Source organism: Bordetella sp. 2513F2 (genome assembly GCF_054642735.1).
Window position 1 is genome coordinate 1,333,495 of record NZ_CM137755.1, and the last position, 55,897, is coordinate 1,389,391.

Annotated in this window: 51 protein-coding genes, 1 other RNA gene and 1 pseudogene (2 of these 53 running past the window's edge); 31 read left to right on the plus strand and 22 right to left on the minus strand. The window is 68.1% G+C overall.

Annotated elements, in window-relative coordinates; all coding sequences use genetic code 11:
• On the minus strand, positions 1-646 hold the start of the coding sequence (mdeB, locus tag ACYBYQ_RS06300; protein ID WP_459617869.1) for an alpha-ketoglutarate dehydrogenase. It extends 2,039 nt beyond the left edge of the window; only the first 646 of its 2,685 coding nucleotides appear in the window; the start codon lies at positions 644-646; its stop codon lies beyond the left edge, outside the window.
• A 126-nt stretch (positions 647-772) separates the two neighbouring features.
• Between mdeB and ACYBYQ_RS06305 the strand changes: the two genes are divergently transcribed.
• The 10 genes from ACYBYQ_RS06305 to ACYBYQ_RS06350 all read left to right on the plus strand — a co-directional run bounded on the left by ACYBYQ_RS06305 (position 773) and on the right by ACYBYQ_RS06350 (position 14,413).
• Complete coding sequence (locus ACYBYQ_RS06305; protein WP_459617871.1) at positions 773-1,246, plus strand: Lrp/AsnC family transcriptional regulator; 474 nt, start codon at positions 773-775, stop codon at positions 1,244-1,246.
• Between the two features lie 54 nt (positions 1,247-1,300).
• On the plus strand, positions 1,301-3,319 hold the full coding sequence (locus ACYBYQ_RS06310) for an OPT family oligopeptide transporter (protein ID WP_459617873.1): 2,019 nt from the start codon (positions 1,301-1,303) through the stop codon (positions 3,317-3,319).
• Positions 3,320-3,637: 318 nt separating this feature from the next.
• Positions 3,638-6,505 carry a 2-oxoglutarate dehydrogenase E1 component gene (locus tag ACYBYQ_RS06315; RefSeq protein WP_459617875.1) on the plus strand — a complete coding sequence of 956 codons (2,868 nt, stop codon included), beginning with the start codon at positions 3,638-3,640 and terminating at the stop codon, positions 6,503-6,505.
• Positions 6,506-6,559: 54 nt separating this feature from the next.
• On the plus strand, positions 6,560-7,777 hold the full coding sequence (odhB, locus tag ACYBYQ_RS06320) for a 2-oxoglutarate dehydrogenase complex dihydrolipoyllysine-residue succinyltransferase (protein ID WP_459617877.1): 1,218 nt from the start codon (positions 6,560-6,562) through the stop codon (positions 7,775-7,777).
• Between the two features lie 166 nt (positions 7,778-7,943).
• Positions 7,944-9,371: a dihydrolipoyl dehydrogenase gene (gene lpdA / locus ACYBYQ_RS06325; RefSeq protein ID WP_459617879.1), complete on the plus strand. Its 1,428-nt coding sequence runs from the start codon at positions 7,944-7,946 to the stop codon at positions 9,369-9,371.
• 97 nt (positions 9,372-9,468) lie between these two features.
• Complete coding sequence (gene zapE, locus ACYBYQ_RS06330; RefSeq protein ID WP_459617881.1) at positions 9,469-10,563, plus strand: cell division protein ZapE; 1,095 nt, start codon at positions 9,469-9,471, stop codon at positions 10,561-10,563.
• Positions 10,564-10,673: 110 nt separating this feature from the next.
• Positions 10,674-10,985, plus strand: coding sequence for a DUF3649 domain-containing protein (locus tag ACYBYQ_RS06335; protein ID WP_459617883.1), 312 nt, complete (start codon positions 10,674-10,676; stop codon positions 10,983-10,985).
• Entirely contained in the window at positions 10,982-12,619 is a 1,638-nt protein-coding gene (locus ACYBYQ_RS06340; RefSeq protein WP_459617885.1) for a PepSY-associated TM helix domain-containing protein, read from the plus strand. The genes ACYBYQ_RS06335 and ACYBYQ_RS06340 overlap by 4 nt, the downstream gene beginning before the upstream one ends.
• 58 nt (positions 12,620-12,677) lie before the next feature.
• Positions 12,678-13,001: a DUF3325 domain-containing protein gene (locus tag ACYBYQ_RS06345; protein WP_459617887.1), complete on the plus strand. Its 324-nt coding sequence runs from the start codon at positions 12,678-12,680 to the stop codon at positions 12,999-13,001.
• 71 nt (positions 13,002-13,072) lie between these two features.
• A complete protein-coding gene (locus tag ACYBYQ_RS06350; RefSeq protein ID WP_459617889.1) occupies positions 13,073-14,413 on the plus strand; it encodes a tryptophan--tRNA ligase in 1,341 nt (446 codons plus the stop codon).
• A gap of 116 nt (positions 14,414-14,529) precedes the next feature.
• On the opposite strand, the gene tex is transcribed toward ACYBYQ_RS06350, so the two are convergent.
• Positions 14,530-16,896, minus strand: coding sequence for an RNA-binding transcriptional accessory protein Tex (gene tex / locus ACYBYQ_RS06355; RefSeq protein WP_459617891.1), 2,367 nt, complete (start codon positions 16,894-16,896; stop codon positions 14,530-14,532).
• 151 nt (positions 16,897-17,047) lie between these two features.
• On the opposite strand from tex, the gene yoaA reads away from it, so the two are divergent.
• Entirely contained in the window at positions 17,048-19,138 is a 2,091-nt protein-coding gene (gene yoaA, locus ACYBYQ_RS06360) for a DNA repair helicase YoaA (RefSeq protein WP_459617893.1), read from the plus strand.
• Between the two features lie 26 nt (positions 19,139-19,164).
• On the opposite strand, the gene ACYBYQ_RS06365 is transcribed toward yoaA, so the two are convergent.
• Complete coding sequence (locus tag ACYBYQ_RS06365) at positions 19,165-19,959, minus strand: outer membrane protein assembly factor BamD (protein ID WP_459618715.1); 795 nt, start codon at positions 19,957-19,959, stop codon at positions 19,165-19,167.
• Positions 19,960-20,069: 110 nt separating this feature from the next.
• On the opposite strand from ACYBYQ_RS06365, the gene ACYBYQ_RS06370 reads away from it, so the two are divergent.
• The 10 genes from ACYBYQ_RS06370 to ACYBYQ_RS06415 all read left to right on the plus strand — a co-directional run bounded on the left by ACYBYQ_RS06370 (position 20,070) and on the right by ACYBYQ_RS06415 (position 29,267).
• A complete protein-coding gene (locus ACYBYQ_RS06370) occupies positions 20,070-21,029 on the plus strand; it encodes an RluA family pseudouridine synthase (protein WP_459617895.1) in 960 nt (319 codons plus the stop codon).
• A complete protein-coding gene (pgeF, locus tag ACYBYQ_RS06375) occupies positions 21,017-21,793 on the plus strand; it encodes a peptidoglycan editing factor PgeF (RefSeq protein ID WP_459617897.1) in 777 nt (258 codons plus the stop codon). Before ACYBYQ_RS06370 ends, pgeF begins: the two co-directional genes overlap by 13 nt.
• Positions 21,794-21,901: 108 nt before the next feature.
• Complete coding sequence (gene phaC, locus ACYBYQ_RS06380; RefSeq protein ID WP_459617899.1) at positions 21,902-23,527, plus strand: class I poly(R)-hydroxyalkanoic acid synthase; 1,626 nt, start codon at positions 21,902-21,904, stop codon at positions 23,525-23,527.
• 73 nt (positions 23,528-23,600) lie between these two features.
• Entirely contained in the window at positions 23,601-24,338 is a 738-nt protein-coding gene (gene phbB, locus ACYBYQ_RS06385; RefSeq protein ID WP_459617901.1) for an acetoacetyl-CoA reductase, read from the plus strand.
• A gap of 103 nt (positions 24,339-24,441) precedes the next feature.
• Positions 24,442-25,008, plus strand: a complete 567-nt coding sequence (phaR, locus tag ACYBYQ_RS06390; RefSeq protein WP_459617903.1) for a polyhydroxyalkanoate synthesis repressor PhaR — start codon at positions 24,442-24,444, stop codon at positions 25,006-25,008.
• 160 nt (positions 25,009-25,168) lie between these two features.
• Positions 25,169-25,702: an iron transporter gene (locus ACYBYQ_RS06395; protein WP_459617905.1), complete on the plus strand. Its 534-nt coding sequence runs from the start codon at positions 25,169-25,171 to the stop codon at positions 25,700-25,702.
• Between the two features lie 5 nt (positions 25,703-25,707).
• Positions 25,708-26,040 (plus strand): cupredoxin domain-containing protein, encoded by a 333-nt coding sequence (locus ACYBYQ_RS06400; RefSeq protein ID WP_459618716.1) that lies wholly within the window; start codon positions 25,708-25,710, stop codon positions 26,038-26,040.
• Between the two features lie 15 nt (positions 26,041-26,055).
• On the plus strand, positions 26,056-26,892 hold the full coding sequence (locus ACYBYQ_RS06405; protein ID WP_459617907.1) for an FTR1 family iron permease: 837 nt from the start codon (positions 26,056-26,058) through the stop codon (positions 26,890-26,892).
• A gap of 5 nt (positions 26,893-26,897) precedes the next feature.
• Positions 26,898-28,310 carry a 4Fe-4S binding protein gene (locus ACYBYQ_RS06410; RefSeq protein ID WP_459617909.1) on the plus strand — a complete coding sequence of 471 codons (1,413 nt, stop codon included), beginning with the start codon at positions 26,898-26,900 and terminating at the stop codon, positions 28,308-28,310.
• Between the two features lie 57 nt (positions 28,311-28,367).
• Complete coding sequence (locus tag ACYBYQ_RS06415; RefSeq protein ID WP_459617911.1) at positions 28,368-29,267, plus strand: PhzF family protein; 900 nt, start codon at positions 28,368-28,370, stop codon at positions 29,265-29,267.
• A 2-nt stretch (positions 29,268-29,269) separates the two neighbouring features.
• On the opposite strand, the gene ACYBYQ_RS06420 is transcribed toward ACYBYQ_RS06415, so the two are convergent.
• From ACYBYQ_RS06420 to ACYBYQ_RS06430, 3 genes are all read right to left on the minus strand, one after another.
• A complete protein-coding gene (locus ACYBYQ_RS06420; protein WP_459617913.1) occupies positions 29,270-29,434 on the minus strand; it encodes a DUF1328 domain-containing protein in 165 nt (54 codons plus the stop codon).
• A gap of 55 nt (positions 29,435-29,489) precedes the next feature.
• Entirely contained in the window at positions 29,490-29,690 is a 201-nt protein-coding gene (locus tag ACYBYQ_RS06425) for a CsbD family protein (RefSeq protein ID WP_459617915.1), read from the minus strand.
• Positions 29,691-30,018: 328 nt separating this feature from the next.
• Positions 30,019-31,149 carry a GNAT family N-acetyltransferase gene (locus ACYBYQ_RS06430; protein WP_459617917.1) on the minus strand — a complete coding sequence of 377 codons (1,131 nt, stop codon included), beginning with the start codon at positions 31,147-31,149 and terminating at the stop codon, positions 30,019-30,021.
• A gap of 79 nt (positions 31,150-31,228) precedes the next feature.
• On the opposite strand from ACYBYQ_RS06430, the gene ACYBYQ_RS06435 reads away from it, so the two are divergent.
• Both ACYBYQ_RS06435 and ACYBYQ_RS06440 read left to right on the plus strand, forming a co-directional pair.
• Positions 31,229-32,038 (plus strand): ferritin-like domain-containing protein, encoded by an 810-nt coding sequence (locus ACYBYQ_RS06435; protein ID WP_459617919.1) that lies wholly within the window; start codon positions 31,229-31,231, stop codon positions 32,036-32,038.
• Between the two features lie 47 nt (positions 32,039-32,085).
• A complete protein-coding gene (locus ACYBYQ_RS06440) occupies positions 32,086-33,300 on the plus strand; it encodes a lytic murein transglycosylase (protein WP_459617921.1) in 1,215 nt (404 codons plus the stop codon).
• Positions 33,301-33,338: 38 nt separating this feature from the next.
• Here the strand turns inward: ACYBYQ_RS06440 and ACYBYQ_RS06445 are convergent, their stop codons facing one another.
• Both ACYBYQ_RS06445 and ACYBYQ_RS06450 read right to left on the minus strand, forming a co-directional pair.
• A complete protein-coding gene (locus ACYBYQ_RS06445) occupies positions 33,339-34,193 on the minus strand; it encodes a universal stress protein (protein ID WP_459617923.1) in 855 nt (284 codons plus the stop codon).
• Positions 34,194-34,222: 29 nt separating this feature from the next.
• A complete protein-coding gene (locus tag ACYBYQ_RS06450) occupies positions 34,223-35,704 on the minus strand; it encodes a SulP family inorganic anion transporter (protein ID WP_459617925.1) in 1,482 nt (493 codons plus the stop codon).
• Between the two features lie 212 nt (positions 35,705-35,916).
• Between ACYBYQ_RS06450 and ACYBYQ_RS06455 the strand changes: the two genes are divergently transcribed.
• Positions 35,917-37,497 carry a diguanylate cyclase gene (locus ACYBYQ_RS06455; protein WP_459617927.1) on the plus strand — a complete coding sequence of 527 codons (1,581 nt, stop codon included), beginning with the start codon at positions 35,917-35,919 and terminating at the stop codon, positions 37,495-37,497.
• Here ACYBYQ_RS06455 and ACYBYQ_RS06460 read toward each other — a convergent pair whose 3' ends face one another.
• Positions 37,498-39,975 (minus strand): NAD-dependent epimerase/dehydratase family protein, encoded by a 2,478-nt coding sequence (locus ACYBYQ_RS06460; protein WP_459617929.1) that lies wholly within the window; start codon positions 39,973-39,975, stop codon positions 37,498-37,500. It abuts the gene before it with no gap.
• 306 nt (positions 39,976-40,281) lie between these two features.
• On the opposite strand from ACYBYQ_RS06460, the gene ACYBYQ_RS06465 reads away from it, so the two are divergent.
• Positions 40,282-40,836: an SAM-dependent methyltransferase gene (locus ACYBYQ_RS06465; protein ID WP_459617931.1), complete on the plus strand. Its 555-nt coding sequence runs from the start codon at positions 40,282-40,284 to the stop codon at positions 40,834-40,836.
• Positions 40,837-40,851: 15 nt separating this feature from the next.
• Here the strand turns inward: ACYBYQ_RS06465 and ACYBYQ_RS06470 are convergent, their stop codons facing one another.
• From ACYBYQ_RS06470 to ACYBYQ_RS06490, 5 genes are all read right to left on the minus strand, one after another.
• Positions 40,852-41,640, minus strand: coding sequence for an ABC transporter ATP-binding protein (locus ACYBYQ_RS06470; protein WP_459617933.1), 789 nt, complete (start codon positions 41,638-41,640; stop codon positions 40,852-40,854).
• Positions 41,637-42,386: a molybdate ABC transporter substrate-binding protein gene (gene modA, locus ACYBYQ_RS06475; RefSeq protein WP_459617935.1), complete on the minus strand. Its 750-nt coding sequence runs from the start codon at positions 42,384-42,386 to the stop codon at positions 41,637-41,639. The genes ACYBYQ_RS06470 and modA overlap by 4 nt, the downstream gene beginning before the upstream one ends.
• 8 nt (positions 42,387-42,394) lie before the next feature.
• Positions 42,395-43,069, minus strand: a complete 675-nt coding sequence (gene modB / locus ACYBYQ_RS06480; protein ID WP_459617937.1) for a molybdate ABC transporter permease subunit — start codon at positions 43,067-43,069, stop codon at positions 42,395-42,397.
• Between the two features lie 69 nt (positions 43,070-43,138).
• Positions 43,139-43,525 (minus strand): winged helix-turn-helix domain-containing protein, encoded by a 387-nt coding sequence (locus ACYBYQ_RS06485; RefSeq protein ID WP_459617939.1) that lies wholly within the window; start codon positions 43,523-43,525, stop codon positions 43,139-43,141.
• On the minus strand, positions 43,522-44,442 hold the full coding sequence (locus tag ACYBYQ_RS06490) for a D-hexose-6-phosphate mutarotase (RefSeq protein ID WP_459617941.1): 921 nt from the start codon (positions 44,440-44,442) through the stop codon (positions 43,522-43,524). The genes ACYBYQ_RS06485 and ACYBYQ_RS06490 overlap by 4 nt, the downstream gene beginning before the upstream one ends.
• Before the next feature lie 173 nt (positions 44,443-44,615).
• Between ACYBYQ_RS06490 and ACYBYQ_RS06495 the strand changes: the two genes are divergently transcribed.
• Entirely contained in the window at positions 44,616-44,771 is a 156-nt protein-coding gene (locus tag ACYBYQ_RS06495; RefSeq protein ID WP_459617943.1) for a hypothetical protein, read from the plus strand.
• 32 nt (positions 44,772-44,803) lie between these two features.
• On the opposite strand, the gene ACYBYQ_RS06500 is transcribed toward ACYBYQ_RS06495, so the two are convergent.
• Positions 44,804-45,226, minus strand: a complete 423-nt coding sequence (locus tag ACYBYQ_RS06500; RefSeq protein WP_459617945.1) for a VOC family protein — start codon at positions 45,224-45,226, stop codon at positions 44,804-44,806.
• Between the two features lie 310 nt (positions 45,227-45,536).
• Between ACYBYQ_RS06500 and ACYBYQ_RS06505 the strand changes: the two genes are divergently transcribed.
• The 3 genes from ACYBYQ_RS06505 (at position 45,537) to ACYBYQ_RS06515 (ending at position 48,914) form a co-directional block, all read left to right on the plus strand.
• Positions 45,537-46,868, plus strand: a complete 1,332-nt coding sequence (locus ACYBYQ_RS06505; RefSeq protein WP_459617947.1) for a COG3014 family protein — start codon at positions 45,537-45,539, stop codon at positions 46,866-46,868.
• Between the two features lie 18 nt (positions 46,869-46,886).
• Positions 46,887-47,501: a penicillin-binding protein activator LpoB gene (gene lpoB, locus ACYBYQ_RS06510; protein WP_459617949.1), complete on the plus strand. Its 615-nt coding sequence runs from the start codon at positions 46,887-46,889 to the stop codon at positions 47,499-47,501.
• A 63-nt stretch (positions 47,502-47,564) separates the two neighbouring features.
• Positions 47,565-48,914 carry a CsgG/HfaB family protein gene (locus ACYBYQ_RS06515; RefSeq protein ID WP_459617951.1) on the plus strand — a complete coding sequence of 450 codons (1,350 nt, stop codon included), beginning with the start codon at positions 47,565-47,567 and terminating at the stop codon, positions 48,912-48,914.
• Positions 48,915-49,326: 412 nt separating this feature from the next.
• Here ACYBYQ_RS06515 and ACYBYQ_RS06520 read toward each other — a convergent pair whose 3' ends face one another.
• Positions 49,327-49,617, minus strand: a complete 291-nt coding sequence (locus tag ACYBYQ_RS06520) for a nucleotidyltransferase family protein (RefSeq protein ID WP_459617953.1) — start codon at positions 49,615-49,617, stop codon at positions 49,327-49,329.
• Between the two features lie 116 nt (positions 49,618-49,733).
• Here ACYBYQ_RS06520 and ACYBYQ_RS06525 point away from each other — a divergent pair.
• Positions 49,734-50,018, plus strand: a pseudogene (locus ACYBYQ_RS06525) (ATP-binding protein); the annotation flags it as partial.
• Positions 50,019-50,310: 292 nt separating this feature from the next.
• Positions 50,311-51,432 carry a Fic family protein gene (locus ACYBYQ_RS06530; protein ID WP_459617955.1) on the plus strand — a complete coding sequence of 374 codons (1,122 nt, stop codon included), beginning with the start codon at positions 50,311-50,313 and terminating at the stop codon, positions 51,430-51,432.
• 311 nt (positions 51,433-51,743) lie between these two features.
• Here the strand turns inward: ACYBYQ_RS06530 and ssrA are convergent.
• The 6 genes from ssrA to ACYBYQ_RS06560 all read right to left on the minus strand — a co-directional run.
• Positions 51,744-52,164: a transfer-messenger RNA gene (gene ssrA / locus ACYBYQ_RS06535) on the minus strand.
• Positions 52,165-52,187: 23 nt separating this feature from the next.
• The gene (locus tag ACYBYQ_RS06540; RefSeq protein ID WP_459617957.1) at positions 52,188-53,366 is read right to left on the minus strand and encodes an MFS transporter; all 1,179 of its coding nucleotides are present in this window, start codon (positions 53,364-53,366) and stop codon (positions 52,188-52,190) included.
• Positions 53,367-53,573: 207 nt separating this feature from the next.
• Positions 53,574-54,248 carry a phosphoglycolate phosphatase gene (gph, locus tag ACYBYQ_RS06545; RefSeq protein ID WP_459617959.1) on the minus strand — a complete coding sequence of 225 codons (675 nt, stop codon included), beginning with the start codon at positions 54,246-54,248 and terminating at the stop codon, positions 53,574-53,576.
• Positions 54,245-54,967 carry a bifunctional 2-polyprenyl-6-hydroxyphenol methylase/3-demethylubiquinol 3-O-methyltransferase UbiG gene (gene ubiG, locus ACYBYQ_RS06550; protein ID WP_459617960.1) on the minus strand — a complete coding sequence of 241 codons (723 nt, stop codon included), beginning with the start codon at positions 54,965-54,967 and terminating at the stop codon, positions 54,245-54,247. Before ubiG ends, gph begins: the two co-directional genes overlap by 4 nt.
• Before the next feature lie 323 nt (positions 54,968-55,290).
• On the minus strand, positions 55,291-55,536 hold the full coding sequence (locus ACYBYQ_RS06555) for a DUF2274 domain-containing protein (RefSeq protein ID WP_459617961.1): 246 nt from the start codon (positions 55,534-55,536) through the stop codon (positions 55,291-55,293).
• Positions 55,533-55,897 carry the end of a TraB/TrbI/VirB10 family type IV secretion system protein gene (locus tag ACYBYQ_RS06560; protein ID WP_459617962.1) on the minus strand. The gene runs 916 nt beyond the window's last position, so 365 of the gene's 1,281 nt are visible here — the last part of the coding sequence; its start codon lies beyond the right edge, outside the window — the gene reads right to left on this strand; its stop codon occupies positions 55,533-55,535. Before ACYBYQ_RS06560 ends, ACYBYQ_RS06555 begins: the two co-directional genes overlap by 4 nt.

Here is a 55,897-nt window from a genome sequence, read left to right on the forward strand (position 1 = left end):
GCATGAAGCGGGCCTGGTAGATGGCGTTGATCGGGCCGATGCCCATGGAGCCCGTGGGGAACTGCCAGAAATCCGACATCAGCCAGGGATGCGGGTATGACGACAGGCCGCGGCGGCCGGCATCGCGGGCGGCGATCTCGCGGCGGAACAGCGCCAGGTCGGCATCCTCCAGGAACCCTTCCAGGTAGGCGCGCGCATAGACCCCCGGTGCGGAATGCGGCTGCAGGTAGACCAGGTCGCCGGGCCCGTCCGCGCATGAGGCCCGGAAGAAGTGGTTGAAGCCCACCTCGAACAGGTCGGCCGCCGACGCGTAGCTCGCTATATGGCCGCCCAGTTCGCCGTGGGCCTGGTTGGCGCGCACCACCATGGCCAGGGCGTTCCAGCGGTTGATCGAGGCGATGCGCTGCTCCAGCGCCAGGTTGCCGGGGAAGGGCGGTTCCTGGTCGGCCGGGATGGTGTTCAGGTAGGCCGTGCGCCCATGGCCGCCGCTGCGCACCCCCAGGGCGGTGGCCTGCGCCAGCACCGCATCCAGCACGTATGCCGCGCGGGCGGGGCCGCCCGCGGCGGCCAGCGCGGCCAGGGCCTCGCGCCATTCCGCGGTTTCGGCGGGGTCCTCGTCGGGTGGCGTCGGGATGGCATCGCGCATGGTGCGGTCTCCGTGTAGGGATTGCCCATGCTAGCGCGGGCTAAGGCGCATGGGATGTCGAACATGCGTTTGCCAGCGCCGATAAACAGCGCAAAATACCGAAAAATCCACAATCAGGAGGACGACATGCCGAAAACCAGCCTCGATGCCACCGATCGGCGCATTCTGGCCGAGCTCCAGACCGACGCCAGCCTCACCAACGTGGAGCTGGCGCGCCGCGTGCACCTGTCGCCCTCGCCCTGCCTGGCCCGCGTCAAGGCCCTGGAGTCGGCCGGCGTGATCCGCGGCTACGTGGCGCTGGCCGATCCGCTGCAGCTCGGGCTCAGCCTGAACGTGTTCATCCAGGTCAGCCTGGAGAAGCAGATCGAGTCGGAGCTCGAGCGCTTCCAGAGCGCCATGGCTTCCTGCGCGGAAGTGATGGAGTGCTACCTCATGACGGGCGACGCCGATTACCTGCTGCGTGTCGTGGTGCCCGACATGCAGGGCCTGGAGCACTTCATCGTCAGCCGCCTGTCGCGCATCCCGGGCGTGAAGAACATCCGTTCGGGATTCGCGCTGAAGCAGGTGAAGTACCAGACGGCATTGCCGCTGGACGCCTGAAGCCCGGAAGAGGGCGGCGTAGAATCGGTGTGTGCTTGCCCTCCCGGAGCCCAGATGTCCGAGCCGCGTATCCCCGACGAGCGTGTCCTGCCCGAGCTCACCGTGCGCGGCGTGGTGCTCGGCGCCCTGATCACGGTGGTGTTCACCGCGTCCAATGTCTTCCTGGGCCTCAAGGTGGGATTGACCTTCTCCTCGGCGATCCCCGCCGCGGTCATCTCGATGTCGGTGCTGCGGCTGTTCCAGGGCGCCAACATCCTCGAGAACAACATGGTGCAGACCCAGGCATCGGCCGCGGGCACCTTGTCGTCGGTGATATTCGTCCTTCCCGCGCTGGTGATGCTGGGTCATTGGCAGGGATTCCCGTTCTGGGAGACCCTGGCGGTCTGCGCCGCCGGCGGGATGCTGGGCGTGATGTTCACGATTCCCCTGCGCCAGGTGATGGTGGTGCAGAGCGACCTGCCCTATCCGGAGGGCGTGGCCGCGGCCGAGATCCTGCGGGTGGGCAGCGCCGGCGACGCCGGGGGCCAGCGCGCGGGCACCGGCATGGCCGACATCGTGGCGGGCGGGCTGGCCTCCGCCGCTGTCAGCTTCTCGGTCGGCGGACTGCGCGTGCTGGGCGACAGCATCAGCGCCTGGCCTACTCTGGGCGCTGCGGTGTTCCGGCTGCCCATGGGCTTTTCGCTGGCGCTGCTCGGCGCGGGCTACCTGATCGGCATCGTGGCCGGCGTGGCCATGTTCATCGGGCTGTTGCTGGCCTGGGGCGTGGCCGTGCCGGTGCTGACCACGCTGGATCCGGCGCCGGCAGGGCAGGCGGCGGCCGGGCACGCCACGGCGCTATGGGCGTCGCAGGTGCGCTTCATCGGCGCCGGCGTGATCGCCGTGGGCGCCATCTGGACGCTCGGCACGCTGTTCATGCCCATGGTGCGCGGACTGCGCAGTTCGTTCGCCGCCTTCCACCCCGGCGGCGGCGCGGTGGTGCCGCGTACCCAGCGCGACCTGCCCGGGGCCTGGATAGGCGTGGCGACGCTGCTGCTGGTGGCCGTGCTGGTCGTGGTGTTCCGCCGTTTCCTGGTCGATGCGCCGCTGGCGCCGGGGCAGGTGTGGGCGCTGGTGGCCTACGCCGTGCTGTTCGCATTCGTGTTCGGTTTCCTGGTGGCGGCGGCCTGCGGCTACATGGCGGGGCTGGTGGGTTCCTCGACCAGTCCCATCTCGGGCGTGGGCATCGTGGCCGTGGTGCTGGTGTCGCTGCTGATGCTGGCCATCACGCGCGGCGACGGCCTGCTCGGCTCGCCTGCCGGAACCCAGCTGGCCATTGCCCTGGTCATCTTCACCACTTCGGCCGTGGTTGCCGTGGCGTCGATCTCCAACGACAACCTGCAGGACCTCAAGACGGGCTGGCTGCTCGGTGCCACCCCGTGGCGCCAGCAGGTGGCGCTGCTGATCGGCTGCGTCGTGGGCGCAGCCGTGATCTCGCCGGTGCTGGACCTGCTCTACAACGCCTACGGATTTGCCGATGCCGTGCCGCGACCGGGCATGGATCCGGCGCAGGCGCTGTCGGCCCCGCAGGCCTCGCTGATGCTGGCCATCGCGCGCGGCATCTTCACGCACGAGCTCAACTGGACGATGATGCTCATCGGCGTGGCGCTCGGGCTGGCCCTGATTGCGATCGACACGGTGCTTGCGCGCTGCTGCCGGGTGGCGCGCGTGCCTGTGCTGGCCGTGGGCATCGGCATCTACCTGCCGCCCACGGTGGCGGCGCCCATCGTGGTGGGCGCCGTGCTGGCCTGGCTGCTGGAGCGGGCCCTGCGCCGGCGCGCCCGGGCGCGCGGCCTGGCCTACGAGCGCTACGCCGAAGGCCCCAACCGCCGCGGCGTGCTGATCGCCTCGGGGCTGATCGTGGGCGAAAGCCTGGTCGGCGTGCTGCTGGCCGCGGTGGTCGGGGCCACCGGCCGCGACGCGCCGCTGGCCATTGCGGGCGAGGGCCATGCGCCGTTCGCACCCTACCTCGGCCTGCTGGCTTTCGTCATCGTCGGACTGCTGTTCTGCCGCCGCGTCATGGCCCTGGCGCGCTGACGCGCGGCGCCGGATGCTGCGCGGGTGCAACACCGGCAAGCCGGACTGCCGCTGCCGGCGTGGCGCTTGCCTGCAGATGGCGCACCATACGCAGGCAGTTGCATGGCGTTGAGCCGAGATGGCGGCGCGCCTTTTCATGCTGCGGCGCCGCAGTCCGGCGTTCCCGTCCGGGGAAGGCCAAAGGGGTATACTGCTTGGTACGGCTTTCGAGGCTTATACGTCCTTCTGCCCCTGCTATCCGCTAAACGGGAAGCCCGTGTCGCGGAAGGTTTTCCTGCATCGTATCGAGTGAAGCACTCGTCTAGGTGAAGCGCCATCATGTCTACGGAATCAGAATCTCTATCTACCTCCTATCTGTTCGGGGGTAACGCCCCCTATGTCGAGGAGCTCTACGAGGCCTATCTCGACAATCCCGGTTCGGTTCCGGACAACTGGCGCGAATACTTCGACCAGCTGCAGCACACCCCCGCCACCGACGGCCAGGAAACCACGCGCGACCAGGCGCATGCGCCTATCGTCCAGTCCTTCGCCGAGCGGGCCCGGGCCAACGCCTTCCTGCCCCGCGTGGCCGAGCCCGACCTCTCGGTGGCGAGCAAGCAGGTCTCGGTCCAGTCGCTGATCGGCGCCTACCGTTCGCTGGGCTCGCGCTGGGCCGACCTCGATCCGCTCAAGCGCCAGGAGCGCCCGGCCATTCCCGAGCTGGATCCGGCCTTCTACGGTCTCACCGAGGCCGACCTCGACCAGACGTTCTCGGCCACCAACACGTACTTCACGACCGCCAGCACGATGACGCTGCGCGACATCCTGAAGGCCCTGCGCGACACCTACTGCCGCTCCATCGGCGCCGAGTTCACCCATATTTCCGACCCCGCCGCCAAGCGCTGGATCCAGGAGCGCCTGGAGCGCACGCGCGGCACGCCCACCTTCAGCGCCGAAGAAAAGCGCCACATCCTGCAGCAGCTCACCGAGGCCGAAGGCCTCGAGCGCTTCCTGCACACCAAGTACGTAGGCCAGAAGCGCTTCTCGCTCGAGGGCGGCGAAAGCTTCATCGCCGCCATGGACGAGGTCGTGAACCATGCCACCGAAGGCGGCGTGCAGGAGATCGTGGTCGGCATGGCCCACCGCGGCCGCCTGAACCTGCTCGTGAACATCATGGGCAAGATGCCTGGCGATCTCTTCGCCGAATTCGAGGGCAAGCACGCCGAAGGCCTGACCGACGGCGACGTGAAATACCACAATGGCTTTTCCAGCGACATCTCGGGCCGTGGCGGCCCCGTGCACCTGTCGCTGGCGTTCAACCCCTCGCACCTGGAGATCGTCAATCCGGTGGTCGAGGGCAGCGCCCGCGCCCGCCAGGAGCGCCGCGGCGACCACGAAGGCAAGCAGGTGCTGCCGGTGCTGGTGCACGGCGACGCGGCCTTCGCAGGCCAGGGCGTCGTCATGGAAACGCTCAACCTGGCGCAGACCCGCGGCTACGGCACGGGCGGCACGCTGCACATCGTCATCAACAACCAGATCGGCTTCACCACCTCGGACCCGCGCGACTCGCGTTCCACGCTGTATTGCACCGACGTGGTCAAGATGATCGAGGCCCCGGTATTCCACGTGAACGGCGACGATCCCGAGGCCGTGGTGTTCGTGACCAAGCTGGCGCTGGACTACCGCATGCAGTTCCACCACGACGTCGTCATCGACATCGTGTGCTTCCGCAAGCTGGGCCACAACGAGCAGGACACCCCCTCGCTCACGCAGCCCCTGATGTACAAGCGCATCAGCCACCATCCCGGCACCCGCAAGCTGTACGCCGAGAAGCTGGTCACGCAGGGCGTGCTGGCCGAAGGCGATGCCGAGCAGCTGGTCAAGGACTACCGCCAGCTCATGGAAGACGGGCAGCGCACCATCGAGCCCGTGCTTACCGACTACAAGAGCAAGTACGCGATCGACTGGTCGCCCTTCCTGGGCGCAAAATGGACCGACCAGGCGGATACCGCCGTGCCGCTGGCCGAGCTCAAGCGCATCGGCGAGCGCATCACCACGGTGCCGGAAGGCTTCACCGTGCATCCGCTGGTGAACAAGCTGCTCAATGATCGCCGCACCATGGCCAAGGGCGAGATGAACCTCGACTGGGGCATGGGCGAGCACCTGGCATTCGCCACGCTGGTTGCCTCGGGGTATGCCGTGCGCATCACCGGCCAGGATTCCGGCCGCGGCACGTTCACGCACCGCCACGCCGTGCTGCACGACCAGAACCGCGAACGCTGGAACGACGGCACCTACATCCCGCTGCAGAATGTCTCCGAAGGCCAGGCGCCGTTCGTGGTCATCGACTCCGTGCTGTCCGAAGAGGCGGTGCTGGGCTTCGAATACGGCTACTCCAGCGCCGAGCCCAACACCCTCACCATCTGGGAAGCCCAGTTCGGCGACTTCGTCAACGGCGCCCAGGTCGTGATCGACCAGTTCATCAGCGCCGGCGAGGCCAAGTGGGGCCGCCAGTCCGGCCTGACCATGATGCTGCCGCATGGCTACGAAGGGCAGGGGCCGGAGCACTCGTCCGGCCGCATCGAGCGCTTCCTGCAGCTGTGCGCCGACAACAACATCCAGGTGGTGCAGCCCACCACCGCCGCACAGATCTTCCATCTGCTGCGCCGCCAGATGATCCGTCCGTTCCGCAAGCCGCTGGTGATCTTCACGCCCAAGTCGCTGCTGCGCAACAAGGATGCGGGTTCGCCCCTCACCGACCTGGCGAGCGGCAGCTTCCAGACGGTGATCGGCGAGGTCGACGCCGCGATCAAGCCGGAATCGGTCAAGCGCGTGCTGGCGTGCTCGGGCAAGGTCTACTACGACCTGGTCAATGCCCGCAAGGAGCGCGGCGCCGATCACGTGGCCATCCTCCGCGTCGAGCAGCTGTATCCCTTCGCGCACAAGGCGTTCGAAACCGAACTGCGCAAGTACCCGAACGCTACCGAGGTCATGTGGGTGCAGGACGAGCCGCAGAACCAGGGCGCCTGGTTCTACGTGCAGCACCACGTGTACGAGAACATGGTCGATGGCCAGAAGCTGGGCTATGCCGGCCGTGCCGCCTCCGCGTCGCCGGCGGTAGGCTACCTGGCCAAGCACCAGGAGCAGCAGAAGGCGCTCATCGAGCAGGCCTTCGCGCCCAAGTTCAAGGTCATGCTGACCAAGTAACGGTCTCGCCCAACGAACCCAACAGAACACTCTCAAATTACGGAATCCAACATCATGGCAATCACTGACGTCGTCGTCCCCCAACTCTCCGAGTCCGTTTCGGAAGCCACCCTGCTGAACTGGAAGAAGCAGCCTGGCGCAGCCGTGGAGGCCGACGAGATCCTGATCGAGATCGAGACCGACAAGGTCGTGCTGGAAGTGCCGGCGCCCGCGTCGGGCGTGCTCTCCGAGATCGTCAAGGGCGACAGCAGCACCGTCACCTCGGGTGAGGTCATTGCCCGCATCGACACCGCCGCCAAGGCTGCAGCCGCGCCCGCCGCGGCGCCGGCCGAGGCCCCCGCTGCAGCGCCCGCCGCCGAGGCTGCCCCGGCTGCCGCGCCTGCTTCCGCCTCCGCCGCCGGCGTGGCCTCGCCGGCTGCTGCCAAGATCCTGGCCGAAAAGGGCGTGGAGGCCGGCAGCGTGTCGGGCACCGGCCGCGACGGCCGCGTCACCAAGGCCGATGCCATGGCTGCCAGCGCCGCGCCCGCGGCCAAGCCCGCCGCCGCGCCGGCTCCGACCCAGTCGCTGGACGGCCGTCCCGAGCAGCGCGTGCCCATGAGCCGCCTGCGCGCCCGCATCGCCGAGCGCCTGCTGCAGTCGCAGCAGGAGAACGCCATCCTCACGACGTTCAACGAGGTCAACATGCAGGCCGTCATGGACCTGCGCAACAAGTACAAGGAGAAGTTCGAGAAGGAGCACGGCGTCAAGCTGGGCTTCATGTCGTTCTTCGTGAAGGCTGCCGTCGCTGCGCTGAAGAAGTACCCTGTCCTGAACGCCTCGGTCGACGGCAAGGACATCATCTACCACGGCTACTTCGACATCGGCATCGCCGTCGGCAGCCCGCGCGGCCTGGTCGTGCCCATCCTGCGCAACGCCGACCAGATGACGATCGCCGACATCGAGCGCACCATCGCCGACTTCGGCAAGCGCGCGGCCGACGGCAAGCTGGGCATCGAGGAAATGACCGGCGGCACGTTCTCCATCTCGAACGGCGGCGTGTTCGGCTCGATGCTGTCCACCCCCATCATCAACCCGCCGCAATCGGCCATCCTGGGCATTCACGCCACCAAGGAGCGCGCCGTGGTCGAGAACGGGCAGATCGTCATCCGCCCGATGAACTACCTGGCCATGTCGTACGACCACCGCATCATCGACGGCCGCGAAGCCGTGCTGGGCCTGGTCGCCATGAAGGAAGCGCTGGAAGATCCGCAGCGCCTGCTGCTGGACCTGTAAGACGGCTAGCGGGGCGGGATCCGGCTTCCCGCCCCGGTCCTGCCCGCCGCAGCGGCGGGCCCCGCCTCTTCAACCGTGGTTGCGCGCCCTGCCTCGCGCAGGGCAGCCGGCTCCCGCCGGCACGCATGCCGCGTCCCGGGAACTTTCCATTCTTCGCGAGAACATCATGTCCAAACAATTCGACGTCGTCGTCATCGGTGCAGGCCCCGGCGGCTACATCGCAGCCATCCGCGCCGCCCAGCTCGGCATGTCGGTGGCGTGCATCGACGCCTGGCAGAACGGCGAGGGCGGTGCGGCCCCCGGCGGCACCTGCACCAACGTCGGCTGCATCCCTTCCAAGGCGCTGCTGCAGTCGTCCGAGCACTACGAGCAGGCCAACCACCATTTCGCCGAGCACGGCATCGAGCTGAAAGGCGTGAGCCTGAAGCTCGACGCGCTGATCGGCCGCAAGAACAAGGTCGTCAAGCAGAACAACGACGGCATCCTGTACCTCTTCAAGAAGAACAAGGTCACGTTCTTCCATGGCAAGGGCGCCTTTGCCGGGCAGGTCGAAGGCGGCTGGGCCATCAAGGTCTCCGGCACCACCGACGAAGACCTGGTGGGCAAGCACATCATCGTGGCCACCGGCTCCTCCCCGCGCGAGCTGCCGGGCCTGCCCTTCGACGAGAAGGTCGTGCTGTCGAACGACGGCGCGCTCAACATCGCCGCCGTTCCCAAGAAGCTGGGCGTGATCGGCGCCGGCGTGATCGGCCTCGAGATGGGCAGCGTGTGGCGCCGCCTGGGTGCGGAAGTCACCGTCCTGGAAGCCATGCCGGAATTCCTGGCCGCCGCCGACCAGCAGGTCGCCAAGGAAGCACTCAAGGCCTTCAACAAGCAGGGCCTGGACATCCAGACCGGCGTGAAGATCGGCGAGATCAAGGCCACCGCCAAGTCCGTGACCGTGCCCTATACCGACGCCAAGGGCGCCGAGCAGAAGCTGGTTGTCGACAAGCTCATCGTGTCGATCGGCCGCGTGCCCTACACCGGCGGCCTGAACGCCGATGCCGTGGGCCTCAAGCTCGACGAGCGCGGCTTCATCGCCGTGGATGGCGACTGCAAGACCAACCTGCCCAACGTCTGGGCCGTGGGCGACGTGGTGCGAGGCCCCATGCTGGCGCACAAGGCCGAGGAAGAGGGCGTGGCCGTGGCCGAGCGCATCGCGGGCCAGCATGGCCACGTGAACTTCGACACGGTGCCGTGGGTCATCTATACCTCCCCCGAGATCGCGTGGGTGGGCAAGACCGAGCAGCAGCTCAAGAAGGAAGGCCGCGAATACAAGGCCGGTTCGTTCCCCTTCATGGCCAACGGCCGCGCCCGTGCGCTGGGCGACACCACGGGCTTTGCCAAGGTGATCGCCGATGCCAAGACGGACGAGGTCCTGGGCGTGCACATCATCGGTCCGATGGCTTCCGAGCTGATCTCCGAAGCGGTCACCATCATGGAATTCCGCGGCGCTGCCGAGGACATCGCCCGCATCTGCCACGCGCATCCCACGCTGTCGGAAGCGGTCAAGGAGGCGGCCCTGGCCGTCGACAAGCGCACGCTGAACTTCTGATCCGCGTGATCGCCTCGGGCCGGCGAGCCGGTCCGCGTGCCGGGCCAGCCCCGGCCGCGGTCCGGCCGCCGGCCCGAAACCCATCGTGTCCCTCCCCATGAACGTACAAGAGTATTACGCCAAGGCGCTCGCCGAGCGCGGCTACCGTCCCGACGAGGCGCAGCAGCGCGCCATCGACCGCCTGCAGCGCTATTACGATGATTGGGTGCGTTTCAAGGCCGTGCGCTCCAACGCGCTGAAGAAGCTGCTCAGCCGGCCCGACGTGCCGCGCGGCGTGTATCTCTGGGGCGGAGTGGGGCGCGGCAAGAGTTTCCTGATGGACGCGTTCTACGCCACCGTGCCGGTGGTGCGCAAGACGCGCCTGCACTTCCATGAGTTCATGCGCGGCGTGCATCGCGAACTCGAGGAGGTCAAGGGCAGGCAGGATCCGCTGGACGAGGTGGCGCGGCGCGTGTCGCGGCGCTACCGCCTCATCTGCTTCGACGAGTTCCATGTGTCGGACGTGGCCGATGCCATGATCCTGCACCGGCTGCTGCTGAAGCTCTTCGAGTATGGCACCTCGTTCATCATGACGTCGAACTACGAGCCCTCCACGCTCTATCCCGACGGGCTGCATCGCGATCGCATCCTGCCCGCCATCGCGCTCATCCAGCAGCGCATGGATGTGCTGAACGTGGATGCAGGCATCGATTACCGGCGGCGCGCGCTCGAACAGGTGCAGTGCTACCACTATCCGCTGGACGATGCCGCCGAGCGGGCGCTGGAAGAGGCCTTCAACAAGCTGGCCGATTCGGCGCCGGTGCGCGGCGCCGTGCTGCACATCGAACACCGCGAGATCCGCAGCGTGGCGGCTGCCGGCTCGGTGGTGTGGTTCGACTTCGCCACGCTCTGCGGCGGCCCGCGCTCGCAGAACGACTACCTGGAGCTGGCCAGCCGCTTCCAGGCGGTGGTGCTGTCGGGCGTGCCGCGCATGGGCCCGCGGCAGGCGTCGGAGGCGCGCCGCTTCACGTGGCTCATCGACGTGTTCTACGACCACAAGATCAAGCTGATCATGTCGGCCGCCTGCCCTGCAGAAGAGCTCTACACCCAGGGCGCGCTGGCCAACGAGTTCCACCGCACCGTATCGCGCATACTCGAGATGCAGTCGCGCGAATACCTGGAATCCGAGCGGCGGCTGGCGGCAAGCCTGTAGCGTATCGCCTGCGGAAGGGCGGCTGCATGCGGGAAATGCACGGCGGCGATTGATGATGTATCGCTAATAGATAATAATACTAGTTCTCAATATCTATTGGCTTCATTCCAGTGAAAGCCCCCGCTCCCAGCGCCGGCATGGCGCGCTACCGACTTGCCGTGGCCTCCCGGTCCGCGGCCGCAATCCTGGGAGGCTATGCGCTGGCCTCTGCCACCGCCGCCTGCCTGGCGGTGTGGCTGCCGCTCTCGCGCGCCGACGCCGTGATCGCCGGGCAGATGCTGGCTTTCGTGGCCTATGCCTGCGCCGCGCTGTGGGTGTTCGCCACGCACAGCGCCTGGCGCGCCTGGGTCGGCGTGCTTGCGCCGGCCGCCGTGCTCGGGCTGCTGTACTGGCTGGGCCGCATGCCCGGGGCGGCCGCATGACGCACGCCGCACGCCCGGTCCGCAAGCCCCAGGCCGAGGGCCTGCGCCAGGCCATGTCGTGGCTGCATACCTGGGCCGGCCTGATCTTCGGCTGGCTGCTGTTCGCCATGTTCCTCACCGGCACGCTGGCCTTCTTCCGGCCGGAGATCACGCGCTGGATGCAGCCGGAGGCGGACCCGCCGCATGTCTCCGCGGCACGCTCCGCCGAGATCGCCCAGGCCTACCTGCAGGCCCACGCGCCCCACGCCACGCGCTGGTTCATCACGCCTTCCTCGCCGCGCGAACCCGGCATCCGCCTTTCCTACCAGGTGCCCAAGCCGGCGCCCGGCACGCGGGGTTTCCAGCGCGTCACGCTCGATCCGCGTACCGGCGAGGCCATGCCGGCCCGCGAGACGCGCGGCGGCGACTTCTTCTATCGTTTCCACTTCGAACTGGAAATGGGCTTTCCCTGGGGCCGGTGGCTGGCGAGCATCGCAGGCATGTTCATGCTGGTGGCCATCATCAGCGGCGTCATCACGCACAAGAAGATCTTTGCCGATTTCTTCACCTTCCGGCCCCGCAAGGGCGGGCAGCGCGCCTGGATGGATGGCCACAATGTGCTGTCCGTGCTGGGCCTGCCGTTCCACCTGATGATCACGTTCAGCGGGCTGGTGATCTTTGCCGCCATGCTCCTGCCGGCGGGCATCCTGGCCACCTACGACAACGAGCGGCAGTTCTTCGACGACGTGTTTCCGGCGTTCGCCGTCAAGCCGGCGGCAGGCATGCCTGCGCCGCTGATTCCGCTGGCCGGCGTCGTGGAGCACGCGACGCGGCACTGGGACGGCGGCAATGTCGGCCGCATCGTCGTCAATCACCCCAACGACGCCGCCGCGGTGGTCAGCGTGTCGCGTTCCAACCGCGATGCGGTGTCCTACGGCCGCATGGCGCCCACGCTGACATACGACGGCGTGAGCGGCAGCCTGGTTGGCGAGACCGCCAGGGAAAGCGCCGTGGCGCTGACGGCAGGCACCATCGTGGGCCTGCACCTGGGCCTGTTCGCCGAGCCGCTGCTGCGCTGGCTCTATTTCCTGGTGAGCCTGGCCGGAACGGCCATGGTCGGCAGCGGGCTGGTGCTGTGGATCGCCAAGCGCCGCCAGAAACTTGCGCCCGGCGCGCCCGAGCCGCTCTCGCTGCGCGTGGTGGATGCCCTCAACGCCGCCTCCATCGCAGGCCTGTGCGTGGCGGTGGCGGCGTACTTCTGGGCCAACCGGCTGTTGCCGGCGGACCTGCCTGCGCATGCCCAGTGGGAAACCCGCATATTCTTCGGCGCCTGGGCCGCCACCTTCGTGTATGCCTGCGCACGCCCCCGCTCGCGCTGGCGCGACCTGGCCGGGGCGGCAGCGGGGCTGTGCCTGCTGCTGCCGCTGCTCAATGCGCTGACCACGTCGCGGCACCTGGCAGCCAGCCTGCCTGCGGGCGACTGGGTCATGGCCGGCTTCGACCTCAGCGCCCTGGCGGCCGGGCTGCTGCTGGGCTGGATCGCCCGCAAGGCTGCACGCCCGCGCCGGGTCGCGGCGCGCCAGCCGCGTCGAGCAGCCGTTCGCCCGCCCCAGCCCGCCGCGTCGTCCACAGCCTATGAAGGGAGGCAGGCATGATCAAGTCCGGACCGCTCCCCGCGCGGAAATCGCGCAGCCCCAGGCAGGAGGCAAGGCCATGAGCCTCGCGGCCTTCTGCCTGGCCTATGCCGGCTTCGCGGCCCTGTGCCTGGGCATGGACCGCCACTACGAGCAGCTGTTCGAGCAGGCCATGCCGCGCCGCCACCGCTGGTGGCTGCGTGTCTCGGGCTGGCTGGCGCTGGCGCTTTCGCTGGCTGCCTGCGCCGCGGCGTGGGGCTGGAGCTACGGCGCCATCGAGTGGATCGGCATACTCAGCCTGGCCGGGCTGCTGCTGATCTGGTGCCTCACTTATTGGCCGCGTGTCGCATTGGCGGCCGGCGGCGCGTGCGCTCTGGCCGCGCCCGTGCTGGCCTGGATCTGACGGCAGCACCACCGGCGGCCCGGCTGGCGGGCGCGGTAAACTTCGGCTTTCCGTTCGCTGCGTCGCCTTCCATGAATACCCGCGTTCTCACCGGCATCACCACCACTGGCACTCCGCACCTGGGCAACTATGCGGGCGCCATCCGTCCGGCCATCCAGGCCAGCACCCAGGCCGGCGTGGACGCATTCTTCTTCCTGGCCGACTACCACGCGCTGATCAAGTGCGACGACCCCGCCCGCGTGGCGCGCTCGCGCCTCGAGATCGCCGCCACGTGGCTGGCTTGCGGCCTGGACGTCGAGCGGGTCACGTTCTACAGGCAGTCGGACATCCCCGAGATTCCCGAGCTCTGCTGGCTGCTCACCTGCGTCACCCCCAAGGGCCTGATGAATCGCGCCCACGCCTACAAGGCGTCGGTGGACCAGAACGAGGCCAAGGGGGTGGATCCCGATGACGGCGTGACCATGGGCCTGTTCTCCTATCCGGTCCTGATGGCTGCCGACATCGTGATGTTCAATGCCCACAAGGTGCCGGTGGGCCGCGACCAGATCCAGCACCTGGAGATGGCGCGCGACATCGCGCAGCGCTTCAATCACCTGTACGGCAGCGATTTCTTCGTGCTGCCCGAAGTCGTGATCGAAGAAGAGGTCGCCACGCTGCCCGGGCTGGACGGACGCAAGATGTCCAAGAGCTACAACAACACCGTTCCGCTCTTCGAGGGCGGGTCCAAGGCGCTGCGCGCCGCCGTCATGCGCATCGTGACCGACTCGCGCCAGCCCGGCGAACCCAAGGACGCCGAGAACTCGCATCTCTATACGCTGTACCGCGCGTTTGCGCCGGCCGACGAGAGCGCGGCCTTCCGTGCCGAGCTCGAGGCGGGCATGGGCTGGGGCGACGCCAAGCAGGCGCTGTATGAGCGGCTGGAGGGCATCATCGCGCCCATGCGCGAACGCTACGACGAACTCATGTCCGATCCGGCGCGCATCGAGGACATCCTGCAGGCAGGAGCGAGCAAGGCCCGTTCGGTGGCCCGGCCGGCCATGCAGCGGCTGCGCGAGGCCGTGGGCCTGCGCACTCTGTCGGGCGCGGCCGGCACGGCCAAGGCCGCGCAGCCCGTGCGCAAGGCCGCCAAGGACGCCCGCTTCGTCAGCTTCCGGGACGCCGACGGCAGCTTCCGCTTCCGCCTGCTGGGCGCCGACGGCACCGAGCTGCTGGTGTCGCGGCCGTATGACGACCCCAAGGCCGCCGGCGCTGCCATGAAGCGCCTGCCGGCCCAGGCGCAATTGCAGGCCACCGCCGACGGCTATGTGGCCATGCTGGATGACGCGCCCGTGGCGGCTGCGCCGGCGGGCGTCGAAGCCGGCGCCATGCTTGGCAAGGCGCGCGAGGCGCTGGCAGCGCTGGCAGGCGACTGATCCGGGGCTGAGCCGCGCATCACGGCGCCATCCCGTAAAAAAAACCGGGCCCGCAGCATGCGGGCCCGGCTTCATGGGGCAGGCTCGCGGCGTTCCCGGCCGCGGCCCGCGCGGTTTCAGCGCTTGAGCTTGGCGAAGGCTTCGGCCATGGCGCTGTTGGCCGGCACGCCGCGCCCGCTGTCGTTCTGCCCGCGGCGCGGGGCGCCCGTGCCGCGTTGCGCAGCGCCGCCCCCGCCGCCGGCACGCCGGGCGGGCTCGGCGGCATCGTTCAGGCGCATGGTGAGCGCCACGCGCTTGCGCGCCACGTCCACTTCCAGCACCTTCACCGTGACCGTCTGGCCCACCCGGACGACGTCGCGGGGGTCCTTGACGAACTTCTCGGCCAGGGCAGAGATGTGCACCAGGCCGTCCTGGTGCACCCCGATGTCGACGAAGGCGCCGAAATTGGCGACGTTGGTGACCACGCCCTCGAGCACCATGCCGGGATAGAGGTCGTTGAGCGTCTCCACGCCTTCCTTGAACTGGGCCGTCTTGAACTCGGGACGCGGGTCACGGCCCGGCTTCTCGAGCTCGGCGAAGATGTCGCGCACTGTGGGCAGGCCGAAGCGTTCGTCGGTGAACTCGCTGGGCGATACGCCTTTCAGGGCGTCGCGCTGGCCGATGATGTGCTTCACGTCGGCCTTGATCCTGGCCACGATGCGCTCGACCACGGGATAGGCCTCGGGGTGCACCGCGGAGGCATCGAGCGGGTTCTCGCCGTTGGGGATGCGCAGGAAGCCCGCCGCCTGCTCGAACGCCTTGTCGCCGAAGCGCGGCACCTTGCGCAGGACTTCCCGGGTCGGGAAGGCGCCGTTCTCGTCGCGCCACGACACGATGTTCCTGGCGAGCAGCGAGTTCAGGCCGGATACGCGCGCCAGCAGCGCGGCCGATGCGGTGTTCACGTCCACGCCCACCGCGTTCACGCAGTCCTCGACCACGGCGTCCAGGGAGCGGGCCAGCTCGCGCTGGTTGACGTCGTGCTGATACTGGCCCACGCCGATGGCCTTGGGATCGATCTTCACCAGCTCGGCCAGCGGATCCTGCAGGCGCCGCGCGATGGAAACCGCGCCGCGCAGGGTGACGTCCAGGTCGGGGAATTCCTGCGCGGCCGTTTCCGAAGCCGAGTACACCGAGGCGCCGGCTTCGGAGACCACGACACGGGTGAGCTTGAGGTCGGGGTGGCGCTCCATCATGTCGGCCACCAGCTTCTCGCTTTCCCGCGAGGCCGTGCCGTTGCCGATGGCGATGAGCTCGACCTGATGCCTTGCGGCAAGCGCCGCCAGGGTGGCGATGGTGCCTTCGCGATCGCGACGCGGCTCGAAGGGGTACACGGTGGCGGTGTCCACCACCTTGCCGGTGCGGTCGATCACGGCCACCTTGCAGCCGGTGCGTATCCCGGGATCCAGGCCCAGCACCGGCCGGGGGCCGGCCGGCGCCGCCAGCAGGAGGTCCTTGAGGTTGGCGGCGAACACGCGGATGGCCTCGGCCTCGGCGCTTTCGCGCAGCCGGCCGATGAGCTCGCTTTCGAAGGCCGTGAGCAGCTTGACGCGCCAGGTCCAGCGGCACACCTCGCCCAGCCAGCGCGCGCGCGGCCCGGCGTCGAGCGCGAACAGGCCGCTGCCCAGTTTCAGGAAATCTGCGATGCGGGCCACGCATGGGTGCGGCGTGAGGGCCTCGAGTTCGGCCTCCAGGCCGATGCGCAGTTCCAGCACGCCTTGCTGGCGTCCGCGCAGCAGGGCCAGGATGCGATGCGAGGGCAGGGTGCGCAGCGGTTCGCTGAAATCGAACCAGTCGCGGAAATTTGCGCCTTCGGCTTCCTTGCCCTCGGCCACCTTGGCGTAGAGCAGCCCGGTGGACCAGAGATGCTCGCGCATGTCGGCCAGGAGGTCGGCGTTCTCGGCGTAGCGTTCGGCCAGGATGTCGCGTGCGCCGTCGAGCGCGGCCTTGGCATCGTTGATCGAGGCCTCGGGATTCAGGTAGCCCGCGGCCAGCGCGGCGGGGTCGCAGCCCGGATCGGCGAGGATGGCATCGGCCAGGGGCTCCAGCCCGGCCTCGCGGGCGATCTGCGCGCGGGTGCGGCGCTTGGGCTTGTAGGGCGCGTAGAGGTCTTCGAGGCGCTGCTTGGTGTCGGCAGCGGCGATTTCCTGCTGCAGCTCGGGCGTGAGCTTGCCCTGCTGGGCGATGGACTCGAGGATGGCGCCGCGTCGCTCCTCGAGCTCGCGCACGTAGCCCAGCCGCACCTCCAGGTTGCGCAGCACGGTGTCGTCGAGCCCGCCGGTGGCTTCCTTGCGGTAGCGCGCAATGAACGGTACGGTGGCGCCGCCGTCCAGCAGCTCGACCGCAGCGGCAACCTGCTGGGGGCGCACCTGCAGTTCGGTGGCCAGTTGGGCGATGATCCGGGCCGGGTCTGCGCTATGGGCGTTCGAGGTGGAAATATCGGGCATCTCGCTGCAACGGCAAAGGGAAAACAAACGGCGGATTTTGCCACAAGCGCCGCGCCGGGGCTGTGCGGGTGGACATTCCGGTCCGCGGCGCCCCGGGACGGGGCGGGGCGCAGGAGTATCATGTGGGCCGATCCCGCGCCCTCCGCCGCCGATGCTCGACCTCGATATTTCAGAATTTTTCGCCGCCGACGGCCCTCTCGCCAAGGCGCTGCCCGGCTATCGTCCGCGCAGCGCGCAGGTCGAGCTGGCGCAGGCCATCGAACGCGCCATGGCCGAGCGCGCCACGCTGGTTGCCGAGGCTGGCACGGGCATCGGCAAAACGTGGGCCTATCTCGTGCCGGCCTTCGCCCAGGGCGGCAAGGTGCTCATTTCCACGGGCACCCGCACGCTGCAGGACCAGCTCTACAACCGCGATCTTCCCCGCGTGCGCGAGGCGCTCTCGGCGCCGGTCAGCGCGGCCCTGCTCAAGGGCCGCGGCAACTACGTGTGCCATTACCATCTCGACCGTCTGGAGGGCGACGACCGTGCCCTGAAGTCGCGCGCCGAGGTCGGCCAGTTGCGCCAGATCCGCGTGTTCGCGGGCATCTCCAAGACGGGCGACCGCGCCGATCTGGCGCAGGTGCCCGAGGACGCCGACATCTGGAACCGCGTCACGTCCACGCGCGAGAACTGCCTGGGCCAGGAATGTCCCCGCATCCGCGACTGCTTCGTGGTGAAGGCGCGCCGCCAGGCCCAGGAGGCCGACGTGGTGGTGGTCAATCATGCGCTCTTCATGGCCGACCTGGTGTTGCGCGAAGAAGGCGTCACGGACCTGCTGCCCGAGGTCGACACGGTGATCTTCGACGAGGCGCACCAGTTGCCCGATACGGCCACCCGGTTCCTGGGCAGCAGCGTGTCCACGCACCAGCTGCTGGACTTCGGCCGCGCCCTGGAGGCTGCCGGCCTGGCGTATGCGCGCGAGGCCGCCAAATGGAGCGACGTGGCGCGCCAGGTCGAGACGGCGGCGCGCGAACTGCGCCTGGCCTGTGCGGCGCTGGAGCGCATGCCGGGGCGCAAGGCCACCTTCGAGGCGATTCCCGAGCCCGACGCGTTCGATGCCGCGTTGGCGCGGCTGCGCGAGGTGCTGGACGCCGCCACGCGGGCCCTCACCGGGGTGGCGGAGAAGCACCCCGACCTGCTCACCGCCGCGCGCAGCGGCGCGGAACTCTCGGTGCGCCTGGCCCGCTGGTCCACGCCCGCGCGCCATGCGCCGGCCGACGCGGGCTGGGGATCCGACCTGAATGCTCCCGCGCCTGTGGGCGGCCCGGACGCAGACCTGCTGCGCGCCGCGGCTGCGGCGTCCTGGAGCGGTCCGGCCGTGCGGTGGGTGGAGCAGGGCGCCCACCATGTGCGCCTGCACGCGGCGCCGCTGTCGGTGGCCCAGGCGTTCTCGCGCTACCGCAAGCCCGAGCAGGCCTGGATCCTCACCTCTGCCACGCTGTCGGTGCATGGCGATTTCAGCCATTTCACCAGCCAGCTGGGTCTGGACGACGCGCGCACGGGGCGGTGGGAATCGCCGTTCGATTATTCGTCGCAGGCGCTGCTGTTCGTGCCGCGCAACATGCCTGAACCGCAGTCGCCGCACTTCACGGGGCGCTTCGTCGAGACGCTGCTGCCGCTGCTGGAGGCCAGCCCGGGCGGTGCGCTGATCCTGTGCACCACGCTGCGGGCGGTGGACCGAGTGGCCGACGCGCTGGCCGAGGCCTGCGAGGCGGCGGGCCACGACTGGCCCCTGCTCCGGCAGGGAGAAGCCACGCGGCGCGATCTGCTCGACCGCTTCTGCCGCCTGACGCATCCCGTGCTGGTGGGCAGCGCCAGTTTCTGGGAGGGCATAGACCTGCCGGGCGAAGTCCTCACCCTGGTGGCGATCGACAAGCTGCCGTTCGCGCCGCCTGACGACCCGGTGATCGAAGCCCGGCTGCGCGCCTGCCGCGCGCGCGGCGGCAATCCGTTTGCCGAATACCAGCTGCCCGAGGCCGCGATCTCCCTCAAGCAGGGGGCGGGGCGCCTGATCCGCACCGAGCAGGACTGGGGAGTGCTGGTGGTGGGGGATGCGCGCCTGGTGGAGAAACCCTATGGCAAGCGGCTCTGGCGCGGCCTGCCGCCGTTCGCGCGCACGCGCGAACTGGACGAGGCCCTGGCGTTCTATGCCCGGCGGGCAGCAGGCCGGGAAATGGCCGTTTCAGGCGCCGAGGGGGCCTGAAACGCCTGGCGCGCCGCGGGACGGCGTCAGCGCCACGAGAACGGATTCCACCAGCTCTTGTCGCGCGTGAGGCCTTCGGTCTTGAACTTGCTGTCGGGGTAGTTCGCGTCGAGCACGCGCCCGGCGTCGTTGGCCAGGTCGGTCATGCCGAGCCGGGTGTACGACTGCTGCATGATGTACAGGGCCTCTTCGGCCGCGGGCACGCCTTCGAAATCGGTGATCACGGTCTGGGCGCGATTGGCCGCGGCCACGTAGGCGCCGCGCTCGTAGTAGTAGCGCGCCACGTAGACCTCGTTCATGGCGATGGCGTTCACCAGCCAGGTCATGCGCTGCTGCGCGTCGGGCGTGTACTTGCTCTCGGGATAGCGCTTCACCAGTTCCGCGAAGGCGTCGTACGACGCGCGCAGGCCCTTGGGGTCGCGCTCGGCGGGATCCTGGCCGGCGAGGTTGGCCATGAAGGCGCTGGCCGGGGTGAAATTGATCAGCCCCTTCAGGTACAGCATGTAGTCGGTGCCGGGATGGTTGGGGTAGAGCTGCTGGAAGCGGTCGATGGCGGCCAGGGCCTGCTCGTTCTCGCCGTCTTTCCAGTTGACGTAGGCCAGCTCGATCAGGGCCTGCTGGGCATGCACGCCGAACGGGTAGCGGCTCTCGATGGCGGTGAGGCGCTCGCGCGCGTCGGTCCAGTTGCCCGCCGCAACGGCCTCCTTGGCGTCGGCGTACAGCTGTTCGGCGCTCCAGCCGGCGGTGGGATCGTATTTGGTGTCGGCGCCGCCGCAGCCGGCGACCAGCAGCAGGGCCGAGAGCGCGATCGCCGCGCGCAGGGCCGGCCCGCGGCGGAAGCTCGAATGCGAGGGGGCAGCAGCGTTGCGGTGAATCACGAGTCGGTTTTCCTTGGTGGTAGCATGGCAGGTCGATTATATGATTTGTCCAGATGTCCGATACAGCTGCTTCCATCGACACCCTGGCCGACGATGAACCCAGCGTCGTCCAGGTGCCTTCCGACATGCCGGCAGACAGGCTGGACAAGGTGCTGGCGGCCCTGCTGCCCGGACACTCGCGCAGCCGGCTGCAGGGCTGGATCGAGGCCGGATACGTGCGCGTCAACGATCGGCCCGCCAAGGTGCGGCAGATCGTCGGCCCGGGCGATGCGCTGTCGGTATGGGAGCAGCCCGCGCCCGAGAGCCTGGCGTTCGCACCCGAGCCCGTGGCCTTCGACGTGGTGGCCGAGAGCCCCGACTGGATCGTGGTGAACAAGCCGGCCGGGCTGGTGACCCATCCCGGCGCAGGCAATTGGCACGGCACGCTGCTCAACGGTCTGCTGCACCGTTACCCCGAACTGATGCGCGTGGCCCGTGCCGGCATCGTACACCGGCTCGACAAGGACACCTCCGGCCTGATGGTCGTGGCGCGCAACGAACTGGCCCAGACGCATCTGGTGCGGCAGCTGCAGGCGCGTACCGTGGGGCGCGAATATGTGGCGCTGGTGCACGGCGCGCTCGGCGGCTCGGGCACCGTGGACCGGCCCATGGGCCGCGATGCGCGCGTCCCGGTGCGGATGAGCGTGGACCGGCCCATCGCGCCGAAGGCGGCCGTCACGCATTACCGGGCCGAGCGCCATGGCAGGGCGGCCGGCGGCGAGCCGGTGACCGAAGTGGTGTGCCGCCTGGAAACCGGCCGCACCCACCAGATCCGCGTGCACCTGGCCAGCCTGGGCCACCCGCTGCTGGCCGACACGCTGTACGGCGGCAGACCGCTGGCCGGCGCCGCGCGCCAGATGCTGCATGCCCGGGCCCTGCATTTCGACGACCCCGCCGGGGGCCAGGCGGCTTTCCAGGCCGCGCCGCCGGCCGACATGACGAGCGTGACGGAGGCGCTGCAATGGAGCGAGTGATCCACGGGCTGCCGGTGGTCTGCGGCGCCGATTGGCCCGGCGTGCGGTATTTCTGCACCACGCGCGGCGGCGGTGTGGGGCAGGCCCCCTACGACACGCTCAATCTCGGCCTGCGTGCCGGCGACCGGCCCGAGGTCGTGGCCGAGAACCGCCGGCGCGTGCGCGCTGCGGTGCCGGGCGAGCCGCTGTGGCTGCGCCAGGTGCACGGCAGCGTGGTCGTCGATGCGGACGCGCCGCTGTCCGAGCCGGAACCCGCCGCCGATGCCAGCGTCACGTGCCGGCCGGACCGGGTGCTGGCCATCATGGTGGCCGATTGCCTGCCCGTGGTGATGGCCGATGCAGAAGGCACGGTGCTGGGCGTGGCGCATGCGGGCTGGCGCGGCCTGTCGGGCGGCGTGCTGGAAGCGACGCTGGCCGCGATGCGCGCCAAGGCGCCCCGGGCCGGCGGCTGGCGCGCCTGGATCGGGCCGGGGATAGGCCCGGACGCTTTCGAAGTCGGCGCCGATGTGCTCGCGGCGTTCACGGCCGACGATCCGGACGCCGCGGCGGCATTCCGGCCGCGGCCGGATGTTGCGGGCAAGTGGTGGGCCGACCTGCCCGCGCTGGCGCAGCGCCGGCTGCGGCGGGCGGGGGTGGCGCAACCCGAGTCCAGCGGCCTGTGCACGGCCAGCGACCCGGGCCGCTTCTTTTCCTACCGGCGCGACCGTGAAACCGGCAGGATGGCCCTGCTGGCGTGGCTGGGCTCCGATGCTGCGCCGCAATAAATCCAAAGGGCCGGCGTGCGGCTGCGCAGCCTAGCGAAATACCCGCATTGACAGTCTCCGGTGCGCAATGCACCATCGAACGGCGCAGTCCGATAACAAGGTGTCGTAGTGAACGCCCCCCTTTCCGCCTCATGGCCCGTCCCGGTGAGCGTGGCGCCGGAAGCCCTGGCCGAGATCCAGGCCGACTTTTCCCGTGATTGGCTGCGCCTGTGCGAGGAAGCCAAGCGCGGCGTCCTGGCCCCGCCGGCAGATCGCCGTTTCGCCGGCGAGGCCTGGAACCAGAGCGGCCAGCACCTGCTGATCGCCCACGCGTATCTGCTGTCGGCGCGGGCCCTTGCGCGCATGGTCGAGGCGGCGCAGGTCAGCGAACCCCTGCGCGAACGATTGCGCTTCTCCATCATGCAATGGGTCGACGCGTTGTCGCCCGCGAACTTCCTCGCGTTCAATCCCGATGCGCAGCGGTCCATCGTGGAGACCGCCGGCAAGGCCCTGAACGCGGGGCTGGCCAATCTGCTGCAGGACCTGCGCAAGGGCCGCATCACCCAGACCGACGAGACCCAGTTCGAGATCGGCCGCAATGTGGCCGTCACGCCCGGCCAGGTGGTGTACGAGAACAGGCTGATGCAGCTGATCCAGTACGCCCCCCAGACCCCCACGGTGCATCAACGGCCGCTGGTGGTGGTGCCGCCCAACATCAACAAGTACTACGTGCTGGACCTCCAGCCCGACAACTCGTTGATGCGCTATGCGGTCGAGCAGGGCCACACGGTGTTCATCATCTCCTGGCGCAACCCGCTGCCCACCGATACCGATGGCATCGATGCCGCCACCTGGGACGACTACCTCGAGGAAGCCGTGCTGGCCGCGCTCGACGTCGCGGCCGACATCACCGGGCAGCCGCAGGTCAATGCGCTGGGTTTCTGCGTGGGCGGCACCATGCTGGCCTCGGCGCTTGCGCTGGCGCACGCGCGCGGCCGGCGGCCCGTGGCTGCGCTCACGCTGCTCACGTCGCTGCTCGATTTCCACGATACCGGCGTGCTCAAGGTATTCGTCGACGAGGGGCATGCGCTGCTGCGCGATCATCAATTGGGCCGGGGCGGCCTGATGCCGGCGCGCGACCTGGCCACCACGTTCTCGTTCCTGCGGCCCAATGAACTGGTCTGGAACTACGTCGTCGGCAACTACCTGAAGGGCCAGACGCCGCCGGCGTTCGACCTGCTGTTCTGGAATGCCGACAGCACGAACCTGCCCGGTCCGTTCTTCGCCTGGTACTTCCGCAACACCTATCTCGAGAACAACCTCAAGGTGCCGGGGCGCGCGCGCGCATGCGGCGTGCCGCTGGACCTCACCCGTCTCGACATGCCGGCCTACGTGTTCGGCTCGCGCGAAGACCACATCGTGCCCTGGGCCTCGGCGTATGCGTCCACGCAGCTGCTGCGCGGGCCGCTGCGGTTCGTGCTGGGCGCATCCGGCCACATCGCCGGGGTGGTGAACCCGCCGGCGCGCAAGCGGCGTAGCTACTGGGCAGGCGCCCACGAGGGGCCGCTGCCCGGGGATCCCAACGCCTGGCTGGCGCAGGCCGAAGAGCGTCCGGGCAGCTGGTGGACCGACTGGTCGCAATGGCTGGCGCAGCATGGCGGGCCGCAGGTGCGTGCGCCCAGGCGGCAGGGAAATGCGCGATACCGGCCGATCGAGCCCGCGCCGGGGCGATATGTGAAAGTCAGGGCGGTGTGATGGCACGCCGCTGCAAAGGATCCAGGACCCCGCGACGGACGGGCCCTGCGTCGCACAACGAGGAGGACGTCAAATGAGCGGGAAGCTGGCATACGTTACGGGAGGCATGGGCGGGATCGGTACTGCGATCTGCCAGCGCCTGGCCAAGGAAGGTTTCCGCGTCGTGGCCGGTTGCGGCCCCAGCCGCAACTACCAGCAGTGGCTGGACGAGCAGGCTGCGCAGGGCTATACCTTCTACGCATCCGTGGGCAACGTGTCCGACTGGGATTCCACCACGGAAGCCTTCAACAAGGTGAAGGCGGAGCTCGGGCCGGTCGACGTGCTGGTCAACAATGCAGGCATCACGCGCGACGGACTGTTCCGCAAGATGTCGGTCGACGATTGGCGCGCCGTCATCGATACCAACCTCAACAGCCTGTTCAACGTCACCAAGCAGGTGATCGACGGCATGGTCGAACGCCAGTGGGGGCGTATCGTCAACATCAGTTCGGTCAACGGCCAGAAGGGCCAGTTCGGCCAGACCAACTACTCCACCGCCAAGGCGGGCATCCATGGCTTCACCATGGCGCTGGCCCAGGAGGTGGCAAGCAAGGGCATCACGGTCAACACGATCTCGCCCGGATACATCGGCACCGACATGGTCCGTGCCATACGTCCCGACGTGCTCGAGAAGATCGTGGCCACCATCCCGGTGCGCCGCCTGGGCACGCCGGAGGAGATCGCCTCCATGACCGCCTGGCTGGTTTCCGACGAGGCAGGATTCGCCACCGGCGCCGACTTCTCGCTCAACGGCGGGCTGCACATGGGATGAGGCGGACGGCCGCCATGGCCGGGAGGGGCCGGGCGCCGGCGCCCGGCAGTACACTACAAATCACCGAAAGCCAAAGAGAGATCGTGCGATCTCGGGGACAGTCATGACGCAAGCACAAGCCGGCGCCGCCGTGCGCCTGATCAAGAAGTATCCCAATCGTCGCCTGTACGATACGCAGACCAGCACCTACATCACGCTTGCCGACGTGAAGCAGCTCGTGCTTGCCAACGAGGAGTTCCATGTGGTCGACGCCAAGAGCGGCGACGACCTCACGCGCAGCATCCTGCTGCAGATCATTCTCGAGGAAGAGAGCGGCGGCATGCCGATGTTCTCGTCCAACATGCTGTCGCAGATCATCCGCTTCTACGGGCATGCCATGCAGGGCATCATGGGTTCCTACCTCGAGAAGAACATCCAGGCCTTCATGGAGATCCAGCAGCGCATGGCCGAGCAGTCCAAGGGGCTGTACGGCAGCCAGTTCGGCCCCGAAGCCTGGACGCAGTTCATGAACGTCCAGACGCCGATGCTGCAGAAGATGATGAACAGCTACATCGACCAGAGCAAGAACCTCTTCGTGCAGATGCAGGACCAGATGCAGGACCAGACCCGCGCCATGTTCTCGTCCTTCCCGTTCCCGCCGGGCGGCACGCCGGGCAATCGCGGCAAGTAGGCTTCCCCCTGCGGATTCCCCCGCACGGCGCCGCGATGCGGCGCCGTTCTTCTTTCCGGCTGCCTTCAGGGCTTTGTCAGCCCCACCGCACTACCATTAATGAAAACGGTTCTTGTTTATGCATGCAAGGCCGACATCCCTGGTATTGCGAGGAAGTCAGATGTTGAAGCAGAGCGTGGCGCTGGCCATGGGCCTGTGCCTGTGCGGTGCCGCCTGGGCGGCGGAGTATCCCATCGGCAAGCCGGCCGAGCGCGGCGGCATGGAGATCGGGGCGGTGTATCTCCAGCCCATAGAGATGGATCCTCCCGGCATGATGCGTGCGGCCAGCGATTCCGACGTGCACCTCGAGGCCGACATCCACGCCACGGCCGGCAACCAGACCGGCTTCCCCGAAGGCGAATGGGTTCCGTATCTCACGGTGAAGTACGAGATCAGCAAGGCCGGCGGGCATCCCGTTGCCGGCACCTTCATGCCCATGGTGGCCAATGACGGTCCGCACTATGGCGACAACGTCAAGCTGGAAGGGCCGGGCAAATATCACCTGAAGTACACGATCCTGCCGCCGGGCGCCGACGGCCATGGCCATTTCGGCCGGCACATCGACAAGGAGACCGGCGTGGGCCCGTGGTTCGAGCCCTTCGAGCTCGAATACGACTTCGTCTACGCCGGCACGGGCAAGAAGGGCGGATATTGATGGTCGTGCGCCGCGCCTGCGCCGCGCTGGCGCTGCTGGCGGCGGGCGCCGGCGCGCATGCGGCCGGCCTGCCTACCTTCACGCTCACGTTCAGGCCCGACGGCACCTTCGATCCCGTGCGGCTGGAGGTGCCGGCCGGACGCTTCAAGATCGAGCTGGTCAACGCCAGCAGCGAGCCCGTGGAGTTCGAGAGCATCCCGCTGCGCAAGGAGAAGGTGCTGGGGCCGGGCGTCAGTTCGTTCGTGGTGATCACCATATCGCGTCCCGGCGAGTATCCGTTTTTCGATGATTTCCACCAGCAGGTGCGCGGCACGCTGGTGGTGAAGCCCGCCGAATAAGGCTGCGCAACCGTCATGGAACAAGTGCTTTTCATCGTGTGGCGCGAAAGCGTCGAGGCCCTGCTGGTGGTGGGGATACTGTATTCCTGGCTGCGCGCCGCGCCCGAAGGCCGGCGCGGCCTGCCGTACCTGTGGGGCGGCGTCCTGGCCGGCCTGGGCCTGGCGGTCATGCTGGCGCTGGTGCTGCTGGGCGTGTCGTCGTGGCTGGGCGACGAAGGCCAGGAGTGGTTCCAGGCGGGCATGTCGCTGGTGGCCTGCGCCCTGGTCGTGCAGATGGTGGTATGGATGAAGCGGCACGGCCGCACCCTCAAGGGCGAGCTCGAGGGCGGGGCGCGCCGCTCGGCCGCGGGCGACAGCTGGTGGGGCCTGCTGGTGCTGGTGATGATCGCCGTCGCGCGCGAAGGCAGCGAGACGGTGGTGTTCCTCTATGGCACGGTGGCCGCCTCGCAGGGCGGCGGCGCCGGCATGCTGGGGCTGGCCGGCGCGGCGGGGTTCGCGCTGGCGCTGCTCACCTTCTGGCTGCTGCAGCTGGGCGGCAGGCTGATCACCTGGCGCCGTTTCTTTCTGCTCACCGAGGCCTTGCTGCTGCTGCTGGCCGCGGCGCTGCTGGTCGGCGGGCTGGATCGCCTGATCTCCATCGGTGCCGTGCCCGCGCTGGTCGACCCGGTCTGGGACAGCGCCTGGCTGCTCGACGACAGCACGGGCGTGGGGAAGGTGCTGGCCGACTTTGCCGGCTACCGGGCCTACCCGGCGCTTACGTCCGTGCTGTGCTGGCTGGCTTACTGGGTGCTGGTGTGGGCGCTGCTGCGCCGCGCCGCGGACGTGCCGCACGCCAGTCCGGCGGCCGGTTGAGCACCATGCCGACCCAGGCGCATCAGCCGGATCCAGCCCTGCGCAATGCGGGGGGCGGGCGTGCCCTGGCGCGCATCGCCGATTTCCTGCGCGACCACGCCGCCCTGCTGCGCAGGCTGCAATGGGGCATCGTGGGGATCTATGCCTTCCTGCTGGTGGTTCCCGCGCTGCTGCCGCTGCCGGGCCGGACGGCCTCGGTCTTCAACAACCTCACCATCGTGGCGCAGTTCGCCTTCTGGGGCATCTGGTGGCCGTTCGTGCTGGTGTCCATGCCGGTGCTGGGCCGCGCCTGGTGCGGCTGGTTCTGCCCGGAGGGCATGCTGACGGAATGGGCCAGCGAGCGCGGCCAGGGCCGTGCCATCCCGCGCTGGATGCGCTGGGGAGGCTGGCCCTTCACCGCCTTCGTGCTCACGACGGTATACGGGCAACTGGTCAGCGTCTATCAGTATCCGCTGGCGGTGCTGGCAGTGCTGGGCGGATCCACCGTGGCGGCCATGATCGTGGGCTGGCGCTATGGCCGCAGCAAGCGGGTCTGGTGCAAGTATCTGTGCCCGGTCAATGGCGTGTTCACGCTGCTGGCCAAGCTCGCGCCCTGGCATTTCAAGGTCGACGAACAGGCCTGGCGGCATCCGGTGGTGCGCCTCGAGCCCGTGAATTGCGCGCCGCTGGTGCCGCTGCGCCACATGAAGGGCGCGGGCGACTGCCATGTCTGCGGACGCTGCAGCGGTTATCGCGGCGCGATCACGCTGTCCGGCCGGTCGCCCGAGGAAGAGATCGTGCACGTGGCCGACGGCGATGCCTGGCAGACGGCGCTGCTGTGCTTCGGCATGATGGGCGTGGCCATGGGCGCTTTCCTCTGGACGGCCAGCCCGTGGTTCGTGGCCCTGAAACAGTGGGCGGCCACGTGGCTGGTCGAGCGCGACATCCTGTGGCCGCTGATGGATGATGCGCCCTGGTTCATCCTCACGCATTACCCGCAGGTCAACGACAGTTTCTCGTGGCTGGACGGCGCCGCCATCCTGGCCTTCATCCTGGCGGCGACGGCCTGCCTTGGCGGCGCAATCTACGCATCGCTGTGGCTGGCCGAAGCCGCCGCGCCGTCCGGGTCGCGCCCGCATGCGATCGGCGTGCACAAGCTGGCGCAGGCCCTGATCCCCGCGGCAGGGACAGGCGTGTTCCTGGGATTGTCGGCCACCACCGTGACGCTGCTGCAGCATGAAGGGCTCGGTACCGGCTGGGCAGGTCCGGTCCGGTTCACGCTGCTGGCCCTGGGCGTGCTGTGGACCTTGCGGCTGGCCTGGCGGATGCTGGGCCGGCGCAGCGCCGGTGCCGGCCGCCGGGCCCTGGCCTGCGTGCTGCTCGCGGCCGGGCTGGCGCCGTTCTGCGCAGCCTGGGTGCTGTTCTTCGCCGTCTGGTAGCGCGTGCCGGCAGGGGCGCTAAGATGGCGGCCCGAGGTCCTTCCAGGAGCGCCGATCATGCCGTCCTACGCTTTCCGTCTGGTCAATGTGTTTGCCGAATCCACATTCGGCGGCAATCCGCTGTGCGTGTTCGAGGACGCCCGAGGCATGAGCGAGGCGCTCATGCAGAGCCTGGCGGCGCAGTTCAATCTGTCGGAGACCACGTTCCTGCTGCCCTCCGCAACGGCGGCCGCGCGCGTGCGGATCTACACCCCCGGCTACGAGATGCGCTTCGCCGGTCATCCCACGCTGGGCACGGCGCATGTCGCGCGCGCACTGGGGCTGGGCGGGGACGCCCTCGAACTCGAGTTCCTGGCCGGCGTGGTCCCGGTGCAGGCGGAGGGCGATCGCTGGACGTTCACCGCGCCCGCACGCGGCATGCCGCGCACCGTGCCGTCCGCACTGCCGGCCGCGGAGGTGGCGGCGCTGCTCGGACTGGGACCGCAGGATCTGCAGGGCGAGCCCATGTGGGTGGACACGGGCGCCGACCAGCTCCTGGTGCCGCTGCGCACGCCGGAGGCGGTGCGCAGGGCCCGGCCCGACAGCACGCGGCTGGAGCGCTGGCAGCCCAGCAGCCTGGGCCGCAAGACCGCCTACGTATTCGCATTCGGCGGGGACGACGGAGCGGGGCGCACCAGGGTGCACGCCCGCTACTTTTTCACCAAGGACGGCGCCGGCGTGGCCGAGGACCCCGGCACCGGATCGGCCTGCGCCAACCTCGGCGGCTGGCTGCTGGCGCAGAAGGCCCAGCTGCCCGCGCGCATCGTGGTGCACCAGGGCGACCAGACCGGGCGCCCCTGCGCGCTGCATCTCGAGGTGGATGCAGCCGGGGCCATCCGCGTCGGGGGCCGGGTGGTGCAGATCGGCCAGGGCACGATCACCGTTCCCGAAGAGGGCCTGCCGGCCCCGGACGCGTAGCGCTATTTCCTGCGGAACGCGCCTCCCAGGATGGACAGCAGGGCCAGCACCAGAAACACGAAGAACAGGATCTTGGCGATGCCGGCTGCCCCGGCGGCGATGCCGCCGAAGCCCAGCACGGCCGCAATGATGGCGATGACGAAGAAAACCGCTGCGTAATAGAGCATCTTGCTTTCCTCCTAGTTTGCGCGTGGAAGTTGCAGTCCGGCCGGGCCGTCCGGCTCAGGGATTGCGGTCGAAGAAGGCGCGCACGTCCTGCTCGGCTTCTTCCCGGGTCTTGCCGTAGCGCTCCTGGATCAGGCCGGCCAGGCGTTCCGCGTTGCCTTCGGTCTGCGCCAGTTCGTCGTCGGTGAGCCGGCCCCATGCGGTCTTGGCCTTGCCGGCGAGCTGCTTCCATTTGCCGGCCACGATATCGTTGTTCATACATGCCTCCCTTCCGATAGTCGGGGCTGGCTTGCCGCAGCCCCTCAAGGATGAATGGTTCTTTTTGTTCTGCGTACTGTCACTACAGCAGGCGGGCCGCGCCCGTGTCAAACGGCGGTGTGGGCAAATGTAAGCGCCGGAGAAGCGGGCGCAACGTGCGGGTTTTGGCCGGTTCCACGCTGGCAGCAAGTCCTGGGGCGGATTTCCGGGGCGCCGCGCCCCGTGCCGGCGGCACAGCCGCAAAATCGTGCCCTCGCAGCGTTACAACCGGGCAACCAATTGACCGGCTTTGAGGCGGCTAAGTAACGGCGGCTGTCGGAACGCCTGCTCAGGCGCGCCTGAAGGGCGCATGCGCCTCCAGTTCATCGACGTAGTCGGTGATTGCCGAGCCCTCGCGTTGCAGGAAGTCCTCGATGGCTGCCTCGAACCGGGCATCGGCGATCCAGTGCGCCGACCACGTGGCCACGGGCATCAGGCCGCGCGCCATCTTGTGTTCGCCCTGCGCCCCCCCTTCGAAGCGGGCCAGGCCGTGAGCGATGCAATACGCGATGCCCTGCAGGTAGCAGGTCTCGAAGTGCAGGCCGGGCACGAACACGGTGCTGCCCCAATAGCGGCCGTACAGCGTGGTCCGGTCGCGCAGGTTGAGCGCTGCGGCCACCGGCTCGTCGCCGTGCAGCGCCAGCACCAGCACGAGGTTTTCCGGCATCGCGCTGCGCAGGCACTCGAAGAAGGCGGCATTCAGATAGGGTGGGTTGCCGTGTTCGTAATAGGTCTGGCAATAGCAGCGGAAAAAGAACGCCATGGATTCCGCGTCCAGCTCGGTACCGCTCAGCCAGCGGTACCGTATGCCTGCCTGCTCCACTTTCTTGCGGTCCTGGCGTATTTTCTTGCGCTTGTCGTGGCTCAGAGCGCCCAGGAATTGCGTCATGTCGGCATAGCCGGCATTGGTCCAGTGGAACTGCACGCTTTCGCGCAGCAGGTAGCCCGCGTCGCGCAGCGCAGCCAGGTCCGCGCGGGCGGGAAACAGCACGTGCAGCGAGGAAACGTCGAGTTCGCGCGCCACCTCCAGCAGGCCGCGGGCCAGGGCCAGCCGGTCGGCCTCGTTGGCTGCCAGCAGGCGGGCGCCCGCAACAGGCGTGAACGGGATGCTGGACAGCAGCTTGGGGTAGTAGCGCAGCCCATGCCGGGCGTAGGCGTCGGCCCAGGCGAAGTCGAACACGTATTCGCCACGCGAATGGTGCTTCAGATAAAGCGGCACCGCCCCCGCCAGGCGGCCATCGCGGCGCATGGCCAGATAGGCGGGCTGCCAGCCGGTTTCGGGGGCGGCGCAGCCAGTGTCGTGCAGCGCGGAAAGAAAGGCATGGCGCACGAACGGCTGGTCGCCCGCGAGGGCATCCCATTCAGCGGGGTCGAAGGCGCGAAGCGAGGATTCCAGGGCCAGGCTGGCGGAAGAGGACATGGCGTAATGATAAAGTCGGTGTTCCGCGCGCACCGCAACACCCGGCGCGCCCGCGCATTTCCGCAGGACCGCGATCGCAATGAACCGCAGTATACGGGCCCAGGCCCTGGCTGCCCTGGCCGTGCGCCACTGGGCCGACAAGCTGGCCGCAGTGGCCGCCATCGATTCCACCGCCGATACCGGCGCCCATCTTGCGCTCGACGAGCCGACGGATCTGCCGGGGCGGCCCGGGCGCCCAGAACTGGTGGCTCCGTCGCGCCTGAAGGCGCGTGCGGTGCATACGCCGGAAGGGCGCGCGGCGCTGCTGCATGCGCTGGCCCATATCGAGTTCAACGCCATCAATCTGGCGCTGGACGCGATCTGGCGCTATGCGGGCCAGCCCGATGCCTACTACCGCGACTGGCTGCGCGTGGCGCGCGAAGAGGCGCATCATTTCGAGCTGCTGAACCGCCACCTGGGCACGCTGGGCCATGCCTATGGCGATTTCCCCGCCCACAACGGGCTGTGGGAAATGGCCGAGAAAACGCGCGGCGACCTGCTGGCGCGGCTGGCCCTGGTGCCGCGTACGCTGGAGGCGCGCGGCCTGGATGCCTCGCCGCCGATCCGCGACAAGCTGGCCGCAGCCGGCGATCATGCCGGCGCGGCCATACTCGAGATCATTCTGCGCGACGAAATCGGCCATGTCGCCATCGGCAATCACTGGTACCGCGAGGGCTGCCGGCAGCGTGGCCTGGATCCGGTGGCCACGTATGCGCAATTGGCGCAGCGCCATGGCGCGCCGCGGCTGCGCGGGCCGTTCAACCTCGAGGCGCGCCGCGCGGCGGGTTTCGATGAGCAGGAACTGGCCGCCCTGCAGGCCGGCCCGGCCGACGCTTCCATGGGGGCGTGAACGTCGCGCGTCTCCCTTCCAGCGCCGGCAGGCCCTAGAATGAGCGCATGACACGACGCCCGATTTCCCTGCTGGCCGGCGCCGGCCTGCTTGCCGTCTCGTTCGGAGCCGCGGCCGCCGAGCCCGCACCCGCCGATCTCGCCGCCTTCCAGTCCTGCCTCGCCACATTGCGCCCGGACGCCGTACAGCGCGGCGTGCCCGCGGCCACCTTCGACACCCAGACGGCGGGGCTGGCGCCCGACCTGGACGTCGTCAAGCTGCTCGATGCCCAGCCCGAATTCAAGACCCCCATCTGGGACTACCTGGCAGGGCTCGTGGATGCCGAGCGCATCACCGACGGACGCCAGGCGCTGCAGCGCTGGCAGCCCGAACTGGCGCGCGCCCAGCGCGAATTCGGTGTCGACCCGGCGACCGTGGTAGCCGTCTGGGGCGTGGAAAGCAACTTCGGCCAGAACCTCGGCGGACGTCCGTTGCTGACCTCGCTGTCGACGCTGTCGTGCTTCGGGCGGCGCCAGTCGTATTTCCGCGGCGAGCTCTATGCCACGCTGCGCATCATGCACGAAGAACATGTGGCGCCCGAGCGCCTGCGGGGTTCATGGGCCGGCGCCTTCGGCCAGACCCAGTTCATGCCTTCCACGTATCTGCGTCTGGCCGTGGACTTCGACGGCGACGGGCGCCGCGACCTGGTCGACAGCGTGCCCGACGCACTCGCGTCGACCGCCAACTTCCTGAAGCAGGCAGGCTGGCGTCCTGGCCTGCCCTGGGGGTATGAAGTGAAGCTGCCGTCCGGCATGGATGCCAGCGTCGCCGGGCGGCGCAACAAGCGCCCCATGTCGGCATGGACGGCACAGGGCCTGGCGCGCGCCGACGGCGGCACACTGCCCGCGGGCGACACGCCGGCCGCGCTGCTGCTGCCGGCCGGTCCGCAGGGGCCGGCATTCCTGGTCACGCGCAACTTCGACGCGATCTATTCGTACAACGCGGCCGAAAGCTACGCGCTGGCCATCGCGCACCTGTCAGACCGCCTGCGCGGCGGCGGCCCGTTCGTGCAGCCCTGGCCCACCGACGATCCGGGGCTCTCGCGCGCCGAGCGGCGTGAACTGCAGCAGCGCCTCATCGACCGCGGCTACGACATCGGCAAGCCCGACGGCATCATCGGCGCGCGCACACGCCAGGCGCTGCAGGCGATCCAGCGCGAGCACGGCCTGCCGGCCGACGGCCGGGCCGGCTGGAAGACCCTGCAGGCGCTGCGCGGCTCCTGAGCCCCGCGGGCCGCCTGCACCGCTGCGGCCACGCACCCTCAGCGCAGGATGATCACCGGCAGGCGCACGCGCGAGAGTATGGCCGTGGTGGTGCTGCCCAGCACCAGGTGCCGGATCCGCGAATGCCCGTAGGCGCCCATGGCCAGGAGGTCGATGCCGTGCGTCTGGGCGTAGCCGGCCAGCGCTTCCGCGGGCTCGCCGGGCACGTGTGAGGCGCGCGTGTCGAATCCGGCCTGCGCCAGTTCGGCGCGCGCCGGCTCCAGCGCCGCCTCGGCCGTGCCGGCATCGCCGCCCGCCATCACCAGGTGGGCCGGCAGGCCCGCCAGCAGCGGGCTGCGGCTCACCATCTCGACGGTCTTGCGCGAGGTCGCGCTGCCGTCGTAGGCGACCATGAAGCTGGCGGGCTCCCGGAATGCCGCGCTGGCCACCAGAATGGGGCGGCGCAGCGCCCGCACCGCCGCTTCCAGCCTGTGGTCGGGCATGAGCCGCGATGGCTGCACCGGTTCGGCGTGCTGGCCGAGCACGAAGAGCCGGGTGTCGGGCTCGAGCTCGAGCAGCGTTTCGACGAGGTCGCCGTGGCGCTGGCGCGCATCGCAGCGTTCGGCGCCTTGCGCCCGGGCGCGCTGCAGGGCCACGTCCAGCAATTTGCGGCCCTGTTCCTGCGCCAGCGCATTGCGGCGTTCATCCAGTTCGGCCAGTTCCCGCAGCAGGGATTCCTGGGCTCCCAGCCAGATGCTGCCGCTGAGGTCCGATATGGGGGCATGCTCGGCCTGGCTCTCCAGCACGTGCAGGAACTCCAGGTCGGTGTCGAGCCGGCGCGTTGCCCAGATGGCGTAGTCGCACACGCCCTCGGCCAGGGCGGTGCCGTCGATGCAGGCGATGACTTGCTTCATGGCTGTCTCCTCTTATAGGGCCATCCGCGCTAGTGGCTGGCCGGATCCACGACCGCGTCGGGCTTGTCATGCAGGCCGTAGCGGTCGACCAGGGTGGCGCTGGCCTCGTTCAGTCCTTCCACGTCCACTATCGTTCCTTCCCGACGAAACTTCAATACGGTCTTGTCCAGGGCCTCCACGGCGGTGAGGTCCCAGAAATGCGCGCGGCGCACGTCTATCACCACCCGTGCGACGGCTTCCTTGAAATCGAAAGCCTGCACGAACTTGTCGGCCGACGCGAAGAACACCTGCCCCGATACGGTGTAGCGGCGCACTCTGCCGGGATCGGGCTCCTCCGAAACCACGTGCAGCAGCCTTCCCACCTTGGCGGCGAAGAACAGGGCGCTGAGCAGCACGCCCGCGAGCACGCCCTTGGCCAGGTCGTGGGTGGCCACCACCACGACCACGGTGGCCAGCATGACGATGCTGGAGCTGGGCGGGTTGCTGCGCAGATTGCGTATCGATCGCCAGTTGAAAGTGCCGATGGAAACCATGATCATCACCGCCACCAGCGCGGCCATGGGAATGCGGCGCACCCAGTCGTCCAGGAACACCACCAGGATCAGCAGCACCACGCCGGCGGTGAGCGTGGACAGCCGCCCGCGCCCGCCCGACTTCACGTTGATGACCGACTGGCCGATCATGGCGCAGCCCGCCATGCCGCCGAGCAGGCCCGCGCAGAGGTTGGCAAGGCCCTGTCCGGCGCATTCGCGGTTCTTGTTGCTGGGCGTGTCGGTGAGATCGTCCACGATGGTCGCGGTCATCATGGACTCCAGCAGTCCCACCACCGCCAGCGTCAGGGCATAGGGGGCGATGATGGCCAGCGTCTCCAGGTTCCACGGCACGTCGGGCAGCAGGAACACAGGCAGGCTGTCGGGCAGCTGGCCCATGTCGCCCACCGTGCGGATGTCCAGCCCCAGCGCGATGGAAACGGCGGTCAGCAGCACGATGCATACCAGCGGCGAGGGCACGGCACGCGTCAGCAAGGGCAGCAGGTAGATGATGGCCAGGCCGGCCGCGGTAATGGCGTACACCATCCATGGCGCGCCCACGAGTTCCGGCAGTTGCGCCAGGAATATGAGGATGGCCAGCGCGTTGACGAAGCCGGTAACGACCGAGCGCGACACGAAACGCATGAGGCGTCCCAGCCGCAGCAGGCCGGCGATGATCTGGAACACGCCGGTGAGCAGCGTGGCGGCGAGCAGGTACTGCAGGCCATGGTCGCGCACCAGGTCCACCATGACCAGGGCCATGGCGCCGGTGGCGGCCGAGATCATGCCCGGGCGTCCCCCCGCGAAGGCGATCACGACGGCGATGCAGAACGAGGCATACAGGCCGACCTTGGGATCGACCTGCGCAATGATGGAGAAGGCGATCGCCTCGGGGATGAGGGCAAGGGCCACGACCAGGCCGGCCAGCAGGTCGCCGCGCACGTTGCCCAGCCATTGCTGGCGGAGGGATGGCATCAACATGGGAACAAGCTCGAAAAGGGCGCGCTTCGCCACCGGGGCGGACGCGGGCGGTACGGGAACCGCGGGAATGGATGGGCGTCGGGTGCGGCGGCTGGCGCCTGCCGCGGGGGCCGGGATTGTATGCGATGGAACGGACACCAGCAGGCCGGGATGGTTGGCGCGGCCTCGCGGCGTGGCTATCATCGGGTTTGACCATGCCGCCCCCACCCTAGATGACGTCCAAGCCCGTGCGCCTGCGCAGCCTGATTCTTGCAGCCTGCCTGTTCTTCGTGGCGGTGGCCGTGGCTGGCATGTTCTACGCCAGCTATGTGGTCAAGCGGCAGGTGCTCCTGCAGGACATCCGTTCGGCCAACCAGATGTTTGCCGAACGCCTGGCCCAGGTCACCGAGAACTACGTGAGCAGCTGCCGCAGGCTGCTGGCAACCGCGGTGCAGTCCATCCAGGGCCAGCCGGATTCGTTCGCGGCGCAGCGCGTGCTGGACGGCCTGGCGACGGCCTCCGATCTCTTCAACGTGCTGGTGATGGTCGATGCCGCCGGCCAGGTGCGCGCGACTGCGCCGCGCGGCGCGCATGCGGGGCCCGCGCACGCCAGCCTTGCGGTGGCGGCAGCCGACGCCGCCGCCACGGTCGTGCCGCCGCCCACCTCCAGGGCGTTCCGCGATAGCGCGGGGCGCTGGGTCGTCGCGCTCGTGCATCCCCTGCGCGACGCCGACGGCGGGCCGGGAGGCTATGTGGCGGGCTACATCTACCTGCACGACGGCGTCATCCTGCGCGGCATCCTCGGGCCGCAGGACTTCCACGGCGGCGTCTATTCGTATGCGTTCGACCGGGAAGGCATGATCCTCTACCATCCCGATCCCAGCCTGATCGGCGTGGAAGTCAGGCAACCCATCACGGAAACCGTGCTCAAGGGCGGCTCCGGGGCCATGCGCTACGTCAACCGGCGCGGCATCGACATGGTGGCGGGATACGCCTACGTGCCGGCAGTGGAGTGGGGCGTGGTCGTGCAAAGCCCGGCCGAGGAGATCCTGGCGCGCGCCGATGCGCTGCAATGGCGGACCCTGCTGTACGCCTCTCCGGTGGGCCTGCTGCTGTTGCTAGGAAGCTGGTGGATGTCGCGGCTCATCGCGCGCCCGCTCAACCAGCTGGCGCTGGCGGCCAGCCGGCTGGAGGCGCCGGGCATGGAGGGTACGGTGCGCAGCATCAGGGGCTGGTACCTGGAGGCGGCCGAGCTGCGGCGGGCCTTGCTCAAGAGCATCGCTTCGGTCACGCAACAGATGGGCACGCTTCAGCGCGCCACCGCCACCGACCCCATGACCGGACTGCTCAATCGCCGCGGCCTGGAGGCGGGGCTGGCGCATGTATTCGGGCCGCACCGCCGTGCCGCCGTGGTCACGCTGGACATAGACCATTTCAAGAGGATCAACGATACCTACGGCCATCCGTATGGCGACCAGGTACTGCGCCAGCTGGCCATGATCCTGCAGGCCAATGCCCGTAGCGAGGATCTCGCCGCCCGGCTGGGCGGCGAAGAGTTCGTGGTCGTGCTGCCCGATGCCGACGGGGAGGCCGGCATGCGCCTGGCCGAGCGCCTGCGCCTGCTCGTGGCCGATGCCGAGATGCCGAACGGCGTGCGGCTCACCATATCGCTGGGGGTGGCATGCAGCCCCGAGCACGGCACCCGGTTCGACACGGTCTATGCCTGTGCCGACCAGGCGCTCTATCTCGCCAAGGTGCAGGGCCGCAACCGCTCGCGCCTCTATACGGGGCCGGTCGCAGGCCCTGCCGCCTGATCACAGCATCGCCCGCTCCCAGGCGCCATATTTGGCGTCGATGCGGCCGCGCGGCAGGCACAGCGCGACCAGCGCCAGCCCGACCACCACGTCGGCGCCAATCTGGACCAGGCTGTCGCCGTACAGCGGCGCAGCCAGGGCCAGCCCCACGCCCAGCGGGGCGATGAGCAGCCGCGCCAGCCGGGCCACCTCGGCGGCGGCCACCGCGATCACGGTGAGCACCAGGGCGCCCACCACGTGCTCCACGTCGGCCAGGGTGCCGCTGCTGCCCAGGGTGAGGCGGGTCGTCATCAGCCAGACCCCCAGGGCGGCCGCCGCCCACAGCGTGGGCGGCATGCCGACGCCGCCGCGCAGGCAGTCGCGCAGGATGTACTGCGGCCGCTGGCTGAACTCGTCCTTGCGCGGCGCCGGCGCGCCGTCGTCGGTATCGCCGAACAGGAACACCCGCAGCAGCGAGCGGCCGGCGCGCCGCCGGCGCTGCAGGAACTGGCAGGTGGCAAGCAGCTCGTCGAGGGAATACGGGATCTGCACCAGCATGGCTGCCGCGCCGATCAACGCCAGGGTGCTCCAGGTGCCGATCACGATGGGCTGGATGATGATGAACGTGATGGAGACGATGCCCAGCGGGGCGATCATCAGCCCGAAGATGACCACCAGCCATGGCATGGTGCGCCAGCGGGCCCGCGAGCCCACCACGCCCGTGAGGATCTCCAGCGCATAGGTATAGGCCCCGACCGCTGCGTCGGGTACCGGCCAGGCGCGCGATACGCTGGAGGTGATGATCTCCTCGGTGCCGTTGCGAGGATCATCGGGGCTGCCCGCGAAGAAGGGCTCCCAGACATGGTCGATCTGCTCCATCTGGTAGGCCGCCAGGTAGCGCGACACATACAGGCCCACCACCGCCAGCGCGATGATGGGCACGCGCTGGGTCCATTCCGAGGGGTTGTAGGTCCAGCCGGGCGGGGTGTCGGGGCCGGTCAGCCGGGCCAGGGGCGTCGGCCCCGGTTCCGGCGGCAGCGCCACCGCGAGGCCGAATACCAGCGCGCCCACCAGCGTATCCGACAGGTAGGCCGCGCCGTTGGCGGTCCAGAATACGAACGGCGCGGCCATCACCAGTGCGCCGATTCCCGCGCATGCCCAGCGGGCGAAGGCCAGCCGCCAGCTCATGGCCAGGCAGGCGAAGACCACCAGCAGCACGCCCAGCACCATCTCCGTCGCGCGCAGCAGCGGTTCTTCCACGCCCACCAGCGGCGGCTGGCAGAGCAGCCATGTGCCCAGCCCGGCGTTCACCATGTGCGGCCAGCGGTGCCTGGCATGCTGTTGCCGGTAGAGCCAGATGGCGCGTTCCTGCAGCGCGTCAGCGCCGTCCGGGTAGTCCGCCGCTTCGCGCAAGGTGGCAGGCGCCTTGATGCCCTGGGCGCAGTACCAGGCCAGCGGGTCCTGCCTGAGCCGCGCGATGATGGCCGGCAGCACGCGCTTGAGCCGGTGCCTGGGGCGCCAGCCCAGGGACTGTTCGGCCCGGTTGGTGTCCAGCGCATAGTGCGCGTCCGACATCGCGATCATATAGGGCTTGATGAAGGGCTTCTCCCCCTGGTCCAGCGCGTCCGGCACCAGCGGTTCGAGCTTCTCGCGCAGCCAGGTGCCGGCGGTGGCCACGGCCTTGGGCACGCGGATGGTAGGCCAGTCGTGGATGCCGTGCACCAGGCGGCCGATCTCGTCCTGCAGGGCGTCATAGCCCAGCGCCTCGGTTTCGCCCAGCAGCAGCTCCAGGTCGGGCGGCAGGCCACGGCGCCGGGCCAGCAGCCGGCGTATGGCTTCGTGCAGGTCGTCCCGGTGCAGCATGGCCTGGCCCACCTGGTTGGAGGCGGAGTAGAAATAGCTCTCGAAGTCGCGCTCGTAGATGCGCGCGATCTGCTGGGCCAGCGTGGGCACCAGCGTGGTTTCGTCATAGACGCCGGCCAGCCGCAGGATGACGTAGGGTATGTCGCCATGCTCTCGGCGCACCACCTCCTCGGCTTCCAGCTTGGAGCGGGGATAGACGTATTGCGGGCCGTAGGGCTGGTCCTCGTCGATCAGTTCGCCCGGCTTGCCCGGCGCATGGACCAGCATGGTGCTGGCATAGACGAAGCGCTCCACCTTGCAGGCGTCGCGCAGTGCGCGCAGCAGGTGCGCCGTGCCGTCCACGTTCACGGTGCGGTACAGCGGGCTGTCGGCGCCGGTGGCATCGAAATAGGCGATCAGGTGGATCACCGCGGCCAGCCGTCCGCCGCAGGCCTGTGCCACCTGCGCGATGGCCTGCCGTACCGAATCTTCGGAAGCCAGGTCTGCTTCGAAAACAGGGAATCCCAGGTCGTCGCGCGCCTTGCGGTCCAGGCCGATGATGCGGTACTGCTGCGAGAGATACCGGGCCAGGGGCGCACCCAGGTTGCCTGAGGCGCCGGTGATGAGCAGGGCGGGACGGTCGGGATTGGCTGACATCGTGCACTCCAGGGGCAGGCGCCCACAGATATGGGGGAGTGCGCGTACGCAAGTTGCATGCCTGGATTCAACCAGCGGGAACAAAGGCGTTTTCCCGGGTCGTTTGCATGATCGGGCAAAAATTTCGGACTATCAGGCAACCGGGTTTGGTGCCTCCTATGAATAATGTTCAGCGTAAAGTCAGAAACGATAGGGGGGCAGCCGTCCGCGGCGAGCCTGGGAAACGGCGCTCGCACGCCGTCCGGAGAAGCGCCAACCGCACCGGCAGCCGTCCGGTGCGTCGACCTCAACCTACAGGAGCTCCGCATGAGGACCTTCCGTTCCTTGCTTGCCAGTGTCGTTGCCGTTACCGCTTTCGTCGCATTTCCCGCTGCCGCCCAGACCCCCGCTCCTACCCGCACGCCCGACGTCATCTTCGTCCCCACCCCCCAGGAGGTGGTGGACGCCATGCTCGAGGTTGCCAAGGTGGGGCCCGACGACGTGCTCTACGACCTGGGCTCGGGCAACGGCATCATCCCGGTCACGGCAGCGCGCAAGTTCGGCACGCGCGGCGTGGGCGTCGACATCGACCCGCAGCGCATCCAGGAGGCCAACGCCAATGCCAAGGAGCACAACGTCACCGACAAGGTGAAGTTCATCCAGGGAGACCTGTTCGAGCAGGACCTGTCCGAAGCCACGGTCATCAGCCTGTATCTGCTGCCGTCGCTGAACCTCAAGCTGCGGCCCAAGCTGCTGGAGCTCAAGCCGGGCACCCGCATCGTGTCCCACGCGTTCGACATGGGCGACTGGCCACCCGACCAGACGCTCAATGTGAACGGCCGCACGGTCTATTTCTGGACCGTGCCCGAGAAGAAATCCTGATGGAAACCTGAGGGGTCAGTTCACCTGGTGTCTGGCGCCTCCCTCCAGCAGTGCACGCAGGTGGCGCCGCTGCGGCGTGTCCGGCGTCGGCGCGGCGCCCAGCGCCTCGCGCGCCAGGCCGGGATCGCTGCGCAGGTCCACCTGCCGCACCACCCGGCCCTGTTCAAACAGGCACGCCGCGTCGGCCAGCGCCAGCACGTCGTCGATGTCGTGCGTGATCATCACCACGGGAATGCGCCATTCGCGCTGCACGCGCGCAAGCTCCTCCCGCATGGCGACGCGCAGCATGGGATTCAGCGCGGCAAAAGGCTCGTCCAGCAACAGCAGGCGCGGCTCGCACGCCAGGGCGCGGGCCAGCGCCACGCGCTGCTGCTGGCCGCCCGACAACGTGGCGGGGCGGCTGCCGGCCAGTTCCTCCAGTCCGAAGCGGGCCAGCAGGGCGTCCACGCGTGCCGCTGTCTCGGGGGCGAGCCGCCGGCGGCGCCAGGAGGTGAGGCCGAACGCCACGTTCTCGCGCACCGACAGATGCGGGAACAGCGCATAGTGCTGGAAGAGATAACCCACGCCGCGGGCGGGGGCGGGCAGGTCGATGCCCTGGACCGCGTCGAACAGCGTACGGCCCGCCACCCGCACGTGGCCGGCAGCCGGGCGCAGCAATCCTGCCATGGCCTGCAGGGTAAGGGACTTGCCCGACCCCGAAGGCCCGTAGAGCGCCACGAACTGCGCATCGGTGGCCACGCGTGCCGCCAGGTCGAATCGCCGCGGGCCGTCGCGCAGCTGCAGGCGCACGTCCAGGTCTATCATGGCTGGCCGAAGCCGTAGCGGGCCAGCACCGGACGCGCCGCGCCGCCCTGCAGGAAGTCCACGAAGCGCCGGGCCAGTTCCGGTCGGGAGCTGCCGGCCACCGCGGCCACCGGATACGACACCGGCTCGTGTCCGCCGACCGTCAGGGCGATGCGCACCGCATCCGGCATCAGCGCCGCATCGGTGCGGTAGACGAACCCGGCATCGGTTTCGCCGCGCGCGACGTAATCCAGCACCTGGCGCACACTGGCGGCCTGCACGAACTTGGGCTGCAGCGTCGTCCAGAGCCCGGCAGATTCCAACGCCTGCTGCGTGTAGCGGCCCGCAGGCACAGTGGCCGTGCGGCCTATCGCGATGCGCCTGACCGCATCGCCGGCGAGCGCCTGCAGCGCCTCCATGGCGGCACCGCCTTGCGCGGGCACGACCAGTACCAGGTCGTTGCGGGCGAAATCGCGCCGGCTGGCCGGGTCGATGAGCTGCTCTGCGGCGGCGCGGTCCATGGTGTCCTGGTCGGCGCTGGCAAAGACGTCCACCGGCGCACCCTGGCGCAGCTGCTGGAGCAGCGTGCCGGACGCGGCGAAATTCAGCCGCACCGTGGTTCCCGGCTCCTGCATCTCGAACCGACGGGCCACCTCCGTGAAGGCCTGGGTGAGGCTGGCCGCCGCCGAGACGGTGAGCGTTTCGGCATGGACGGCCAGTGGCAGCAGTGTGGCCAGCAGCACGCAGGCGGCACGGGGGCGGGGCATGGGATTCCTCAGCGTAGCGAGAGATAGCGGTTGGACACCGTGAGGATCAGTACGGAAATGAGCGACGTCGCCGCCACCAGCAGCAGGGCCAGGTCGTCCTGGCCGGCCTGCACGGCGTCGTAGATGGCCATGGACAGCGTCTGCGTCTGGCCGGGGATCGAGCCCGCCACCATCAGCGATGCGCCGAATTCGCCCATGGCGCGGGCGTACGCCAGCAGCGTGCCGGCCAGGATGCCGGGCCAGGCCAGCGGCAGCGTCACGCGCGCGAATACCGACCAGCGGGACTGGCGCAGCGTGCTGGCCGCCGCCTCCAGCGTACGGTCTATGCCGGCGAAGGCCGCCGTGGCCGACTTCAGCACCAGCGGCAACGCCACCACGGCCGACGCCACCACGGCGCCATGCCAATTGAAAATGAGGGAGTAATCCAGGTGGGTGCGCAGCCAGTTGCCCAGCGGGCTGTGCCGGCCGGCCGCAACCAGGATGGCATAGCCGATCACCGTGGGCGGCAGCACCAGGGGCAGCATGCAAACCGACTCCAGCAGCGTGCTGCCCGGGAACGGGCGCCGCGCGAACAGCCAGCCCAGCCCCACGCCCGCCAGCAGCGCAAGCAGCGTGGCCACCGCCGCCACCTTGAGCGAAAGGACCAGCGGGAACCAGTCGAAGGCGGCAAGCAGATTCGTCATATACCGGAGAATACAACGAAATCCGTCAGGCAGCCATGGAGGGCAACCCGGGCGCCCGCGGCGGCGCAGTTAGGGTGCCAGCATCGACTGCAGTGCGGCCAGTTCCTCGGCGGCCGCGGCGCGCGCGGCCCCCTCGATGGCGCGATAGCGGCGGATGAGCTCCCGGCCCGTATCGGTGATCCGCGTGCCGCCGCCGCGCGCACCGCCCGTGGCGCTTTCGACGGCGGGCTGCCGCAACGAGCGGTTCACTTCGTCCACCAGCAGCCAGGCCCGGCGGTACGACATGCCGAGCTGCTGCGCCGCCGCCGTGATGGAGCCCGACTGTTCGATCGCTTCCAGCAGCGCCACTTTGCCCGGACCGATGGCGATCGCGCCTTCGCGGTACAGGCGCAGGCGGAACTGCGCCTGGATGCCGTGCCCCGGAGCCGGGCTGCCGTCCTGGTGGCGCGTGCTCATGCCGCCGCAGGCCCCGCGGCGGGAACCACGGCGATTTCCACAGCCACGGTCTCGGCGGTGCCTGGCGCCAGCTCGAGCACGTCGTCCATGATGCGCGCCGTTTCCACGCACAGCATGCGCTGCCAGGCGTCCGGCGCGAAGTCGCTCAGCCGGGCCGCCTTGTCCACCCAGGGGTTCCACACGACGGCTGAGCGCGAACCGCTCGCGCTCAGGCGCAGCGTGCGCTGCCACTGCGGGTCGTGGATCTCGACGGGGCGATCCACGCCGAGGTAGATGCGGTCGGTCTCGCCGTCGATCCGCACCGGCCCGTCCTGGTGTCGCGCTTGCCAGTCTTGCGTCGTATCCAGGTAGGGCAGCCCTTCCAGGCCGGTGACGGACACCTGCCGGCTGTCGGACACGGCCAGGTACGTGTGCAGGGCCAGGCTCAGCGTGAGCGGCCGTGCCCCGAGGTTTTCCGTCGTGAGCGCCAGCCGCACCGTCTGGCCGAAGCTGGCCGACAGCGTCAGCCGCACCGGGTGGCGCCACGGCCCCAGGCCCTCGGGCAGGTGGCAGTCGAACACCAGCTCGGCCATGTCGCCCCGTACCGCCTGCGACGTCAGCGTCCAGTCGCGCGCGCGTACCAGGCCGTGGGAGGGCGCATCCTCGGGCGCCTCCACGGTATCCCGCACGGCCTGGGGATTGCGGGCATAGACGCCGAACCATGGCCAGCACACCGGCACGCCGCCGCGCACCGGTGTCCCGGGCGAGAGGTCCGCGCGCTCCGAGAGCCACACCACCGGCCGGCCGTCGGCGGTGGCATAGCTCAGCAACTGTGCGCCCTGCCGGGCCATGAGCGCCGTGCCATGAGGCGTCTGCACGCGCCAGCACTCCAGCTGGCCGGCGCGTTCGGGGTCGATGCGGGGAAGGGAAGGGGTCATGGAATCGAAGCGGAATCGGAGGCCTCGCCCGGGGGCGCGAGGCGCTTATTGTGGCATTTCCGCCTCAGCCGAAGAAGCGGGGCCCGGCAAACCGGGCTCCGTTACGATTGGCCAAGCCCTGTTGCACGGCCGCGACCTACACTCCCGTCACCCAGAACAATCAGGCCTTTGAAATGACACGTTTGCTGCTCTGTACCTTCCTGCTCGTCTCCCTGGCGGGCTGTGCCGTCTATACGCCTCACGGCGCCGTGGTGGTCGATCCCGACCGGGGCGGCTATGGCGGCGGCGGGTTCTGCCCGCCGGGCCAGGCCAAGAAAGGGAACTGCTGAGGCGCCGCAGCGCCGTACCGTTGGGCTGCGGTTCAGTCCGCGGGCAGCAGCGCCGGGTTCCAGACCACTTCCCACACGTGCCCGTCGGGATCCTGGAAATAGCCGGCGTAGCCACCCCAGAACGTGTCGTGGGCGGGCTGGACGACGGTGGCGCCCGCCCTGCGGGCCTGCTCCATCACCTCGTCCACTTCCTGCCGCGACGACACGTTGTGCCCGATCGTGAAGCCGGTGGGGCAGGGCCGGGCCCTGGGCAGGCCGGTGTCGTGCGCGATATTCTCGCGCGCCCACAGCGCGAGCTTGAGCTGGCCCTGCAGGTCGAAGAACGCCACGGCGCCGTGCTCGAACTCGGTACCCACGATGCCCTGCGTAGCAAGGCCCAGCCCGTCGCGATAGAACGCCACGGCCCGTTCGAGGTCGTCGACGCCGAGGGTCAATACGGAAATGCGGGGTTTCATCGGGTCTCCTCCGGCTTGCTTTTCCGTCCATGGTAGCGCGTGGCTGCGCGCCTTTCCCGAGCACAGAAGGAAGCGGGGAGAGGTTTGACCCCTCAGCCCGCATCGGCAACGGCCGGGTGACTCCGACAAACGCATAGCCCTGCGTCGGTTTCTTGCGAAGCCGGCACGCCATGGGGCTATGTCGGCCTTATGTTTCTGTAATATTCAAAATAATTCTAATAGTTGCCGTATCCCGGGCTGCGTGTTCAAATAATGCAGAAATTGTCACGATTAGCAATATATTCCACGGGAGGTTTGAATGAGGAGGTTGATGGCTGTCGGCCTGGTTTGCGTCCTGGCCGGGTGTGCCAATCCCCAGGCGCGCAAGGATTTTTCGCGCGAGCTCGGGCTGGGGAATCTGCCCGCCGCGACGAGCGGCGCCGTAAACGCCGCGGGTCCGCAGGATGGCGAACCCACCGACCTGCTATGGGCGCTGGAAGCGGGCACGCTGCTGCGCCAGAGCGGCCTCACCGAGCGTTCCACCAAGATGTTCGACGGCGCTGAATCGCTGATGAAGGACGACGACACCCGGAATGTCGTCGCGAGCGCAGGCAGCCAGGCCCTGTCGATGCTGGCCAATGACAACGTCCTGCCGTACAGCCCGGCCGTGTACGAAACGGTCATGCTCAATACCTATAAGGCGTTGAACTTCTGGCGCGACGGCGACTTCGCCAATGCGCGCGTCGAGTGGAACCGCAGCGACGATCGCCAGCGGCGCGCCGCGGAGCACTTCGAACAGGAAATCGCCAAGCAGCGCGACGAGATCGGGAAAAGCGGGAACGTCGACCTCGTGAACCGCAGCCTGGAAGGATCTTCGGAAGCGCTGAAGAAATCGGGCGTGGACCTGTCCCAGTGGGAGCCCTATGCCGGCTATGTAAACCCCGCGGTGGTCTATCTCCATGGGCTGTACTTCCTGTTCAACGGCGAAGGCCCGGCTGACATGGAGAAGGCGGAGAGCAGCCTGGAACGCGCATACGCGCTCACGCGCAACACCCAGGTGCAGATCGACATGCAAGCCGCCCGGCGCAACAAGGGCAAGTTGAAGCCGGCAGTCTGGGTACTTTTCGAGAACGGCACGGCGGCGCGCAAGGAAGAGCTGCGCGTCGACCTTCCGCTCTTTCTCGTCAGCGGCAACGTCAAGTACACCGGCATGGCGCTGCCCATCATGAAGGAAGGCACGCCGGCCTATCCGTACCTGACCATCGGCCGCCAGCAAACCCAAATGCTGGCCGACATGGACATGATCGTGCGCGGCGAATTCAAGACCCGATTCAACGGCATCCTTATCAAGGAGATCGTGCGTGCAACCGCCAAGACGGTGATGCAAAAGCAGTTGAACGACTCGAATCCGCTGCTGGGTTCCCTGGCCGCCGTGGCCCAGGCGATATCCACGCAGGCGGACCTGCGCGGCTGGTCGACGCTGCCCAACAATTTCCAGCTGGCGTCGGTTCCGTATCCGGCGTCCAACCGGCTGACCCTGGGCGTTCCCGGCCACGAAGACATCGTGGTCGACCTGCCGAGCGAGAAGCGGCCCGTGCTGGTGTATGTCCGCGCCATCAATCCGGCAATGCCGCCCCGCGTAGACGTTCTCGCCTCCCGATAACACCCTGCAAGGTAGATCATGAATCTGAAGCTTTCCCTCTCCGCCATCGTCTTCGCCGCTACGCTGGCCGGTTGCGCCACCACCACGCATTACGTCGACACCAAGAACGACACCGTCGCCGTCATGGGTCTCGACTACAAGGATTTCGAATCCGCAGCGGGCAAGATGGTGAATGACATGCTCAACTCGCCCTTGATGGTGCATCCCAAGGCTGCGCAAGGCGGACGCTTCGTCATCGCCATGTCGAGCATCACCAACGATACGGCGCAGCGGATCGACACCGATCAACTGGTCAAGAAAATCCGCGTGAGCCTGCTGAATTCGGGCCGCTTCGTGATCACGACGGCCGTGGGCCTCGATGGCCCCGAAGACGCGATGACGGCCAAGTCGCGCGCCCTGAAGGGGTCCAAGATGATGAACCAGGCCACCGTCAAGAAAAACGGCCGCGTCGTGGCGCCCGATTTCTCGCTGTCCGGCAAGATCCTCCAGCGCAACAACCGCGTCGACAGCCGGACCCAGCAGGTCGATTACTACTTCCAGCTGACCCTCACCAACCTGGATAACGGTCTTGCCTATTGGGAAGGCGAAGAGGCCATCATCAAGCGGGGCGACAACCGCACCGTGAGCTGGTAAGACCCTGATGACGACCGACCGCCTGCCTGAGCAGGCGGTCTTTTTTCCGTGAGTGGATTGATCATGAGAGTATGGATACTGGGCGCCGCGCTTCTGTGCGCGGGGCAGGTAGCACACGCCGAGGATGTCACCGTGCCCGCCGTGGGCTATGGCGACACGTTCGAGCAGGCCGTGGAGTCGGCCCTGGGCAATGCCATCAAGCAGGTGAACGGCGCCTCGGTTGCGACGCAATCGGCCAGCCCGAAGGCCTATGTGCAGGTCAAGCGTGATGCCGAGGGGCAGGCATCGAGCAATCTCGACGCCAAACTCGCCGAACAGAACTCCGAGAGCGGCCTGATCTCCGATTCGGTCACCAAGAATGAGCAAAACCTGAATGCCGCCACATCGGCACAGGCTTCGGCGTCCAGCAAGACTACCGTCGAGGCGGGCATCGGCAGCACGAACGACGTGCGTGCCCAAGGCAAGGTCAAGGGCTATTCGGTGGTCAAGCAGGAATGCGGCGGCAGCAAAGGATGCATGGTCGAGCTGTCCGTCACGATCGAGAAGTTCGAATACAAGGCCAGGACGCCGAAGCTGGATCGCGACAGCATCGCCGTGGTCACGACCGGCAAGCTGCGCAGCAGCCGCCTGGCGGCGGATCTGCGCCAGTCGGTTACCGACCAACTGGTCAAGAGCGGCCGCTTCACGGTGCTGGACCGCAGCAATGACGCAGCCTTCGAGAAGGAGAACGATTTCCTGGCCAGCGACAACGTTTCCGACCAGGAGCGGGCCCGCCTCGGCCAGGCGGCGGGTGCCGATTTCCTGCTCATCGTCAATCTGACCCAGGCGAATGTGGCGACGCATGTGCAGGAGACCAACATAGACCTTACCGGCGAGTCCAGCCGCGAGGTCTCGCATTCCACCAAGGCGGCCGTACGCTATACGCTGGTCGAAGCAGCCACCCGGGCCGTCAAGTGGTCGGATTCCGCGTCCTTCGCGTCCGGCGGCAACCGGATCGACGCCGCGATGGAGCGATTCCAGTCAAAAATGCTGGGCGACATCGTCGAAATCGTGAATCCGGCCAAGGTGGTGGCCGTACAAAATGGGCGCGTGATCATCAATCGCGGCATGGGCAGCGTCGAGGAAGGCCAGGTTTTCGATATCTACGCCACCGGCGAAGCGCTGATCGACCCGGATACCGGCGAGAATCTCGGCGCTACGGAAGAAAAGGTCGCCTCCATCAAGATCGGCGAGATCAAGGCCAAGGTGGCGTACGGTGCCGTCGTGGCGGGCGAGCTGGGGGCGGTTGGCAAGGGGTCCATCGCGCGCCTGTCCAAGCCGGCCCCGCCGGCAACCAAGAAGGCGGCGCCCAAGCGGGCTGCGCCGCCCAAGTCGGACCAGAAGATCGACGCGGCGGGCGGCATCATTCTCTGAGGCTGCCCGTTTCGGAAACGTCCCGGAGGCCTGTACCGCCGGGGTGGGACGCCCGGGGGCATCAGAAAAACCATCCCGTCCAAACTCCGTGCGAATTCGGCGCGAAACCGCAGACAGTTGTGGACAAAAAAGACAGCCAGGCTGCCCTGGCTGTCTCGGCCTATCCCTGTACGGGACTGTCTAAATTGCCGGCGGGAATTTAACTGTTGCTGGAAAGCCGCATGGATAAAGGGTTTCAGGAAATTCCCCGAAATCCATATCCCTACGTCACTCCCCTTGCTCCGTGGATGTGGGCGGCAACGGTTGGACAGTGCGGGACAGTTGCTTTACCAGGGCATGCAGCTCAGGCAGATCGCGCTGGATCGTGAGCCATACGACCTCCAGATCGACCTTGGTATGCGTAACACCTTGCTCATACGGGCACGGTCTCGGTGAGAACCTTGGCGAGAACTTTCTCGGGCAGGGCCCTTGGGGTCAGCACATCGACCGTCACGCCCAGGAGTCGCTCAAGCTCTACCTGGATTCTGGCGACATCCATGAGTGAGGTCTCCGGGGTGGGGTCGATTAGGATGTCCAGGTCGCTGCCCTCGACATCATTCCCATGGGCGGCCGAGCCAAACACGCGGGCATTGCCAGCGCGATGCGCAGCGACGATACGGCGAATTTCACTGCGGTGCGCATCGAGTGCGATGGATGGTTTCATGCCATGTTCCTCGTGGGTAGTGGGGCAAGAGGGGGCGCTTCGGGCGATTTTACCTGCCATCCCGGACTCGAGGGGGAGGGCTACCACTTCACTTTCTTGTTGCTGCGGTCGCTTTCCTCGTGGATCAGATCGGCTACCTGCCCTTCGGGCGCGATGAAGCAAATCTGTTCTTCCAGGTGGTTGCCAAGCGCTACGAGCGAGGCAGCATCATCTTGACCTGCAACCTGTCCTTCCCTCAATGGGCCAGCGCCTTCGCCGACGACCAGACCCTCACGGCAGCCATGCTCGACCGCCTTCTGCATCACGCTCACATCGTGCGGATCAGTGGCGAAAGCTATCGGCTCAAGGACAAGCGCAAGGCCGGCAACAGCCCGTCTCGGGCTCGGACTGCTGCCCAATAACCCTTCAACCCCAGGGGGCAAATTTACTTCGGCGCGAGCGCCGACAAAGGGAGGTGCGGACGTTTCAGTCGGCGTTGACAGATCGGTCACCGATATGGACGTTCAAATTCGTATGCTTCTCTGGTCGGGTTCGATTCGGAATCGGGAATTGAACCCGCGTCCGTCCCCTCGACCAAGAGCACACCCATTCCGGGGTAAGGCAGCCCGGGGCGCGGGGAATCGCACCCTCTATCGCCGTATTATATGCGGTGAATAACTTGCGCATGCGGAGAATGGAGCCCATAATCTCCGCATGAATAGCGTCGATTACAAGTACATCTGGCAGGCCGGTGACTGGCCGGACTGGCGCTTCGACCTGGCGACGCTCGCTGGCCCCATGGCCGAAGTCAGTCGCGTCCAAGGCTTATTGCTGGGGCGCTTGGCCGACGTGGGCGTGGCCCTGCGCGATCAGGCCAGTCTGGCGGCGCTCACCGAAGACGTGGTCAAGACCAGCGAGATCGAGGGCGAGCAGCTCAACGTCGAATCCGTGCGCGCGTCCATCGCCCGCAGGCTAGGCGTGGACATCGGTGCTCTGGCCCCGGTGGATCGGCACGTCGAAGGCGTGGTGGAGATGGTGCTCGATGCCACGGCCAACTGCCAGGCACCAGTCACACGGGAACGCCTGTTCGGCTGGCATGCCGCGTTGTTCCCTACCGGCTACTCGGGCCTTTCCAAAATCAAGGTCGGCAGTTGGCGCGACGATACCAGTGGCCCCATGCAGGTGGTGTCCGGCCCCATCGGCCGCCAGCGCGTGCATTTCGAGGCACCGCCAGCCGATCGTCTGGAGACCGAGACGAGTCGTTTCCTCGCATGGGTCAATGCGGACTCGGGTGAGCCACCGCTCGTCAAGGCGGGGCTTGCCCACCTGTGGTTCGTGACCTTGCATCCCTTCGACGACGGCAACGGCCGTATCGCCCGGGCCATCGGCGACCTGTGGCTTGCGCGTGCCGACGGCAGCCCGCAGCGCTTCTACAGCCTCTCGGCTCAGATCCAGCGGGAGCGCAAGGCCTACTACGATATCCTGGAGCGCACCCAGAAGCGGTCCATGGACGTCACCGAGTGGCTGGCCTGGTTCCTCGACACCCTGCACCGCGCCGTCGATCAGGCGCAGCAGACGCTCGACGCCGTCCTGGCCAAGGCGCGGTTCTGGCAGCACTGGGCGGCCACACCTTTGAAGGAGCGACAGGTGAAATTGCTCAACCGCCTGCTCGACGGCTTCGAGGGTAAACTCACCAGCAGCAAGTGGGCGGCCATTGCCAGGTGCTCGCCGGACACGGCGCTGCGCGACATCAACGACCTGCTCGCACGCGGCGTGCTGCGGAAATCGGATGCGGGCGGGCGCAGTACCAGCTACGAGCTGAACGATCTCCCGTAGCAACCGCGCGTCTTATGAATTGACTTGGCTGGCGGACCGAACAGCGCCTTCATGGACTCCTGCCAACTCATGCGGAAGGGCTTGGCATTGCGGCATTCAACGTCGGTCAGGGGCAGGATTATTCAGGGCATGGTTGCGTAGGGGCATAGTGGCAAGAAGGGCGGTGTGTTTTTCACCATGTCCCTAAAACTACCCTGATGGCAACCGGATGAATATGGATGTCCTCGGACATTCATGGACGAAAAAAAATCCCCAAGTACCTGAAGTAATTGGGGATTTTGGATTCCAGCGGACGCCGCTGGACAGTTGATTGGTGGAGCCGGCGGGAATTGAACCCGCGTCCGCAAGCCCTCTGCAACCAGTTCTACATGCTTAGTCGACCTATTTCGATTTAACCCTGGACTTAGCCGATCGACAGGCCGGACCAGAGCGATTCACGTGATTTAAGCCGACGCCGTGTGACCCCAGCGGCGACCGATTCCTTGTAAATGACACTGCTGCGGTTCAGGACGGACTGCTTCGGGGGGTATAGGCCCTAGGCAGAGATCCTTAGGAAGGTTGCCCTTCCTCCGCCCGACCCAAGGACAGATCGGTGCAGCGGCTCACCGTTTAAGCGGCGAGAGCGAAACGCTCGTCGTTGGCGTTTATAGATTTCCAGTGGTTTTACGAGCTTACTGGTGCTCGGCATGCCCTGAGTTGTTTCGCGACCCACGTCGAATCCGGATCGGCCCCCAAGAACCTCTAATTGTACGCTTTTATGCAGGATCTTGCAGGTGTGGACGAGCTCCAGGCCGGGAGCGGCCGGCCGCCATGAGGGCCAGGGCCAGCATCATGGCCAGGCCTACGATGCCGGCTGCCGCGGGGCCGAGCGCGGCAAGGCCCTGGTGGTCGATCACGCCGCCGCCCACGGCTGCGCCCAGGCCTATGCCGGCATTGGCGCCCGAGATGTTCAGCGAGGCGGCAAACGCGGGGGCCTGCGGAGCCGCCTTCATCAGCCGGACGTGACAGACGGTGAGCAGGGCTGCCTGGGCGACGCCCCAGGCCCCGAGCGCCGCGGCCAGCAGGCCGGGCACGCGCATGGCTGGAACAGCCAGGACGAGGCCGATCGCCAGCACGCCGCAGAACAGCAGGGTGGCGCCCAGCGGGCTGCGGTCGACCAGGCGTCCGCCGACCCAGTTGCCCACGATGCCGATGCCGCCGAAAGCCATGAGGGTCCAGCCCACCACCTGGCCGTCCAGGCCGGCCAGCCGTTCCAGCATGTCGGCCAGGTAGGTATAGGCCGTGAACATGCCGGTGAACACCAGGAGCGAGAGCAGGACATGCCCCAGCAGGGTGCGGCTGCGCAGGATGCCGAGTTGCTGGCGCAGGCGCAGCGTGCCGCCGGCCGGCCGCAGCGTCGGGAACCAGCCGTACAGCAGCAGCGCCTTGGCGCCGGCCACCGCCGCCAGGATGCCGAAAGCGGCGCGCCAGCCCAGCGCGTCGGAAATCAGCACGCCCAGCGGGATGCCGAATACCGATGCGGCCACGATGCCCGTGGCCACCATGGAGATCGCGCGGCCCGCGCGCGCGGGCCCGACCAGTTCGACGGCGGTGGCGCTGGCCAGGGACCAGAACACCGGGAGGGCCAGGGCGGGCAGGAAGCGCGCGAGGGCCATCAGGCCGAAGCTGGGCGCCACGGCTGCCAGTATGTTGGAACCGCAGAAGAGCGCCAGCACGCCGGCGAACAGGCGCCGGCGCTCCACGTGGGCGAGCAGCGCGGTGGAGAGGGGGCCGGTGGCGGCGACGGTGAAGGCGAACAGCGACACCAGCAGGCCGGCCTGCGACACGCTGACCTGCAGGTCGCGTGCCATGGCGGGGAGCAGGCCGACGATAAGGAACTCGGTGGTCAGTACGGTAAAGCCGGCAGCAGAAAGCAGGATGATGGGCAACAGCATGGAATTGCGCCGCGGGTTGGCCGCTGCGCCATAGGAAGGAATCGGGGAGAGCACGGGAAAAGGGGCGCACGATGCGCCGTGCGCCAGCTTACGCGGGGGAAGGGGCCGGAATAAAGCGGCTGGTGCCAGCTTCAGTTGTCGATGCCGGCGTCCAATGGGCGAACGCGGAAAGCCATCCGGCGCAACGGCTGCGACGCCGCCCGCCGCTCAGCGCAGATCGGCCGGCAGCACCGAACGTATGGCGGGCCACAGGGCGGCCACGCTGTCGGCGCAGGCGTCTGCTTGCCAGGTGGTCACGTCGGCATCTTCGCCCACGTAGCCGTAGGCGGCAGCCACTGCCGGCATGCCCGCCGCGTGAGCCGCGAGCACGTCGCGCAGGTCGTCGCCCACGTACACGCAGCGGTCCACTTCATAGCCCGCCTGGCGCGCCGCCAGCTGCAGCGGGGCCGGGTGCGGCTTGGGATGCTCGGCCGTGTCCCCGCACACCAGGGCCGCGGTGCGCTCGGCCAGCCCCAGGAACTGCACGATGGGGACGGTGAGGTGGGTGACCTTGTTCGTGACGATGCCCCAGGCCATGCCGGCAGCCGCGATGCGGTCCAGCAGCTCGGCAATGCCGGGGAACAGCCGGCTGTGCCGGGTGGATCCGGCCGCGTAGTCTGCCAGGAACTGCTGGCGCGCCGGCTCGTAATCGGGCTGGTCGGGGGCCAGATCCAGCGCCACGCGCAACAGGCCGCGCGCGCCATGCGAGGCCACCGGCCGCAGCCGTTCGTAGGGCAGTGGCTGCAGGCCGCGCCGTTCGCGCTGGCGGTTGGCCGCGGCGGCCAGGTCGGGGGCCGTGTCGGCCAGGGTCCCGTCGAAGTCGAACAGGATCAGCGCGCTCATTTGCGGGTGGCCATCAGGTAGTTCACCGAGGTGTCGGCCGACAGGCTGTATATCTTCGTGATGGGGTTGTATTCCATGCCGCGCATCGCCACCGGCTGCAGGCCGGCCTCGCGGGCCGACGCGGCCAGCTCGCTGGGCTTGATGAAATTCTCGTAGCTGTGCGTGCCGCGCGGCAGCAGGCGTAGCAGGTACTCGGCGCCGATGATGGCGAACAGGAACGACTTGGGGTTGCGGTTCAGGGTGGAATAGAACACCCACCCGCCCGGCTTGACCAGGGCGGCGCAGGCCCGCACGACCGAGGCCGGGTCCGGCACGTGCTCGAGCATTTCCATGCAGGTGACGATGTCGTAGGTGGCGGGCTGCTCCGCGGCCAGCGTTTCCACGGGAACGGCGCGGTATTCCACCGGCACCCCGGATTCGAGGCCATGCAGGCGCGCCACCTTGAGCGACTTCTCGGCCAGATCGATGCCGGTGACGGTGGCGCCCGCCCTGGCCATGGATTCGGACAGGATGCCGCCCCCGCAGCCCACGTCCAGCACGCGCTTGCCGTCCAGCGGGCCAGCCTGTTCGCGTATCCAGTCGAGCCGCAGCGGGTTGATGGCGTGCAGCGGCTTGAATTCGCTTTCCGGATCCCACCAGCGGGCGGCCAGGGCACTGAACTTGTCGAGCTCGGCTTGGTCGACATTCACGTCGGGACGGGCAGGGGATGTGGTGGTCATGGGCGGGAATGGCCGTGGGCCAGGCAACAAAAAATGGCCGGTGTCAAGCCTTTCATGTAATTCACGCGGGGCTTGAAACCTTATACGAGGCAATAGGTTAGCTCTGTTTCGTGCCACCTGCATGGGAGGCGGCGTTGTGGGCTGGGAGCCACATAAGAGCCTTGGGAAAGCAAGCCAGGTCGCGTTGTATCGGTGACGATTAGCGAAGGATTAGCGGCTTGTTTGGTCATCATAGCCCATTCTTTCGCGCCCTATCCAGAACGAAGAACGCGCAGCGTTGGGCTGCGCGTTCGAGGGATAACCAACGTAGTGGGTGTGCATCGTCAGCCAGGTTTCGGGGGAACGGTCTTGCTTGCGCTTCCCTTCTTGAATCCCCGATCCCCGGCGATGAATGCCTCCAGCATATGCGGGACCAGCGTCACGGCATCGACCGCTTCACCATAGGTCTGCGAGTGAAGCTGCGCATAGCGGTCGAGATCGGCTTTCAGACTTGCCGGGCACGCGAAGGTCAGCTTTGTAACCTCTTGGCGGGGCAACGGGCCAAGGCGCAATTTTCTGGTCGTGCTCATCGTGAAGTTCCCCGATTGACGAACAACGGTTGGTAGGCACGCAATACCAGATCGCGCGCCACGATGATCCGCACCGGCAGGCCTGGCCGACTGGTCAGCGTGGGCTGTATGTTGAGATTGCGCCGGGTCATCTCCTGGCCAACCTGATTGATGCTGTCCTGTGCGCTGTCGCGCCCGGCGATGATGACGCGATCGCCGTCCTGACGGTTCTCAGGTGCGGCTAGCTCGGCGCCGATGCCCAGCAGTGTCGTCAGGGCCGCGCCAGCAAAGATCCGATCCCAATGCCAGTCCACATCGTCTTCCAGTCCGGCATAGCCAGCCGGATCGGTGCCGGCCAGGTTGTCGAGCGTGAGTGAAGACG

Bases quoted from the DNA above. Each gene is read 5' to 3' on its own strand.
- ACYBYQ_RS06490 (WP_459617941.1), bottom strand. From the start codon at position 44,442: ATGACCCCTTCCCTTCCCCGCATCGACCCCGAACGCGCCGGCCAGCTG.
- ACYBYQ_RS06305 (WP_459617871.1), top strand. From the start codon at position 773: ATGCCGAAAACCAGCCTCGATGCCACCGATCGGCGCATTCTGGCCGAG.
- odhB (WP_459617877.1), top strand. From the start codon at position 6,560: ATGGCAATCACTGACGTCGTCGTCCCCCAACTCTCCGAGTCCGTTTCG.
- tex (WP_459617891.1), bottom strand. From the start codon at position 16,896: ATGCCCGATATTTCCACCTCGAACGCCCATAGCGCAGACCCGGCCCGG.
- ACYBYQ_RS06350 (WP_459617889.1), top strand. From the start codon at position 13,073: ATGAATACCCGCGTTCTCACCGGCATCACCACCACTGGCACTCCGCAC.
- ACYBYQ_RS06345 (WP_459617887.1), top strand. From the start codon at position 12,678: ATGAGCCTCGCGGCCTTCTGCCTGGCCTATGCCGGCTTCGCGGCCCTG.
- ACYBYQ_RS06435 (WP_459617919.1), top strand. From the start codon at position 31,229: ATGAACCGCAGTATACGGGCCCAGGCCCTGGCTGCCCTGGCCGTGCGC.
- lpdA (WP_459617879.1), top strand. From the start codon at position 7,944: ATGTCCAAACAATTCGACGTCGTCGTCATCGGTGCAGGCCCCGGCGGC.
- phbB (WP_459617901.1), top strand. From the start codon at position 23,601: ATGAGCGGGAAGCTGGCATACGTTACGGGAGGCATGGGCGGGATCGGT.
- ACYBYQ_RS06310 (WP_459617873.1), top strand. From the start codon at position 1,301: ATGTCCGAGCCGCGTATCCCCGACGAGCGTGTCCTGCCCGAGCTCACC.
- ACYBYQ_RS06420 (WP_459617913.1), bottom strand. From the start codon at position 29,434: ATGCTCTATTACGCAGCGGTTTTCTTCGTCATCGCCATCATTGCGGCC.
- phaR (WP_459617903.1), top strand. From the start codon at position 24,442: ATGACGCAAGCACAAGCCGGCGCCGCCGTGCGCCTGATCAAGAAGTAT.
- ACYBYQ_RS06440 (WP_459617921.1), top strand. From the start codon at position 32,086: ATGACACGACGCCCGATTTCCCTGCTGGCCGGCGCCGGCCTGCTTGCC.
- ACYBYQ_RS06430 (WP_459617917.1), bottom strand. From the start codon at position 31,149: ATGTCCTCTTCCGCCAGCCTGGCCCTGGAATCCTCGCTTCGCGCCTTC.
- ACYBYQ_RS06315 (WP_459617875.1), top strand. From the start codon at position 3,638: ATGTCTACGGAATCAGAATCTCTATCTACCTCCTATCTGTTCGGGGGT.
- ACYBYQ_RS06515 (WP_459617951.1), top strand. From the start codon at position 47,565: ATGAGAGTATGGATACTGGGCGCCGCGCTTCTGTGCGCGGGGCAGGTA.
- zapE (WP_459617881.1), top strand. From the start codon at position 9,469: ATGAACGTACAAGAGTATTACGCCAAGGCGCTCGCCGAGCGCGGCTAC.
- ACYBYQ_RS06370 (WP_459617895.1), top strand. From the start codon at position 20,070: ATGTCCGATACAGCTGCTTCCATCGACACCCTGGCCGACGATGAACCC.
- ACYBYQ_RS06405 (WP_459617907.1), top strand. From the start codon at position 26,056: ATGGAACAAGTGCTTTTCATCGTGTGGCGCGAAAGCGTCGAGGCCCTG.
- ACYBYQ_RS06425 (WP_459617915.1), bottom strand. From the start codon at position 29,690: ATGAACAACGATATCGTGGCCGGCAAATGGAAGCAGCTCGCCGGCAAG.
- pgeF (WP_459617897.1), top strand. From the start codon at position 21,017: ATGGAGCGAGTGATCCACGGGCTGCCGGTGGTCTGCGGCGCCGATTGG.
- ACYBYQ_RS06340 (WP_459617885.1), top strand. From the start codon at position 10,982: ATGACGCACGCCGCACGCCCGGTCCGCAAGCCCCAGGCCGAGGGCCTG.
- ubiG (WP_459617960.1), bottom strand. From the start codon at position 54,967: ATGACCACCACATCCCCTGCCCGTCCCGACGTGAATGTCGACCAAGCC.
- ACYBYQ_RS06500 (WP_459617945.1), bottom strand. From the start codon at position 45,226: ATGAAACCCCGCATTTCCGTATTGACCCTCGGCGTCGACGACCTCGAA.
- ACYBYQ_RS06395 (WP_459617905.1), top strand. From the start codon at position 25,169: ATGTTGAAGCAGAGCGTGGCGCTGGCCATGGGCCTGTGCCTGTGCGGT.
- ACYBYQ_RS06465 (WP_459617931.1), top strand. From the start codon at position 40,282: ATGAGGACCTTCCGTTCCTTGCTTGCCAGTGTCGTTGCCGTTACCGCT.
- modA (WP_459617935.1), bottom strand. From the start codon at position 42,386: ATGCCCCGCCCCCGTGCCGCCTGCGTGCTGCTGGCCACACTGCTGCCA.
- modB (WP_459617937.1), bottom strand. From the start codon at position 43,069: ATGACGAATCTGCTTGCCGCCTTCGACTGGTTCCCGCTGGTCCTTTCG.
- yoaA (WP_459617893.1), top strand. From the start codon at position 17,048: ATGCTCGACCTCGATATTTCAGAATTTTTCGCCGCCGACGGCCCTCTC.
- ACYBYQ_RS06445 (WP_459617923.1), bottom strand. From the start codon at position 34,193: ATGAAGCAAGTCATCGCCTGCATCGACGGCACCGCCCTGGCCGAGGGC.
- gph (WP_459617959.1), bottom strand. From the start codon at position 54,248: ATGAGCGCGCTGATCCTGTTCGACTTCGACGGGACCCTGGCCGACACG.
- ACYBYQ_RS06540 (WP_459617957.1), bottom strand. From the start codon at position 53,366: ATGCTGTTGCCCATCATCCTGCTTTCTGCTGCCGGCTTTACCGTACTG.
- ACYBYQ_RS06455 (WP_459617927.1), top strand. From the start codon at position 35,917: ATGACGTCCAAGCCCGTGCGCCTGCGCAGCCTGATTCTTGCAGCCTGC.
- ACYBYQ_RS06555 (WP_459617961.1), bottom strand. From the start codon at position 55,536: ATGAGCACGACCAGAAAATTGCGCCTTGGCCCGTTGCCCCGCCAAGAG.
- ACYBYQ_RS06470 (WP_459617933.1), bottom strand. From the start codon at position 41,640: ATGATAGACCTGGACGTGCGCCTGCAGCTGCGCGACGGCCCGCGGCGA.
- ACYBYQ_RS06495 (WP_459617943.1), top strand. From the start codon at position 44,616: ATGACACGTTTGCTGCTCTGTACCTTCCTGCTCGTCTCCCTGGCGGGC.
- ACYBYQ_RS06485 (WP_459617939.1), bottom strand. From the start codon at position 43,525: ATGAGCACGCGCCACCAGGACGGCAGCCCGGCTCCGGGGCACGGCATC.
- ACYBYQ_RS06505 (WP_459617947.1), top strand. From the start codon at position 45,537: ATGGCTGTCGGCCTGGTTTGCGTCCTGGCCGGGTGTGCCAATCCCCAG.
- ACYBYQ_RS06530 (WP_459617955.1), top strand. From the start codon at position 50,311: ATGAATAGCGTCGATTACAAGTACATCTGGCAGGCCGGTGACTGGCCG.
- ACYBYQ_RS06450 (WP_459617925.1), bottom strand. From the start codon at position 35,704: ATGTTGATGCCATCCCTCCGCCAGCAATGGCTGGGCAACGTGCGCGGC.
- ACYBYQ_RS06410 (WP_459617909.1), top strand. From the start codon at position 26,898: ATGCCGACCCAGGCGCATCAGCCGGATCCAGCCCTGCGCAATGCGGGG.
- ACYBYQ_RS06460 (WP_459617929.1), bottom strand. From the start codon at position 39,975: ATGTCAGCCAATCCCGACCGTCCCGCCCTGCTCATCACCGGCGCCTCA.
- lpoB (WP_459617949.1), top strand. From the start codon at position 46,887: ATGAATCTGAAGCTTTCCCTCTCCGCCATCGTCTTCGCCGCTACGCTG.
- ACYBYQ_RS06520 (WP_459617953.1), bottom strand. From the start codon at position 49,617: ATGAAACCATCCATCGCACTCGATGCGCACCGCAGTGAAATTCGCCGT.
- ACYBYQ_RS06415 (WP_459617911.1), top strand. From the start codon at position 28,368: ATGCCGTCCTACGCTTTCCGTCTGGTCAATGTGTTTGCCGAATCCACA.